The organism is Paenirhizobium selenitireducens ATCC BAA-1503 (assembly GCF_900492185.1).
Taxonomy (GTDB): domain Bacteria; phylum Pseudomonadota; class Alphaproteobacteria; order Rhizobiales; family Rhizobiaceae; genus Allorhizobium; species Allorhizobium selenitireducens_A.
The window spans coordinates 1-56,603 of the sequence record NZ_UEYP01000003.1; the positions used below are offsets into that span (position 1 = coordinate 1).

At 63.2% G+C, this 56,603-nt stretch carries 55 protein-coding genes (1 of these 55 running past the window's edge); 25 read left to right on the forward strand and 30 right to left on the reverse strand.

Annotation, left to right across the window (positions count from 1 at the left end):
• Positions 1 to 7: 7 nt before the first annotated feature.
• The 5 genes from tnpC to RHIZ70P_RS06205 all read right to left on the reverse strand — a co-directional run bounded on the left by tnpC (position 8) and on the right by RHIZ70P_RS06205 (position 4,888).
• Positions 8 to 1,666, reverse strand: a complete 1,659-nt coding sequence (gene tnpC, locus RHIZ70P_RS06185; protein WP_115669539.1) for an IS66 family transposase — start codon at positions 1,664 to 1,666, stop codon at positions 8 to 10.
• Between the two features lie 79 nt (positions 1,667 to 1,745).
• Complete coding sequence (gene tnpB / locus RHIZ70P_RS06190) at positions 1,746 to 2,093, reverse strand: IS66 family insertion sequence element accessory protein TnpB (RefSeq protein WP_046119556.1); 348 nt, start codon at positions 2,091 to 2,093, stop codon at positions 1,746 to 1,748.
• Positions 2,090 to 2,431 carry an IS66-like element accessory protein TnpA gene (gene tnpA / locus RHIZ70P_RS06195; RefSeq protein ID WP_115669540.1) on the reverse strand — a complete coding sequence of 114 codons (342 nt, stop codon included), beginning with the start codon at positions 2,429 to 2,431 and terminating at the stop codon, positions 2,090 to 2,092. Before tnpA ends, tnpB begins: the two co-directional genes overlap by 4 nt.
• A gap of 705 nt (positions 2,432 to 3,136) precedes the next feature.
• Entirely contained in the window at positions 3,137 to 3,592 is a 456-nt protein-coding gene (locus RHIZ70P_RS06200) for a PaaI family thioesterase (protein WP_235842162.1), read from the reverse strand.
• A 276-nt stretch (positions 3,593 to 3,868) separates the two neighbouring features.
• On the reverse strand, positions 3,869 to 4,888 hold the full coding sequence (locus RHIZ70P_RS06205) for a hypothetical protein (RefSeq protein WP_115669541.1): 1,020 nt from the start codon (positions 4,886 to 4,888) through the stop codon (positions 3,869 to 3,871).
• Positions 4,889 to 5,231: 343 nt separating this feature from the next.
• Here RHIZ70P_RS06205 and cysD point away from each other — a divergent pair, with 343 nt between their 5' ends.
• From cysD to cysQ, 3 genes are read left to right on the forward strand one after another with little or no spacing between them, the layout of a single operon-like run.
• Positions 5,232 to 6,161, forward strand: coding sequence for a sulfate adenylyltransferase subunit CysD (gene cysD, locus RHIZ70P_RS06210; protein WP_115669542.1), 930 nt, complete (start codon positions 5,232 to 5,234; stop codon positions 6,159 to 6,161).
• The gene (gene cysN, locus RHIZ70P_RS06215; RefSeq protein ID WP_115669543.1) at positions 6,161 to 8,086 is read left to right on the forward strand and encodes a sulfate adenylyltransferase subunit CysN; all 1,926 of its coding nucleotides are present in this window, start codon (positions 6,161 to 6,163) and stop codon (positions 8,084 to 8,086) included. Before cysD ends, cysN begins: the two co-directional genes overlap by 1 nt.
• Positions 8,070 to 8,858 carry a 3'(2'),5'-bisphosphate nucleotidase CysQ gene (gene cysQ / locus RHIZ70P_RS06220; protein WP_419178276.1) on the forward strand — a complete coding sequence of 263 codons (789 nt, stop codon included), beginning with the start codon at positions 8,070 to 8,072 and terminating at the stop codon, positions 8,856 to 8,858. The genes cysN and cysQ overlap by 17 nt, the downstream gene beginning before the upstream one ends.
• Positions 8,859 to 8,931: 73 nt before the next feature.
• Here the strand turns inward: cysQ and RHIZ70P_RS06225 are convergent, their stop codons facing one another.
• Together RHIZ70P_RS06225 and RHIZ70P_RS06230 are read right to left on the reverse strand one after the other, a co-directional pair.
• Complete coding sequence (locus RHIZ70P_RS06225) at positions 8,932 to 10,653, reverse strand: FAD/NAD(P)-binding protein (RefSeq protein WP_115669544.1); 1,722 nt, start codon at positions 10,651 to 10,653, stop codon at positions 8,932 to 8,934.
• A gap of 142 nt (positions 10,654 to 10,795) precedes the next feature.
• Positions 10,796 to 11,422 carry a recombinase family protein gene (locus tag RHIZ70P_RS06230; RefSeq protein ID WP_328588177.1) on the reverse strand — a complete coding sequence of 209 codons (627 nt, stop codon included), beginning with the start codon at positions 11,420 to 11,422 and terminating at the stop codon, positions 10,796 to 10,798.
• A 347-nt stretch (positions 11,423 to 11,769) separates the two neighbouring features.
• On the opposite strand from RHIZ70P_RS06230, the gene RHIZ70P_RS06235 reads away from it, so the two are divergent.
• The 5 genes from RHIZ70P_RS06235 (at position 11,770) to RHIZ70P_RS06255 (ending at position 15,329) form a co-directional block, all read left to right on the forward strand.
• Positions 11,770 to 12,465 carry a hypothetical protein gene (locus RHIZ70P_RS06235; protein ID WP_181903960.1) on the forward strand — a complete coding sequence of 232 codons (696 nt, stop codon included), beginning with the start codon at positions 11,770 to 11,772 and terminating at the stop codon, positions 12,463 to 12,465.
• Positions 12,466 to 12,600: 135 nt separating this feature from the next.
• Complete coding sequence (locus RHIZ70P_RS06240; protein ID WP_115669545.1) at positions 12,601 to 13,563, forward strand: trypsin-like serine peptidase; 963 nt, start codon at positions 12,601 to 12,603, stop codon at positions 13,561 to 13,563.
• A 119-nt stretch (positions 13,564 to 13,682) separates the two neighbouring features.
• Positions 13,683 to 14,438 carry an EAL domain-containing protein gene (locus RHIZ70P_RS06245; RefSeq protein WP_115669546.1) on the forward strand — a complete coding sequence of 252 codons (756 nt, stop codon included), beginning with the start codon at positions 13,683 to 13,685 and terminating at the stop codon, positions 14,436 to 14,438.
• 124 nt (positions 14,439 to 14,562) lie between these two features.
• The gene (locus RHIZ70P_RS06250; RefSeq protein WP_115669547.1) at positions 14,563 to 14,952 is read left to right on the forward strand and encodes a group II truncated hemoglobin; all 390 of its coding nucleotides are present in this window, start codon (positions 14,563 to 14,565) and stop codon (positions 14,950 to 14,952) included.
• Positions 14,953 to 14,960: 8 nt separating this feature from the next.
• Entirely contained in the window at positions 14,961 to 15,329 is a 369-nt protein-coding gene (locus tag RHIZ70P_RS06255; protein ID WP_115669952.1) for a DUF423 domain-containing protein, read from the forward strand.
• A 32-nt stretch (positions 15,330 to 15,361) separates the two neighbouring features.
• Here the strand turns inward: RHIZ70P_RS06255 and RHIZ70P_RS06260 are convergent, their stop codons facing one another.
• From RHIZ70P_RS06260 to pobA, 3 genes are all read right to left on the reverse strand, one after another.
• Positions 15,362 to 15,628, reverse strand: a complete 267-nt coding sequence (locus RHIZ70P_RS06260; RefSeq protein ID WP_115669548.1) for a hypothetical protein — start codon at positions 15,626 to 15,628, stop codon at positions 15,362 to 15,364.
• On the reverse strand, positions 15,625 to 16,032 hold the full coding sequence (locus RHIZ70P_RS06265) for a DUF2325 domain-containing protein (RefSeq protein ID WP_115669549.1): 408 nt from the start codon (positions 16,030 to 16,032) through the stop codon (positions 15,625 to 15,627). Before RHIZ70P_RS06265 ends, RHIZ70P_RS06260 begins: the two co-directional genes overlap by 4 nt.
• A 187-nt stretch (positions 16,033 to 16,219) precedes the next feature.
• Positions 16,220 to 17,389, reverse strand: coding sequence for a 4-hydroxybenzoate 3-monooxygenase (pobA, locus tag RHIZ70P_RS06270; RefSeq protein ID WP_115669550.1), 1,170 nt, complete (start codon positions 17,387 to 17,389; stop codon positions 16,220 to 16,222).
• Positions 17,390 to 17,497: 108 nt separating this feature from the next.
• Here pobA and RHIZ70P_RS06275 point away from each other — a divergent pair, with 108 nt between their 5' ends.
• From RHIZ70P_RS06275 to RHIZ70P_RS06295, 5 genes are all read left to right on the forward strand, one after another.
• A complete protein-coding gene (locus RHIZ70P_RS06275; protein ID WP_115669551.1) occupies positions 17,498 to 18,382 on the forward strand; it encodes a helix-turn-helix domain-containing protein in 885 nt (294 codons plus the stop codon).
• A gap of 115 nt (positions 18,383 to 18,497) precedes the next feature.
• Entirely contained in the window at positions 18,498 to 19,859 is a 1,362-nt protein-coding gene (locus tag RHIZ70P_RS06280) for an NAD(P)-dependent oxidoreductase (protein ID WP_115669552.1), read from the forward strand.
• Between the two features lie 22 nt (positions 19,860 to 19,881).
• The gene (gene preA / locus RHIZ70P_RS06285; protein ID WP_115669553.1) at positions 19,882 to 21,195 is read left to right on the forward strand and encodes an NAD-dependent dihydropyrimidine dehydrogenase subunit PreA; all 1,314 of its coding nucleotides are present in this window, start codon (positions 19,882 to 19,884) and stop codon (positions 21,193 to 21,195) included.
• Positions 21,196 to 21,397: 202 nt separating this feature from the next.
• Complete coding sequence (locus RHIZ70P_RS06290) at positions 21,398 to 24,082, forward strand: EAL domain-containing protein (protein ID WP_115669554.1); 2,685 nt, start codon at positions 21,398 to 21,400, stop codon at positions 24,080 to 24,082.
• Positions 24,083 to 24,185: 103 nt separating this feature from the next.
• Positions 24,186 to 25,112: a DMT family transporter gene (locus RHIZ70P_RS06295; RefSeq protein ID WP_235842163.1), complete on the forward strand. Its 927-nt coding sequence runs from the start codon at positions 24,186 to 24,188 to the stop codon at positions 25,110 to 25,112.
• On the opposite strand, the gene RHIZ70P_RS06300 is transcribed toward RHIZ70P_RS06295, so the two are convergent.
• Complete coding sequence (locus RHIZ70P_RS06300; RefSeq protein ID WP_115669556.1) at positions 25,113 to 25,766, reverse strand: TetR family transcriptional regulator C-terminal domain-containing protein; 654 nt, start codon at positions 25,764 to 25,766, stop codon at positions 25,113 to 25,115.
• A 302-nt stretch (positions 25,767 to 26,068) separates the two neighbouring features.
• On the opposite strand from RHIZ70P_RS06300, the gene RHIZ70P_RS06305 reads away from it, so the two are divergent.
• The 3 genes from RHIZ70P_RS06305 (at position 26,069) to hydA (ending at position 29,707) form a co-directional block, all read left to right on the forward strand.
• Positions 26,069 to 27,322 (forward strand): Zn-dependent hydrolase, encoded by a 1,254-nt coding sequence (locus RHIZ70P_RS06305; protein WP_115669557.1) that lies wholly within the window; start codon positions 26,069 to 26,071, stop codon positions 27,320 to 27,322.
• Between the two features lie 215 nt (positions 27,323 to 27,537).
• Positions 27,538 to 27,960 carry an endonuclease domain-containing protein gene (locus tag RHIZ70P_RS06310; protein ID WP_419178277.1) on the forward strand — a complete coding sequence of 141 codons (423 nt, stop codon included), beginning with the start codon at positions 27,538 to 27,540 and terminating at the stop codon, positions 27,958 to 27,960.
• 292 nt (positions 27,961 to 28,252) lie between these two features.
• Positions 28,253 to 29,707 (forward strand): dihydropyrimidinase, encoded by a 1,455-nt coding sequence (hydA, locus tag RHIZ70P_RS06315; RefSeq protein WP_115669559.1) that lies wholly within the window; start codon positions 28,253 to 28,255, stop codon positions 29,705 to 29,707.
• Between the two features lie 263 nt (positions 29,708 to 29,970).
• Here hydA and RHIZ70P_RS06325 read toward each other — a convergent pair whose 3' ends face one another.
• Positions 29,971 to 30,384, reverse strand: a complete 414-nt coding sequence (locus tag RHIZ70P_RS06325; RefSeq protein WP_115669560.1) for a cupin domain-containing protein — start codon at positions 30,382 to 30,384, stop codon at positions 29,971 to 29,973.
• Between the two features lie 124 nt (positions 30,385 to 30,508).
• Between RHIZ70P_RS06325 and RHIZ70P_RS06330 the strand changes: the two genes are divergently transcribed.
• The 8 genes from RHIZ70P_RS06330 to RHIZ70P_RS06365 all read left to right on the forward strand — a co-directional run bounded on the left by RHIZ70P_RS06330 (position 30,509) and on the right by RHIZ70P_RS06365 (position 40,598).
• On the forward strand, positions 30,509 to 31,297 hold the full coding sequence (locus RHIZ70P_RS06330; RefSeq protein WP_028736383.1) for an ABC transporter ATP-binding protein: 789 nt from the start codon (positions 30,509 to 30,511) through the stop codon (positions 31,295 to 31,297).
• Between the two features lie 214 nt (positions 31,298 to 31,511).
• Positions 31,512 to 31,898 (forward strand): endonuclease domain-containing protein, encoded by a 387-nt coding sequence (locus RHIZ70P_RS06335; RefSeq protein WP_115669561.1) that lies wholly within the window; start codon positions 31,512 to 31,514, stop codon positions 31,896 to 31,898.
• On the forward strand, positions 31,895 to 32,779 hold the full coding sequence (locus RHIZ70P_RS06340) for an ABC transporter permease (RefSeq protein ID WP_115669562.1): 885 nt from the start codon (positions 31,895 to 31,897) through the stop codon (positions 32,777 to 32,779). Before RHIZ70P_RS06335 ends, RHIZ70P_RS06340 begins: the two co-directional genes overlap by 4 nt.
• Positions 32,776 to 33,642: an ABC transporter permease gene (locus tag RHIZ70P_RS06345; protein WP_115669563.1), complete on the forward strand. Its 867-nt coding sequence runs from the start codon at positions 32,776 to 32,778 to the stop codon at positions 33,640 to 33,642. Before RHIZ70P_RS06340 ends, RHIZ70P_RS06345 begins: the two co-directional genes overlap by 4 nt.
• Before the next feature lie 21 nt (positions 33,643 to 33,663).
• A complete protein-coding gene (locus tag RHIZ70P_RS06350; protein WP_115669564.1) occupies positions 33,664 to 34,656 on the forward strand; it encodes an ABC transporter substrate-binding protein in 993 nt (330 codons plus the stop codon).
• A 344-nt stretch (positions 34,657 to 35,000) separates the two neighbouring features.
• The gene (locus RHIZ70P_RS06355) at positions 35,001 to 36,191 is read left to right on the forward strand and encodes an efflux RND transporter periplasmic adaptor subunit (protein ID WP_115669565.1); all 1,191 of its coding nucleotides are present in this window, start codon (positions 35,001 to 35,003) and stop codon (positions 36,189 to 36,191) included.
• Positions 36,192 to 36,204: 13 nt separating this feature from the next.
• Complete coding sequence (locus tag RHIZ70P_RS06360) at positions 36,205 to 39,531, forward strand: efflux RND transporter permease subunit (RefSeq protein WP_115669566.1); 3,327 nt, start codon at positions 36,205 to 36,207, stop codon at positions 39,529 to 39,531.
• A gap of 443 nt (positions 39,532 to 39,974) precedes the next feature.
• Entirely contained in the window at positions 39,975 to 40,598 is a 624-nt protein-coding gene (locus tag RHIZ70P_RS06365) for a Crp/Fnr family transcriptional regulator (RefSeq protein WP_181903961.1), read from the forward strand.
• Positions 40,599 to 40,637: 39 nt separating this feature from the next.
• Here the strand turns inward: RHIZ70P_RS06365 and ureG are convergent, their stop codons facing one another.
• From ureG to urtA, 18 genes are all read right to left on the reverse strand, one after another.
• Complete coding sequence (ureG, locus tag RHIZ70P_RS06370; protein ID WP_115669568.1) at positions 40,638 to 41,249, reverse strand: urease accessory protein UreG; 612 nt, start codon at positions 41,247 to 41,249, stop codon at positions 40,638 to 40,640.
• A gap of 42 nt (positions 41,250 to 41,291) precedes the next feature.
• The gene (locus RHIZ70P_RS06375; RefSeq protein ID WP_115669569.1) at positions 41,292 to 41,975 is read right to left on the reverse strand and encodes an urease accessory protein UreF; all 684 of its coding nucleotides are present in this window, start codon (positions 41,973 to 41,975) and stop codon (positions 41,292 to 41,294) included.
• Positions 41,968 to 42,438, reverse strand: coding sequence for an urease accessory protein UreE (gene ureE, locus RHIZ70P_RS06380; protein ID WP_115669570.1), 471 nt, complete (start codon positions 42,436 to 42,438; stop codon positions 41,968 to 41,970). Before ureE ends, RHIZ70P_RS06375 begins: the two co-directional genes overlap by 8 nt.
• Before the next feature lie 64 nt (positions 42,439 to 42,502).
• Positions 42,503 to 43,366 carry a GGDEF domain-containing protein gene (locus RHIZ70P_RS06385; RefSeq protein ID WP_235842164.1) on the reverse strand — a complete coding sequence of 288 codons (864 nt, stop codon included), beginning with the start codon at positions 43,364 to 43,366 and terminating at the stop codon, positions 42,503 to 42,505.
• Between the two features lie 403 nt (positions 43,367 to 43,769).
• Complete coding sequence (locus RHIZ70P_RS06390) at positions 43,770 to 44,306, reverse strand: peroxiredoxin (RefSeq protein ID WP_181903980.1); 537 nt, start codon at positions 44,304 to 44,306, stop codon at positions 43,770 to 43,772.
• 222 nt (positions 44,307 to 44,528) lie between these two features.
• Entirely contained in the window at positions 44,529 to 46,241 is a 1,713-nt protein-coding gene (gene ureC, locus RHIZ70P_RS06395; RefSeq protein ID WP_115669573.1) for an urease subunit alpha, read from the reverse strand.
• A gap of 5 nt (positions 46,242 to 46,246) precedes the next feature.
• Positions 46,247 to 46,885, reverse strand: a complete 639-nt coding sequence (locus RHIZ70P_RS06400; protein ID WP_115669953.1) for a Urease operon accessory protein — start codon at positions 46,883 to 46,885, stop codon at positions 46,247 to 46,249.
• 28 nt (positions 46,886 to 46,913) lie between these two features.
• The gene (locus RHIZ70P_RS06405; protein WP_235842165.1) at positions 46,914 to 47,345 is read right to left on the reverse strand and encodes a lysozyme inhibitor LprI family protein; all 432 of its coding nucleotides are present in this window, start codon (positions 47,343 to 47,345) and stop codon (positions 46,914 to 46,916) included.
• Complete coding sequence (locus tag RHIZ70P_RS06410) at positions 47,345 to 47,650, reverse strand: urease subunit beta (RefSeq protein WP_115669574.1); 306 nt, start codon at positions 47,648 to 47,650, stop codon at positions 47,345 to 47,347. The genes RHIZ70P_RS06405 and RHIZ70P_RS06410 overlap by 1 nt, the downstream gene beginning before the upstream one ends.
• Before the next feature lie 18 nt (positions 47,651 to 47,668).
• Entirely contained in the window at positions 47,669 to 47,923 is a 255-nt protein-coding gene (locus tag RHIZ70P_RS06415) for a DUF1272 domain-containing protein (protein WP_115669575.1), read from the reverse strand.
• Between the two features lie 8 nt (positions 47,924 to 47,931).
• Entirely contained in the window at positions 47,932 to 48,234 is a 303-nt protein-coding gene (locus tag RHIZ70P_RS06420) for an urease subunit gamma (RefSeq protein ID WP_115669576.1), read from the reverse strand.
• Positions 48,235 to 48,259: 25 nt separating this feature from the next.
• A complete protein-coding gene (locus RHIZ70P_RS06425) occupies positions 48,260 to 49,078 on the reverse strand; it encodes an urease accessory protein UreD (RefSeq protein WP_115669577.1) in 819 nt (272 codons plus the stop codon).
• Complete coding sequence (locus tag RHIZ70P_RS06430) at positions 49,021 to 50,169, reverse strand: alpha/beta hydrolase family esterase (RefSeq protein WP_115669578.1); 1,149 nt, start codon at positions 50,167 to 50,169, stop codon at positions 49,021 to 49,023. Before RHIZ70P_RS06430 ends, RHIZ70P_RS06425 begins: the two co-directional genes overlap by 58 nt.
• A gap of 96 nt (positions 50,170 to 50,265) precedes the next feature.
• Positions 50,266 to 50,961 (reverse strand): urea ABC transporter ATP-binding subunit UrtE, encoded by a 696-nt coding sequence (urtE, locus tag RHIZ70P_RS06435; protein WP_115669579.1) that lies wholly within the window; start codon positions 50,959 to 50,961, stop codon positions 50,266 to 50,268.
• A gap of 178 nt (positions 50,962 to 51,139) precedes the next feature.
• Complete coding sequence (gene urtD, locus RHIZ70P_RS06440; protein WP_115669580.1) at positions 51,140 to 51,892, reverse strand: urea ABC transporter ATP-binding protein UrtD; 753 nt, start codon at positions 51,890 to 51,892, stop codon at positions 51,140 to 51,142.
• A gap of 5 nt (positions 51,893 to 51,897) precedes the next feature.
• Entirely contained in the window at positions 51,898 to 53,070 is a 1,173-nt protein-coding gene (gene urtC / locus RHIZ70P_RS06445) for an urea ABC transporter permease subunit UrtC (protein WP_115669581.1), read from the reverse strand.
• Positions 53,067 to 54,671: an urea ABC transporter permease subunit UrtB gene (gene urtB / locus RHIZ70P_RS06450; protein ID WP_115669582.1), complete on the reverse strand. Its 1,605-nt coding sequence runs from the start codon at positions 54,669 to 54,671 to the stop codon at positions 53,067 to 53,069. The genes urtC and urtB overlap by 4 nt, the downstream gene beginning before the upstream one ends.
• A 198-nt stretch (positions 54,672 to 54,869) precedes the next feature.
• Positions 54,870 to 56,159, reverse strand: a complete 1,290-nt coding sequence (gene urtA, locus RHIZ70P_RS06455) for an urea ABC transporter substrate-binding protein (protein ID WP_115669583.1) — start codon at positions 56,157 to 56,159, stop codon at positions 54,870 to 54,872.
• 224 nt (positions 56,160 to 56,383) lie between these two features.
• On the opposite strand from urtA, the gene RHIZ70P_RS06460 reads away from it, so the two are divergent.
• Positions 56,384 to 56,603, forward strand: the start of a protein-coding gene (locus RHIZ70P_RS06460) for a biliverdin-producing heme oxygenase (protein WP_115669584.1). The gene runs 335 nt beyond the window's last position; the window shows 220 of its 555 coding nt (coding positions 1-220); it begins with the start codon at positions 56,384 to 56,386; its stop codon lies off the right edge, out of view.

Below are 56,603 nucleotides of genomic sequence, written 5' to 3' on the forward strand. Positions count from 1 at the left end.
CCTGCCATCAGGCCGCCTGCCTCAGTGGCGATGTTGCGGTTTTCCGCCAATTCCAGGGGAGAAGCTCATCGATCCGGCTGGCAGGATGATCGGCGATGCGGGCGAGAACATCAGCAAGCCAGGCCTGTGGGTCAATGCGGTTCATTTTCGCGGTGACTATCAGGCTGTACATGGCTGCCGCCCTTTGTCCTCCGCGATCGGAACCGGCAAATAGCCAGGCCTTTCGTCCGAGCGCCACACCCCGCAGAGATCGCTCCGCGCAATTGTTCGACAGGCAGATACGGCCGTCGTCGAGGAAGCGGGTGAAGGATTCCCAACGGTTCAGCATATAGTCAAATGCCTTTGCCAAGTCATTGTCGCGCGGCAACCTGGCGCGGTGTTCGCGTATCCATATCTCCATGTCGCCGATCAGCGGTTTTGACAATTGCTGGCGTATCGCCATTCGTTCATCCGCAGTGCGGCCATTGATCTGGCGTTCGATGTCGAACAATGCGTCGATCCGCTGCACCATGTTCAGGGCGACCGGCGAGATGACGGCGGCACTTTTACCCTGCGCTTTTCGGCGCGCGCTGGCCTCCAGATCGGCTTGCGCAAAGAATGGCCGCCTGGCATGCGCCCAACACGCCGCCTCATGAATCGGGCCCGGACTTCGATCAGGAAGATAAAGCTGGCCATAGCCCGTATAGGCATCCGCCTGAAGGATACCGCGATAATTGGCAAGATGCGCCTGTGGATGCTCGCCGGCACGGTTCCGCGAGTAATAGAACATCGCCGACGGAGGCGCCGTTCCGCCAAACGGAGCATCGTCCTTGACGTAGCTCCAAATCCGACCGGTGACGGTCTTGCCGAGAGCGAGAACCGGCACGGTCGTGTCATCACCGTGGATCCGTTCAGACGCGAACGTATGGCTTTCAATCCGCCGCACCAGCGGATCCAGGACCTGGCAGCACGCGCCAATCGCGTCTGCTGCTGTCGACAAGCTGATTGGCACGCCTTCCAGGGCAAAACGTTCGATCTGGCGATTGAGGGGAATGTGCTGGCCGAACTTGTCGCAGAGCATCATCGCCAAAAGGCTTGGGCCAGCCCAACCTCTCGGTATGACATGGAAGGGTGCGGGTGCCTGACTGATCTTCTCGCAGTCACGGCAGGTGAACTTTTCCCGCACCGTCTGAATGACCTTCCAGCTCCGCGGTACGCTCTCCATCGTTTCGGTGATGTCTTCGCCGAGCTTGCGAAGCCGTTCACCGCCACAGCAGCTGCAGGCAACCGGACCAGGCACCACGACACGCTCACGCGGCAGATGTTCCGGGAATGGCTTCTTGACCGGCCGCTTGCGCGTAAAGCCGGTGACCGCAATCGCAGCCGCCGCAGCAACGGCCATCTCGGCAGCAAGCTCATCTTCGGTCGCCGTCGCTTCGGCGTCCTCAAGCATCAGCTCCATCTGGGCAATCAGCCGCGCCGTCCGTTCCGACTTCTGACCGCGTAGCTCCCGTTGCAGCTTTTCGATATAGACTTTCTGGCGAAGAATGATGGCCTGATCGTCGGCCTCCTTGGCCTTGGCAACAGCCAATTCGGCCAAGGCTGTGGCCCGCTCCGCCCGCGCGGTCGCCAGCTCTGCCTCCAGGGCAGCGGCATGATCACGGTGATTTTCCGAGCTGGTTTCCATGCTCGAAGTCAATCACAAAACCACTGATTTGCATAGGTTTTCTTGATGCCAATGGCGGCAAATCCCGCCCAAATAGACACTATCCAGCGCTCGTCGGCCGCCATGTCTGCTGCGGGTTTCGCCAGTCAATTCCCTCAAGCAAATAGGACATCTGGCCAGCCGTCAGCGCAATCGCTCCACCCTCCGTCGCCGGCCAAATGAAACGGCCACGCTCGAGCCGCTTTGCGTATAGCGAAAGCCCAATTCCGTCATGCCAAAGAGCCTTGATCAGCCGGCCGCTTTTCCCGCGGAAGACAAAAACGTCACCCTTGAACGGATCACGACCCAGACCTTCCTGCACGATCAGAGCCAAGCCCTGCATTCCCTTGCGCATATCGCAATGGCCGCTCGCAATCCAAACCCGCACGCTCGAACTGATCGGGATCATTTGAGCGCACGCATCACTGCTGCGGCAAGTTCACAAGGCGCCCCGGACGCAATCCTCACCTTGATACCATTTGCAAATTCTACAACGATGGTTGCCGCATTACCGTAGCCGTTGCCAGGAACGTCCAGGACAGTCGCCGGCACGAAAGCGGGTCCATCTTTCACAGACAGCGCTTGGCGGCGCCACGTGTAGAGAAGCCCCGTCGAAATATCAAAACGGCGCGCTACCTCCGAGACATTTGCCCCCGGAGCAAATGCTGCCCCCAGAATTTCTAGCCGTTCGTCCGGTGACCAACGACGACGCCGTTCTTGACCCGTCAGCAAAATGGCCTGTGCCATAGTTCCTTACTGCGCTCCTAAGACCACTCTCAAGAGCGCAAAATCACGATATCGCCAAAAACTCGCAAGGCGGTCCACGCCGGACGGATACGAAGGAGCTACTTCTCCTTTGTTGCAGATGAAGATCGCGTCCTGGTGACGAAGACGTTCTCTCCAAACAGTCGGCGGGAGTGGCCTGCTTTCGATGGCAATCGCGAACTTTTCGTCCATGCACTAAAGGGATTCACATGGTCTTTGGATGGCGCGACGGAAATTGCTTCGTTCAGCATGCAAACTGATGACGACATAAAGGTCGTTCGTCTCGCACTTGATGCCGTTCATTGGCATATCCGGAAGCTCATTCCGATACAGGAAGGACGCTGCCGGAAGTAGATATCGAGCGTCGCAAACCCTAGAAATCCAGTCTCGTGCAAGGGGCCGCCATGATGATCACGGCGGCCCCTTTTTGTGCCTGATATTCTGGCCGAAAGCCTTGTGGAGAAGAATCCGGGCTCATGGTGTTTGCGCTAGATCTCGTCCGGGCTTATGGTGCAGCCGTCCAGGGATTTGATGAGAGCGAACCCCGATTATGCAGTGTTTTCAATGGGCGAGAATCCGGACATATGTGTCGCTCTAAATTTCAATAAATGATCGAACGACATGCCTATCCAGGGCCGGGGGTATCTGGCTTGTCTTGACGCGTCAGCGCGCATCCCCTCTCCTAGACTAGTTCGCGACGCCGTCCCGACCCTCTATCGTCATCAAAGTGGCCGTAAGAAGGGCTACCAGCTTCTCGCGACCCGACGATTCGGAAAAAACCTCCGTCTGTGCCAACGTCAGCGTCCGTCCGGACTTAACGACGCGGCCCCTGGCGATGATCCGCTCACCTGCGGCAGGCGCAACCAGGTTTATTTTGAATTCGGTAGTCAACACCCCGGCGCCTGGCGGCATGAGACTGAGCGCGGCATATCCTGCCGCGCTGTCCGCAATGGCCGACACCGCTCCCGCGTGCACGAAACCATGCTGCTGCGAGACAGACGGGCTTGGTGACAAGGCGATCTCAACGGCACCTGGTGCAATGCGCAGTATTGCAGCGCCAAGAGTGCTCATCAACCCCTGCTTGTCAAAGCTGGCTTGAATGCGGGTCTGAAAATCGGGATCTTGCGGGGTAAAGGCGCACAATGGATTTGCTCTCCAAACTGGGATGGGGCGGTTCTGCACGATGCTCGTCATCACAAGGGTGAAGGTGAGGCGCAAAACGCCGCGCAGGCAGCCAGGATTTGCGCTGGCGTCCGCGCCGGCCCTGCAAGCCCTGAACCTTCCCGGGGTTTGCCGGAAGCCAATTCGTTTATGCTACGCGGCCATGGCCGTCGCCTCCAGCATGGCGGGCAGGAGCCCTTTGTTGCCGGTGCCCCCGACAATCTGCCGGGGGGTCGCCCCGCAAGCCGGTCGTCGCCGTCAGGCGACCAATTCCTTGCCCAGCAGAGGACGAAGATCGCCCTCGCCGGCATAGCGTCGGCAGATCGCAACGATCCGCTCGCGGGTCTTCGCGGGAATCTTGTCGCCGCGCCCGGCCACGCCCTTGTTGAGCCGGAGGGACGTCCCCTTGCTGGTATCGGCGAAACACATGGCGATCCTCTCGGCATCGGCCTCTTCGAGGCCGACGAACTCGGCGATCCTTGCGCCGAGCCGCGCCTTGTCGGCGACAAAATCGTCCTCGTAGGAAACCCAGAGCGGTTTGATCATGCCGGCCGCCTCACATTTCTGCCAGGTCAGCAAGAATTTCACATACCAGACGCAGGTGGCGTCGGTCAGCATCTCGAAGCGCGCCTCGTCGTCCAGTCCCGTAAAGATCGCGGGCATGCCGTCATCGAAGAAGACCGGATTGCCGGGCACTTCCACCTGGCGCCATTCGCGCAGCATGTCGTCGAGGCTGACCAGCGTGTCGAAAATATTGCGCACCGTGACGATCGGCTTGATCCCGTAGAGCGCGATCTGTCGGGCGAGGAAAGGCGTGCAGCGGATGTGATGCTGCGCGACATAGCCGGCACCGCTCAGCCCGTTGCGAAGCAGCGCCATGTCATCCGTTTCCTGCTCGCGCAGATTGGCGCCCAGAACGGAGCCGGAATAGGCGCTGAGGGTCGGCGTCGCCAGCGACACCTGCGGAATGCCGAGGGCGGTGGAGAGCGCGCCAGCGATGAAGGTCGAGGCGGATTTCGGCGCGCAGGCGACAAGGATATTCGGCTGGCGGGCCCTGGAGGCGGTCAGCCGGGCACGCATGACGAGTTCGCAGAACTGGTCAAGATCAATCCGCAGCCGACTGGCGCTCGCATCGTCCATGGTGGGTAGATAAAAGGGGTTGGCGAAATTCAGCGCGGCCGCGACGCCGAGCGCCTGCTGGGGCGGAACGCTCCGGATAAACTCATCCGCCAAGACCCGGACCTTCGCCATATCCGGCTCAAGCGCGATGGTCCGCATCAGATCATGGATCGCCTGAGCGTGCTCTGGATTAGCTCCACCGTCCAATTTCGGTCCTCGCCGTTGTTAGCCTCACTCCCAGACAGCTTTCCGCCGCTTGCCGTCGCGCGCGAAGGCGCCAGTATAGCATCGCACACGGAACTTGCACGGGACTTGCCATCCCCGGGCAGCGCGGGGACGTGACGCCGTTCCCAGGGGCCGAGAGCATGACGCACCGTGGCCGACGGCACTCCCGTGTTGTCACACGGGCCGAATCGCGTTTACGTTGCCTTCCGCAAGATCGCCGTGATTCGGAATGTGGATACGGCGGACAGGACAATGGGGCGATCCCCGGCACGAAAGAATGCCGACCAACACAACAAGGTGTCATTCATTGCCGCTGAGCCACCTCGAGCGCCTCGAAGCCGAAGCGATCCACATCCTGCGCGAGGTCGCCGCAACCTTTTCCCGACCGGTCATGCTCTATTCGGTCGGCAAGGACTCCTCGGTCATGCTGCACCTGGCGATGAAAGCCTTCTATCCGGCCAGGCCACCCTTTCCTTTCCTGCACGTGGACACGACCTGGAAATTCAAGGAGATGATCGCCTTTCGCGATCGCATGGCCAAGGAACTCGATCTCGATCTTCTCGTGCATGTGAACCCTGAGGGCATCGCGCAGAATATTTCTCCGTTCGTACACGGCTCGAGTGCCCATACCCACCTGATGAAGACGGTCGGCCTGCGCCAGGCACTCGACAAGTACGGCTTCGATGCCGCCTTCGGTGGCGCGCGGCGCGACGAGGAGAAATCCCGTGCCAAGGAGCGTATCTTCTCCTTCCGCAACGCGGCGCATGCCTGGGATCCGAAGAGCCAGCGGCCGGAAATGTGGAAGACCTATAACACCCGCGTCGCACCTGGCGAATCGATCCGGGTCTTCCCGCTGTCGAACTGGACCGAACTGGATGTCTGGCAATACATCCTGAAGGAGAACATTCCGATCGTTCCCCTTTACTTGGCCGCCAGGCGTCCGGTGGTCGAGCGCGACGGCATGCTGATCCTGGTCGATGACGAGCGGATGCCGATCGGACCGGGCGACAAGATCGAGGAGCGCATGGTGCGGTTCCGTACGCTTGGCTGCTATCCGCTGACGGGTGCGGTCGAATCCGATGCCACGACCCTCGAGGCGATCGTCAGCGAGATGCTGACCGCCCGCACATCCGAGCGCCAGGGCCGGATGATCGACCGGGACGAGGCGGGCTCGATGGAGAAGAAGAAGCGCGAGGGCTATTTCTGATGGCCGCGGCCCCGACAGACGCACCCCCAGCAAGCCATGGCGAGGACCGGCTTGACGCGCAGAACAAATCGCTGCTGCGCTTCATCACTTGCGGCTCGGTCGACGACGGCAAGTCGACCCTGATCGGCCGTCTTCTCTACGATGCCAAGCTCATTCTCGACGACCAGGTTGCCACGCTCGAAAGCGACAGCCGCAGGCACGGCACGGCCGGCGAGGACATCGATTTCGCCCTTCTGGTGGACGGGCTGGAAGCCGAGCGAGAACAGGGCATCACCATCGACGTCGCGTATCGCTCCTTTACCACCGAGCGGCGCCGGTTCATCGTCGCCGACACGCCGGGACACGAGGAATATACCCGCAACATGGCGACCGGCGCTTCGACGGCCGACCTCGCGGTCGTTCTGGTCGACGCCCGCAAGGGCATATTGCAGCAGACCAGACGGCATTCCTACATCGCGTCTCTCATCGGCATCAGGCACATCCTGCTCGCCGTCAACAAGATCGACCTTGTCGGCTATGACCGCGCCGTCTTCGACCGGCACGTCGCCGACTTTATGGCCTTCGCACGGGATCTCGGCTTTTCCACCATCCAGCCGATCCCGCTGTCCGCCCGCCACGGCGACAATGTCACACGCCGGTCCGACAAGACCGGCTGGTATGCCGGCCCGAGCCTCATCGAACACCTGGAGACTGTGCCGGTCGAAGAGGTCGCGCTCGATCGGCCGTTCCGGCTTCCGGTACAATATGTCATCCGGCCAAATCTCGACTTTCGAGGCTTTGCCGGCCAGGTCGCCTCGGGCAGCGTGGCCGTCGGCGACACGGTGGTCGTCGCCAAGTCCGGGCAATCGTCGAAGGTCAGGGAGATCGTCACCCATGACGGCCCGCTCGATCGGGCCGTCGAGGGACAGGCCGTCACGCTGGTGCTCGAAGACCAACTGGACGTGTCGCGCGGCAATATGCTGGTCGCCCCCGCCGGCCGTCCGAGTGTTGCCGACCAGTTCCAGGCCCATGTGATCTGGTTCGATCACCAGCCGCTGCTGCCGGGCCGAAGCTATATCCTGCGCACCGAGACCGACAGCGTCGAGGCGACCGTGACGGCGCTGAAATACAGCGTCGACATCACCTCCTTCTCCCACATCGCGGCCAAGGCCTTGCAGATGAACGAGGTCGGGGTCTGCAATGTCTCGACCCGCGCGCCCATTGCATTCGACCCTTATGGCGAAAACCGTTCCACCGGCAATTTCATCCTGATCGACCGGACGACCAACCGCACCGCCGGTGCCGGCATGATCGATTATGCGCTTCGCCGCGCCGACAACATCCACTGGCAGGCCGTCGAGGTCGACCGCGCGGCCCGCGCCGCGCTGATGGGACACCGGCCAGCCGTCATCTGGCTCACCGGCCTGTCCGGATCGGGCAAGTCGACAGTGGCGAACCGGCTGGAAAGCCTGCTGCATTCGCTCGGCTACCACACCTACCTGCTCGACGGCGACAATATCCGTCACGGACTGAACCGCGACCTCGGTTTCACCGACGAGGACCGGGTCGAGAACATCCGCCGTGTGGCGGAGGTCGCCAGGTTGATGGCCGATGCCGGACTGATCGTGATCGTCTCCTTCATCTCGCCCTTCCGCTCCGAGCGGCAACTCGCCCGGGAGATGATGGCCAAGGGTGAGTTCTTCGAGGTGTTCATCGACACGCCGATCGAGGAATGCGCCCGAAGGGACCCGAAGGGTCTCTATCGGAAGGCGATGAGCGGCGAGATCAAGAACTTCACCGGCATCAGTTCACCTTACGAGCCGCCGGAAAATCCCGAACTGCATCTGCGCACCCTCGGGACGGATCCGAACGATCTGGCCATGCGGATCGAAGAAATGCTGGCAACCCGGATGAATGGAGAGACGGCGCGTGATCGAGACGTTTGAACAAGCGGCACTGGCGGCCGGTCGGACCATTCTCGAGGTTTACGAGGCGGGCATCCATGTCACGCTGAAGCCCGATTGCTCGCCCGTCACGGAAGCCGACGAGCGCGCCGAGGCGGTGATCCTCGCCCGCCTCGGCGAAGCGCTGCCAGGCGTGCCGGTGGTCGCCGAGGAGGCGGTTTCGGCAGGCAAGGTGCCAGACATAAACGGGCGGCCCTTCATTTTGGTCGACCCCCTCGACGGCACCAAGGAGTTCATCAATCGCCGGGCGGAGTTCACCGTCAACATCGCGCTGATCGAAAACGGCATACCGGTGGCCGGCATCGTTTACGCCCCGGCCCTCAGCACTGCCTATGTCGGCTCCCGCGCCGGTGCCTTCAAGCTGACGGTCAATCCGGATTTCACCATCGCCGATCGCCGGCCGATCGCCGCGCGCGTCTGTCGCACCCCGCCGGTCGCCGTGGCCAGCCGTTCGCACAACAATGCGGAAACGGACGAATTCCTGACGGAGAACGGCATCACCGAATATCGGTCGATCGGATCGTCGCTCAAGTTCTGCCTGCTGGCCGAAGGCGAGGCCGACGTCTATCCCCGCTTCGGCCGGACCATGGAATGGGACACCGCTGCGGGCGATGCCGTGCTCCGGGCTGCCGGCGGAGACACGCGCTGCCTCGACGGCACGCCGCTCGCCTATGGCAAGACCGAGCAGGCCAGCGACACGGATTTCGCCAACCCGTTCTTCATCGCCTGGGGCGCGGTTGAAGACCGGACCTAGAGCGTTTCCTGGCTAGATTGGTCATCTCCAGGATACGATCCACGCCGATCGCGTACTCTCCTTGTCGCTCGTCCTACTGAACGAGGAATTCCGGGACCCGCCCCTCCGGCAGCACCGCCTCCGGTGAGTGAAGATCGGGCCTGCCGATGTCGGCGAGGATGGCATTCGCCACCGTCTCGCCGAGCTCGTGCGAACTGGTGATACCCTGCACGAAGGGAAACTGGTGCAGCAGGAAGGGCAGCGCGAGGCAATAGAGCCGGTTGCTGAGCGGTTGTTCGACGACGATCCGGAAAAAACTGTCGAGCGCGATGCCGCCGGTTTCCTGTTCCGCCATGGGCTGGCTGTCGATCTGCACCTGCCCTTCGCTACGGGCGCTCGCCTTTGAAACGCCACCCTGGCGCCTAAGGCTCGGAAAGGGGATCTCGTCGGCGGTGAGCCGTCCCTGCCCGGTCGCATCCACCAGCGTATCGAAAACCAGTTCGCCCTCCGGCCGCGTGATGATCGCACCGCGCTCAGGTGTATCGATGTCGAGATCGTAGTCTCCGCCCAGCGCGACGATGTCAAGCACGCCGGCGCGGCGCAGCGCCAGCACCCGCTCGATCGAGGCATGCGGCACGGTGGCATAGTCGTCGACGAACAGGCTCTTGAAGTGGCGGTGGAAGCGCTTCAGGTCGCGGGCGTTGAGGTGCGGCACGGCACGGGCCACGACCTCGTGCATGCGCAGGATCGCATAGCGCCAGGCCACGGTCGTGCGGCTTTCATAATTCTGCTTCGCCTCGGCCAGGTTGAGCGCCGCCCACAGGAAGGGATCGCTCTCCTGGCGATCGGCGAAATAGGCGGCTTCGATCGTCTCGACCGTCAGCCCGGCAAGACCGATCTTCGCCGCATAATCCGGGTCGGCGGCGGCCAGCTCCTCGCAGAAGAGGGCAAACACCGCGTCCAGCAGGTCGTCGCGGCCGGAGGCGATCAGATCGTCGACGGCCTCATCGGTGCAGATCGACAGCGGCGCATAGGGGATGGGGAAATAGAAATCGGCCTCGGGCAGCATGCCCTTGCGCGACATCAGCGCGATTGTGAGGCCCTCGCTGTCGGCGGCGCGGTGGTATTCGAGAAGGCCGGCCTCGTCGTGGTAGAAGGCGCCGTGGCTGGTGGCGACCGTGACCATGGCGTCGATCCCGCTGAGCGAGGTCCCGAGAATGCCGACACGGCCCGCCGGAATGTCCTTGAGCAGCGACGCCGGCCAGGGCGAGGCGAAATAGCCGGGCCTGACTTCCGTCAGGTCGGGAAAGCTGTGTCCCGTCGCCATGACCACATGCCCGAAAGCATAATGTTCGGGCGGCCGATCGGGACGCGACACCGTCACCCGGATCTCCTTCGGCCGAAGAGCGACGTCGGTCACTTCGTGGCCGGCCTTGATCGTGACGGTGTGGCCTGCCGCCCGGCCGGATGCGACGACACGATCGAACTGCGTCTTGAAGTATTCGCCGAGCACCACACGTGGAAGGAATTCGCGGTCGTTGATCTGGGCCGGTTGCACCCGCAGGCGATCGAGTTCCTCCGGCGGCTGGCGCTCAAGCCATTCGATCAGCGTTTCGCCGATCGGGGGAATTTCGATGCTGGCAATATTGGCGAGCATGGCGCGGTCGTTGACGGCGGGATGGTAGGGCATGCCCCGACCGGCGACGGCCTCCTTCTCGAACACCGTGATCTCCAGCGGCCGCGCGGAGGAGAGAAGTTTGCGAAGGCAGTAGATCGCGGTGGGCCCAGAACCGATCAGGCCAATGGTGTCGTTCATGTCACGCCTTTCGCGAAGATCCGGCCGTGGACAGCGCCGGATTGTGGGACAGTCGCATGGCAGGCTCAGGTCGCGGGTCATGTTAAGGTCGGCCGCTCCCCCGCCTTCCTCACCCTATCGACCTGCCGCACTCGGACCCGCCCTAAGCGCTCCAATCGCGACTTTGTTCCATGGCGCGGAAAATTTCCCTTGCCGGGCTGGTCGCCTCCCCATCGGCCCGCCGCATGCTGCGATAGAGGGTCGACCGGCTCACCCCGAACTGGCGGGCGGCGGCGGCCAGCGGCGTTCCCTGGCTCATGGCGTCGAGGGCGGCATCGATCTCGTGCGCCATCAGCTTGACGGGGCGTCCGATCGGGCTGCCGCGGGCTCGGGCCGCCGACATGCCGGCCTTGGTGCGCTCGGAAATCAAAGCCCGCTCGAATTCGGCAAGCGCGCCCATGATGTGGAAGATCAGGATGCCGCCGGCCGATGCGGTATCGACCGACTCGCTGATCGAATAAAGCCCGATCTCCTTGCGCCCGAGTTCGGCCACCACCTCGATCAGATGCGACAGTGACCGCCCCAGCCGGTCGAGCCGCCAGATCACCAGCGTATCGCCGGGCGAAAGCTCGCCGAGCGCCCCGACCAGGCCGGGACGCGAACGGGATGCGCCCGACAGGCCGTGATCGGTGTGGATCCGCCGGCATCCGGCCGCCTTGAGAGCCCGCAACTGCAATTCGATATTCTGGTCGTGGGTGGAAACGCGGGCATAGCCAATTCGCATCGTCATTCGCGCCAGACATTTGTTTCGAGGCTCCAATGGGGGCTTCGGCGTCAATGAGACTGTATCACAACCGTTCCCTTTTGAGCACGCCTCAGAATTTAAGTCAATCATTTTATACACGCATAGGTGTATATTCTCCATGACCGCGCCTTGTCGGATCCTCCAGCCTAAGCGTTTACACCAAAAGGCTTATTAGCCACCCCCGTAATTCTAAGGGCAATCGGCATCGCCTAAACCGGATGCGTTCAGCGGTTGAAATTGGAGAGCGCCGGGTTGTGCAAATAGGAACGCTTTAGCGACGCTTGGACGTCGCCTGGCAGATCGATCAACCCTTGAGACGGAAGGAAATTGTCATGCCCAATTACTCGCTCACGCTCAACATTGACCCCACCGACCTCAATGTCATCAAGGCCGCCGGACAGCGGCTGACCCTTGCCAAGCCGGTCGGCAGCGGCGACCCGAACGTCGTCTGGCTGTCGATCGACCCCTTCCAGTCGACCACCGTCGAATGGACGGAAGACTACTGGATCTACGCCTCCACCACCGAAGTGAGCCAAGGCAACAATATCTCCAAGCTTTCGGAAGTGACCCCCGGCCCGGCGCTCGATGCCGGCTACTATCCGTTCACGCCGGCCGCGACCTTCGGCGTCTTCCAGAACAGTCCGGCAATCGCTACCGGTACCTTCGCCGCCGAGAACATGATGCCCTACACCCAGTATCCGGCTCTGACCTTCGGCCTGTCGCAATCGGCCATGGTCAGCAAGAAACTGGCCGAACGCAAGCCGATCTCGGCCCAGTCGGTGCTGTCGCAGCAGCAGATCCAGATGACGCCCTTCACCAATGTCTATGTCTGGCTGCAGAGCCAGTTCGCCAGCGAGACGATCATCACCAAGATCGTCGGCAACAATGCGGTTGCCCGCTTCGGCGGCGGCGTCAACGACATCACCCTCAAGTATGACCCGAACCGCGGCGTCTTCGTCCCGGACGCCAAGTCCGAGGGCCTGATCGAGCGCGGCATGATCGAACTGCGCATGCCGCTGCTGCTCTGACAGCGACCGCATAAAGGGGTGGCCGGTTCGCCGGCCACCTTCCCCCGAACAAACCATGGCTCAAGGACAGATCGCACCCGTGCGCCGGATGCGCACGCCTGCCGCCTTGGCCGACCAGCAACAAGGATGAGGACGATGACCAAACTGAATGGCGGCCTGCGCCGCACCGCATCCGCCCTGCTTTCCCTGGCGCTCGCCGCCTCGGGCGCATCGGCGGCCGATCTGAAGATCGAGAACCTGAAGAACACCAAGGACGGCCGGGCCCCGCTCAGCCTGGAGGAACTGGAATCGGCCAGACCGATGCCGAGCAAGGAGGTTTCGCCTGAAGAACTGCGGCAGATGCAGCAGCGCTTCCGGGCGCTCAACCCCAATATGCTGGACCTCAAGGCCGGCCCGGACAAAGAAGGCAGCCTGGTCAAGGGCGTGCCGGAAAAGGTCGACGATCCGGCGGCTGCCGCCCCCTATTGGAGCGCCGGCCGGCTCACCTTTCGCGACGGCGACGGGGTGCCGTCCGCCTGCACCGCCCAGTTCGTCGAAAGCGCCTCGGTCATCCTCACCGCCGCCCATTGCGTGATGGACGAGGAGACCGGCAAGTGGTTTTCCGACTTCGTCTTCCAACGCGCCTATAATGACGGCGCGACCGCCCAGACAGTCGGCTGGCGCTGCGTCTCGCTGTTCGACGCCTTCCATGACCCGGCACCGAACTTCGCCTATGACTATGCTTTCATCCTGGCGGACGGAAAGGACGACGAGAAGCCGCTGGAGATGACCATCGGATCGCCCGCGGACAAGGCTCTGACCGCGATCGGCTATCCCGCCAACTTCGGCAATGGCCGTTTCCTCTACAAGGTCGACGGCGAATGGTCGGCGGTCGTGGACGGTATCGTGACGATGACCGGAAACCCGATGCGCTCGGGCAATAGCGGCGGCGCCTGGTTCACCGACTTCAAGGTGGGCGGCGGCGCGGGCGAGAACCGCGTGATCAGCCTCAACTCCCATCATCTGGAAGGCAATACCGAAGACGAGAACGGCCCGCTGTTCACCGCCGACACGAGCCGCCTCCTGGCGCATGTGGCGGACGCCAGGTGCCTCGACTGAGGCTGGCACGCGAAAGAACTGCGGAGACCCGCCGCGCGCGGGTTTCCGTCCACAGACGCCGCGTCAGGCAATGGTAACCAATTTGCGCGATAAGGGGTGGAACAGCAGGAGTTTCACCCATGAGTGCATCATGCGCCGGTTGCCGCGACGGCCAGGCCTTTCAAAACCCCTTCTCCATGGCGTTCCAACCGATCGTCGATATCGAGCGGCGACAGGTCTTTGCCCATGAAGCGCTGGTGCGCGGCATCAGGGGCGAAGGAGCCGGCGCCGTGCTGTCGACCGTCGACGAGGGCAATCGCTACGCCTTCGACCAGCAATGCCGCGTCAAGGCGATCGAGCTTGCCGCCCGCCTCGACCTCACCGCCAGCGATGCCCGGCTGTCGATCAACTTCATGCCCAACGCCGTCTACGAACCGCGCGCCTGCATTCGCGCCACGCTTGCCGCGTGCAAGACCTTCAACCTGCCGGCGGAGCGCATCATCTTCGAATTCACCGAAGGCGAGGCGCTGGACGTGGCGCATCTGAAGAACATTCTCACCACCTATCGGGAAATCGGCTTTCTCACCGCCATCGACGATTTTGGCGCCGGCCATTCCGGCCTCAACCTTCTCGCCAAGATGCAGCCGGACATCGTCAAGATCGACATGGACCTGATCCGTTGCATAGACGCCGACCGAGCGAAACAGGTGATCCTCAAGCATCTCGTCGCGATGCTGAAGGAACTGTCGATCACCGTCATCTGCGAAGGGATCGAGACCCTCGAGGAGTTGAAGGCGATCCGCGACACCGGCGTCACGCTGATCCAGGGTTTCGGGCTGGCCCGGCCGAGCTTCGAGCGCCTGACCCCGCTTGGCGAGATTTCGCTTGCCGCCTGAGCCTGGCGGATCGCCCACGTCGATTGCGGCACCCGCACCCATTTGTCGCAGCGACTAAGCGCGGTTGCGCTTGCCCATATCGGATCAAATCGGCAAAAGATGGCGGGCAACCGAGGCTGACGACGTGACTGAAGAGACGATTACCCTATACGAGGCGATTGGCGGAGACCCCACCGTGCGTGCGCTGACCCATCGCTTCTACGAACTGATGGACACACTGCCCGAGGCCAAGCGCTGCCGTGCCATCCATCCCGCCGACCTCGCCGAAAGCGAGGAGAAGCTCTACGACTACCTGACCGGCTATCTCGGCGGTCCGCCGATCTACATGCAGAAGCGCGGCCATCCCATGCTGCGGCGCCGGCACATGGTGGCGGAGATCGGACCGCAGGAGCGCGACGAATGGTTCTTGTGTTTCCGCCAGGCGCTGGAGGAAACCGTGGAGCACGAGAAACTGCGCGAGATCATCTGGGCACCGATCGAGAAGCTCGGTCATCACATGCAGAACAAGGAATGACGGCGATGATGGGATTTTGCGACCGGATCCGTCCGCTCGTTCTGCTTCTGGCCGGCCTGCTAGGTGCTTGCGGCGTCGGCCTCGCCGCAGCCGCCACCCATATGGGCGGTGCCCTGCTCGGTCCGGCCTCGGCCATGTGCCTCGCCCATGCGCCGGCCATGCTGGCCCTTTTCGCCGGCCACAGGCTGATCCGCACCGCGACCGGCGCCGGCCTCTCGATGGGGGTCGGCACGCTGTTGTTTGCCGGTGATCTCGTCCTGAAGCAGTTCTACGGCGCCGGCCTCTTTTCAATGGCGGCGCCGACGGGCGGGATCCTGATGATGGCGGGCTGGCTCATGGCCGGGATCGGCGCCTTCCTGTCCGTCTCCAGGACCTGACCGCCCGGCCCCGCACCCATGAATGATCGGCGTCAGCCCTTGTTGCGCACCGCGTTCCTCTGCCATGTCGGCGCGGGAAAGCTGATGATCGTCGCCTCGCCATAGGGCAGGCGGGCTGACATCGGCTTGGCGGGACGCTGGTGCAAACCCGGCAGGGGCAGGATCTCGGCGCTGCTGCGGCGAACCGTCTCGGCATCGGCAAAGCGCTCGTACATCGCCATCGCCAGTCCATCGCCGCTCTGGGCGGCCATCTTGTGCAGGCCGATCAACAGGCTCCGGTCATAATCATCATCGCTCATGGATTGTCCTTCCTATCGCTCAAGGTCTGCAAGGCCCGTTCGAGGCTGGACTTCGAACCGTTGCGCAGCGGAATGAAGGTCTTGCCGAACTTCTTGCAGCCGCTCTTCACCCTCAGACACGCATCGTGGCTGATACAGTCGATCGGGCAGAAGACGCAGTCGACGGAGGGCAGCACCGTGTCGATGCGCGACACCGCTTCGCGCAGGCCGCCATCATGGTGAATGAGTTCGGCGCCGTGGTTGGTGGCGATCTGGCGCAGATGCGCCACCTGGCAGTCGCGTCCGCCGACATAGAGGAAACTGCGGACGTTGAGGGCAGCTTTCGCAGCAGGCGCGGCGGCGGAAGCCTGGTCGCCTTTTGCCAACAGCTTCTGTACCGCCTGCTTCTTGTTCTTCTTGGCCATGCCCGTTCCTCAACTCTCGGCGCCGCTCAAATGCGGATATCCCCGTCCTGTGAGTCCGGACCATAGTAAACATGATTTTTAGAGTAAAGATTAAAACTTGATAATTCGCATCATATTTTGAGCCAGAACAAATTCGGCCGGGCGCTGAACGACCGGCCGAGGGAGAAGTGAGATGCGGGATAGGCTATCAGTAAGGCAGACCGACATAGTTCTCCGCCATCGCGGTCTGCGCCGCCTCGGAGGACGAGAGATAATCGAGTTCCGCTTCCTGCACCTTCTGGCCGAAATCGCCCTCGGCGGGGAAGCGATGCAGCAGCATGGTCATCGACCAGGAAAAGCGCTCCGCCTTCCAGATGCGCGACAATGCCCGGGCCGAATAGGCGTCGATCCCGGCCATCGATTTCTCGCCGTAGAAGCCCTGCAGCCCCTCGAACAGGTAGTGGACGTCGGACGCCGCCAGATTGAGCCCCTTGGCGCCGGTCGGCGGCACGATATGGCCGGCATCGCCGACGAGGAACAGACGGCCGAACCGGAGCGGCTCCGCGACGAAGGAACGCAAGGGGGCGATAGACTTCTCGATCGACGGGCCCGTCACCATGGCTTCGGCCACATCGGCCGGCAGGCGACGGCGGATCTCGTCCCAGAAGGCATCGTCCGACCATTGCTCGACCTTGTCGCTGAGCGGCACCTGGACGTAATAGCGCGAACGGGTGAGCGAGCGCTGCGAACAGAGCGCAAAGCCGCGCGCGTGGTTTGCATAGATCAGTTCATGATCGACCGGGGGCACATCGGCGAGAATGCCGAGCCAGCCGAACGGATAGACCTTCTCGTAGGTCTTCAGCCCCCTGCCCTCGACCGCGGCCCGGCTGGGTCCATGATAGCCGTCGCAGCCGGCGATGAAATCGCAGTCGATGCGGTGGCTGACCCCGTCCTTGTCATAGGTGATGTATGGGCTTTCACCATCGAAATCATGCGGCGTGACATTCGCCGCATCATAGATCGACACACCACCATCGGCCTCGCGCTGGTCCATCAGATCCCGCGTGAGCTCGGTCTGGCCATAGACCATCACGGACGTGCCGGTGAGGCCCTTGAGGTCGATGCGATGGCGACGGCCGGAGAATGACAGGGCGAAACCGTCATGGACGAGCCCCTCCGCGTGCATGCGCTGACCGGCGCCGGCGCGGTCCATCATGCCGACCGCGCCCACTTCGAGTACGCCGGCGCGGATGCGGCCGAGGATATAGTCGCGATCGACGCGATCGATGATGACATTGTCGATGCCGGCCTTGCTGAGCAACTGACCGAGCAAAAGGCCCGAAGGCCCGGAACCGATGATGGCGACCTGGGTGCGCATGGAAATCCTCCCTGAATTCTTGCCGAATGATAAGCCGCAAGCTCTTGCCGGCAATGGAAGATTCCGGCACATTCTTGGATAATTCGAACATCGAGCGATGCACCGAACGTGACCAGACCCGTTCCGATCTACAGCCTCTACGGCGAGAAGCCGACCGAACACACGGAATTCTGGGCCCATGCCGAGACGATCTACAGCCGCAGCTCGCTGCACAGCTGGGAGATCCGGCCGCACCGGCACGAACGCCTGTTTCAGATTCTGCACATTCGCAGCGGCCGGGGCGAGGCCCTGTTCGGCGGTCGCTGGCACCCCTTCGGCCCCCGCACGGTGATCGTCATGCCGGAGCGGCATGACCACGGCTTTCGCTTCTCCCGTGACGTCGATGGCGCCGTCATCACGCTGGTGGCCAGCCGCTTCTCGGCCGAATTGCAGGACCATGCGGGTCTCGCCGAATGGCTGCGGCAACCGAGCTTGACCGCTCTGCCGGACGAACATCCCGACAGCCGATATCTGCGCGAGACCCTCGACCGCGCCGAACAGGAGATCGTCCAGGGCGGCGCACGCCCGACCGCGCTTGTCGAGCCCTTGCTGCGCATCGCGCTGCTGTTGAGCTTGCGCCTGGCCGGAGCGGAACGCGGCCGGGGCGACACCGACCGGGATGGGGAGCGCCTGGCGGAACTGACCCGGATGATCGGCGAGGACTTCCGGTCCCGCCTGCCGGTCGACCACTATGCCCGGCGCCTCGGCCTGACGGCCACCCACCTCAACCGCATCACGCGTGCACTGGCCGGAAAGCCGGTGAGCCGCCTCGTCGCCGACCGCATCGTGCTGGAGGCCAAGCGCGACCTGGTGTTCAGCGCCCTGTCGATCCAGCAGATCGCCATGCGACTCGGCTTCGAGGACCAGGCCTATTTCAGCCGCTTCTTCGCCCAGCATGCAGGCATGCCGCCGAAGCTCTACCGACAGCGCGAGAAGGCCTTGCTGGAAAGCTAGAGCCCCTGCCCCACAAGCCTTCTGACCATCTTTCAGAGAGAAATTTTACCGTTTGATAAATTTTTTTTCCTGGGTTAGCCTGTTGCCAATCGCTCGATAAAAAAGGGGAACCACGATGCGACGACTGGAACCGGGCCTGAAGGCCGGGCGGCTGGACGCTGCCGATTATTTGAGGAATTTCTCCGATCTGCATCCGCGCCTCGATGACCATGAGGCGCTGGTGGCATCCGATCGCTGCTACTTCTGTCATGACGCGCCGTGCATGACGGCCTGTCCGACCTCGATCGATATCCCGCTGTTCATCCGTCAGATCTCGACCGGCAATCCGATCGGTTCGGCCAAGACCATCTTCGACCAGAACATCCTCGGCGGCATGTGCGCCCGCGTCTGTCCCACCGAAACGCTGTGCGAGGAAGCCTGCGTGCGCAATACGGCGGAAGAGCGCCCGGTCGAGATCGGTCGGCTGCAACGCTATGCGACCGATATCGCCATCGAGCAGGGGCGGCAGTTCTACACGCCGGCGCCAAGCAGCGGACGATCGGTCGGAGTGGTCGGCGCCGGGCCTGCCGGCCTCGCCTGCGCCCACCGGCTCGCCATGCACGGCCACCAGGTCACCATCTACGACCACCGCGAAAAGGCCGGCGGCCTCAACGAATACGGCATCGCCGCCTACAAGACGACCAATGATTTCGCCCAGAGCGAGGTCGACTATATCCTGTCGATCGGCAATATCGACGTGATCAACGGCGGAATGCTCGGCCGCGACTTCACCCTCGCCGACCTGCAGGCCAAGCATGACGCCGTCTTCCTCGGCACCGGCCTTGGCAATGTCAATGCGCTCAACATTCCCGGCGCCGACACCAACGGCATCCTCGACGCCGTCGAGTTCATCGCCAACCTGCGCGAGGCAAAGGACAAGGCGGACGTTCCGGTCGGCCGCGACGTCGTCGTCATCGGCGGCGGCATGACGGCGATCGACGCCGCCGTGCAGGCCAAGCTGCTCGGCGCGGAAAACGTGACGATCTGCTACCGCCGCGGCAAGGAACACATGAACGCTTCCGAGTTCGAGCAGAATCTCGCCGCCTCCAAGGGCGTCCACATCCGCCACTGGCTGCAGCCGAAGGAAGTGGCGCACCACCATGGCCATGTCTCGGCGATCACCCTCGAATATACCCATGTCGAAGACGGCATGATGAAGGGCACCGGCCACAAGACCGAGATCAAGGCCGATCAGATTCTCGTCGCCATCGGCCAGAAGCTCGACCTCATGGGCATCGAGCAGATTCAGCTCCAGGCCGGCAAGATCGCCATCGACGCCGAGGGCCGCACCTCCCTGCCCGGTGTCTGGGCCGGCGGCGACTGCGCCTTTGGCGGCCAGGACCTGACGGTTTCCGCCGTCGCCATGGGCCGCGATGCGGCCGAAAGCATCAACCGTTCTCTCGCCGTTCAAACGGCGGGACTGACCGCCGTCGCGTAAGCGCTCCAGAGAGGACAAGACAATGGCTGATCTTCGCAATAATTTCGTCGGCATCAAGTCGCCCAACCCGTTCTGGCTGGCATCCGCACCGCCGACCGACAAGGCCTACAACGTCGAGCGCGCCTTCAGGGCCGGCTGGGGCGGCGTGGTCTGGAAGACACTGGGCTCGGAAGGCCCGCCGGTGGTCAATGTCAACGGCCCGCGCTACGGCGCGATCTGGGGCGCCGACCGCCGTCTTCTCGGCCTCAACAACATCGAGCTGATCACCGACCGTCCGCTTCAGGTCAATCTGCAGGAGATGAAGCAGGTCAAGATGAACTGGCCGGACCGGGCGCTCGTCGCCTCGATCATGGTGCCGTGCGTCGAGGAAGAGTGGAAGGCGATCCTGCCGCTGGTGGAAGAGACCGGCGCCGACGGCATCGAACTCAATTTCGGCTGTCCGCACGGCATGTCCGAGCGCGGCATGGGCGCCGCCGTCGGCCAGGTGCCGGAATATATCGAAATGGTGGTGCGCTGGTGCAAGCAGTACACCCGCATGCCGGTGATCACCAAGCTGACGCCGAACATCGCCGACATCCGCAAGCCGGCGCGCGCGGCCAAGGCCGGTGGCACCGATGCCGTCTCGCTGATCAATACGATCAACTCGATCGTCTCGGTCGACCTCGACAATTTCGCCCCCAATCCGACGGTCGGCGGCAAGGGCACCCATGGCGGCTATTGCGGCCCGGCGGTCAAGCCGATCGCCCTCAACATGGTGGCCGAGATCGCCCGCGATCCGGAGACCTACGGCCTGCCGATCTCCGGCATCGGCGGCGTGACGACCTGGCGGGACGCCGCCGAGTTCATGGTGCTCGGCGCCGGAAACGTGCAGGTCTGTACGGCGGCCATGACCTATGGCTTCAAGATCGTCGAGGAAATGATCACCGGCCTTTCCGACTGGATGGATGCCAAGGGCCATCGCAATCTCGACGACATCACCGGCCGCGCCGTGCCCAATGTCACCGACTGGAAGTACCTCAACCTCAACTATATCGCCAAGGCGCGGATCGACCAGGACGCCTGCATCAAGTGCGGCCGTTGCCACATCGCCTGCGAGGATACGTCGCACCAGGCAATCACGGCAGAGGTCGACGGCGTGCGGCATTTCGAGGTGATGGAGGACGAATGCGTCGGCTGCAACCTCTGCGTCAATGTCTGTCCGGTCGAGAACTGCATTACCATGGTGGGTCTTGAGCCCGGAACACTCGACCAGCGCACCGGAAGCCCGGTCAGTCCGATCTATGCCAACTGGACGACGCATCCGAACAATCCGACGGCGGTTCAGGCCGCCGAATAGGTCCCCTTCCGTCTCTACTCCTCCTGACCCCCGCATGGGGGTCTTTTTTTTCCCATGCCGCGGCTCGCGTCTAGCGGGCGATAGTCGCAATGTTTCGCGCGCTGATTCAACAAATTTCAAGAGTTTCGTGGAATTGTCACCCTCCGAGGCGGGTGAACCGATGACTGAGAGTTGCTCGACCATGCGAGTGGAGACAGCAGGCATGGCAGGAAATACAGGAAAATACGGATGGAGAGCCCTCGGCGCGGCTCTTCAATACTATTTTCCCGCCGTGATCGTCGTCATCGCCGTCGCGATTGCTGTCGTCTATGCCGATCAGCAGAAACAGCGCCTCTACCAGGAGAACATCCGCAACCGTGTCGCGGAGGAGCTCGGACTGGTGCGCGCACGCCTCGAAGGCGGCATTACCGCCAATATCCAGTTGGTGCAGGGCCTGGTGGCGGTCATCGAGACCGAGCCGGACATCTCGGCCGAACGCTTCGCCACCCTTGGCGTGCGGATCTTCGAAACGAGCCACCAGCTTCGCAACATCGCCGCCGCTCCGGACCTGGTGGTCAAATATGTTTATCCGCTCACCGGCAACCAGCCGCTGATCGGCTTCGACTATCGCCGGAGCGAGGCACAGCGCGCCGCAGCTGAACGGGTCCGGGAAACCGGCAAATATGTCGCGACCGGCCCGGTCGATCTGGTCCAGGGCGGACGGGGCCTGATCGTCCGCTATCCCGTGATCGTGCCCAATGGCCATGGCGGACGCACCTTCTGGGGCCTGATCGCGGCGGTCATCGACATTGACCGGCTCTATGAATATGGCGGCCTGACCTCCAACACCCTCGACATCGATGTGGCGATCGCCACCAAGGCCGAGGACGGAAGCGTCGGCAAGGTCTTTTTCGGCGACGCATCGCTTTTTGCCGCAGCGCCCGTCGCCATGCCGATCAGCTTCGGCAGTGAGAGCTGGGAAATCGTCGCGGCGCCGAAGGGCGGGTGGAACCAGCCGGCGCCGGATCTCTGGGTCTCCCGCATCCTGATGCTTGTGGTCGGCCTGATGATCGTCGCGCCCGTGGCCTGGATCGCCCGGCTGCTGAGCGAACGCCAGGCCAACATCGCCGCCCTTCGCCAGCGCGAGGAAGAACTGCGCGCGCTCTCGCACCGTCTGGAAATCGCCCTCGAAGCCTCGCGCATCGGCGTCTGGGAGCTCGATATCGGCAGCGGCGAGCTCAATTGGGACGCCCGCATGCAAAAGCTCTACGGCGTCGAGGGCGACGGCCACTACACCTATGAGACCTGGCGGGACGCACTTCACCCCGACGATCTTGCCGAAGCCGAGCAGGTCTTTGCCCGCGCCATGGAATCGGGCAAGGACTACGTCACCGAGTTCCGCGTGATGACCGCCGACGGTGAAGTACGCCATGTCCGAGCCTATGGCACGACCTACCGCGATTCTCGCTTCCGCAAGAAGCTGGTCGGCGTCAACTGGAACGTGACGGCCGACATCCGCCTGCAGCAGGAACTGCGCGACGCCAAGCAGCAGGCCGAAATGCAGAACCGCGAACTCGAGCAGGCCCGCCAGCACATGGAGCACAATTCGCTGCATGACGCCCTGACCAACCTGCCGAACCGCCGTTACCTCGATCAATACCTGATGCGGCTCGACGCCGTGAGCGAGACGCAGGCGCCGGCAACCGTGCTGCATATCGACCTCGATCGTTTCAAGGACATCAACGACACGCTCGGTCACGGCGCCGGCGACGCCATCCTGCGGCACGTCGCCATCAAGCTGCGGGAGAACACCCGGGTCGAGGATTTCGTCGCCCGCATCGGTGGCGACGAATTCGTCGTCGTCTGCGCCGATACGCTGACCGATCACGAATTTGGCGAACTTGCCCGGCGCCTGATCGACGCGATCAACACGCCGATCGTCCATTGCGGCCATGAGTGCCGGGTCGGCGCCTCGATCGGCATCGCCACGCGGGAACTATCGGATTTCAAGGCCGAGCAGTTGCTGGTCAATGCCGACATCGCCCTCTACGAGGCCAAGCGCCACGGCAGGAACCGCGTCGAGCGCTATACCGACCGGCTGAAATCGCTGACCATCAATACCAAGAAGACAGCGGACGCGGTCCTCAAATCGCTCGACCAGAACGACTTCATCGCCTATTTCCAGCCGCAATTCGACGCCCATACGCTGGAGATCAACGGCGTCGAGGCGCTCGCCCGCTGGAACCACCCCGAAGAAGGCATCCTCGGTCCGGACAGCTTCCTGAAGATTGCCGAAAGCCTGAACGTCGTCTCGCAGATCGATGCGGCCATCCTCGACCAGGCGCTTCTGCAACGCACCCGCTGGCTGGCCAATGATCTGGCGATCGACAAGGTCTCGGTCAACATTTCCGCCCAGCGCCTGTTCGACGAAAGCCTGCTGCAACGCCTGGACGGGCTCGACCTCGTACCCGGCAGCCTGTCGTTCGAGCTCCTCGAATCCATCTCCTTCGACGACAAGGGTGCCGCCGTCACCAGCAGCATCGAGCGGATCAAGGCCTATGGCATCGACATCGAGATCGACGATTTCGGCACCGGCTATGCCTCTATCCTCAGCCTGCTGAAGCTGTCGCCGCGCCGCCTGAAGATCGACCGCCAGCTGACCGCGCCGATCATCGTCTCCTCCGCCCAGCGCCGGCTGATCAGTTCGATCGTCGACATCGGCCGCTCGCTCGGCATCGAGATCGTCGCCGAGGGCGTCGAGACCATGCACCACGCCGCCATCCTGCGCGACCTCGGCTGCCAGACCCTGCAGGGCTATGCTCTCGCCCGGCCGATGGATGGCAATGCCCTGATCGAATTTGCCCGCGCGCGCACATGGATGCAGCACAGGACCGCCGAGGTCGGCTGAGACACCGCACTGCCCCTACTCTCGCCTTTCCATCTTTGCTGCGGCCATGCTAGGCAGAGCCGATGCCGCAAGCCGGCGCCCACAAAGCCAGCCGAAGCAGCCCGTGACCGAGCAAGCGACCGAAAGATCCCGCCACAACATCCACGCCAAAGGCGGGGAGAAACTGAAGGCCCATCTGGCGGTCCTGCTTTTCTCCCTTCTGGTTTCCGGGTCCTTTTCCCTGGGCGGCATCGCCACCCAGATGGTCGATCCGCTTGCCCTCCAGGCCTTGCGCTATGCGGTCACGGTGGTCTTCATAGCGGCGCTTTGCGCCAAGCTGGGCGTGTCGCTCTCATGGCCGAAGGAGCCCTGGCGGTTTGCCGTGCTCGGCCTGCTGATGGCGGTCTACATGACGACGATGTTCGTCGCGCTGCAGTTCACCAAACCGGTGGCGACCGGCGCGGTCTTCACCCTCATGCCGCTCCTGAGCGCAGTCTTCGCCTGGTTCCTGATGCACCAGCACACCAAGCCCGCCGTCCTTGTCAGCCTGCTGATTGCGGCAACCGGTGCGGTCTGGGTGATCTTTCGTGGCGATCTCGGCGCCCTCCTCGCCTTCGACGTCGGCCGCGGCGAGATGATCTATTTCGTCGGCGTGCTGTGCCATGCAGCCTACGTGCCGCTGCTGAGGCTCTTCAACCGCAAGGAAGCGCCGCTCGCCTTCGTCTTCTGGGCAGCCGTCGCCACCTTCGCCTTCATTCTCGTGCCGGCCGCCCCCCGCCTTGCCGAAGTCGAGCTTTTCAGCCTGCCGCCGATGGTGTGGATCGCGGTAATCTATCTCTCCGTCTTCGCTACGGCGGTCACCTTCTTCCTTCTGCAATATGCCTCGGTGCGCCTGCCGGCGTCCAAGGTGCTCGCATACGGATACCTGACGCCGACCTTCATCATCGTCATCGAGGGCCTGATCGGCCACGGCTGGGCGTCCGGCGCGGTTTTCCTCGGCGCGCTGGTCACCGCCTGCGGCCTGCTGGTTCTGGCATGGCTGCCGGACTGATCAGCCGACCGGCAGCTTTTGTGGAATGAGGCCTCGCACGAACAGGCCCTCAAGATAGCGGGCCGCATCCTCGAAGCGCGTGTCGCTTCGCTCGCCCTCACCCAGCACCGCCCGCACCTGGACGTCGAAATCGGCATAGTGCTGGGTCGTCGACCAGATCGAGAAGATCAGGTGATGGGGATCGCAGTCGCGGACCTTTCCTGCCCGGATCCAGCAACGGATGACCTCGACCTTCTCGTCGACCAGATCTTTCAGCTGCCCCTTCAGCATGTCCTCGATATGCGGCGCGCCCTGCAGGATCTCGTTGGCGAACAGCCGGCTCTCGCGCGGGAAATCGCGCGCCATCTCCAGCTTGCGGCGGATATAGGATCGCACCTCCTCCTCCGGATCCCCTTCCGGATCGAAAGCCTTGAGCGGCTCCAGCCAGTTCTCCAGCACCCGGTCGATCAGCGCCCGGTGCATGCCTTCCTTGGTGCGGAAATAATAGAGCAGGTTCGGCTTCGACATGCCGGCCACCTCGGCGATCTGGTCGATGGTCGAGCCGCGAAAGCCGCGCAGCGAGAAGACGTCGAGTGCCGCTTCGAGGATCACCTCTTCCTTCTCTTCCTGGATGCGGGTTCGCCTTTGTGTCCTCGCCGCCCTCGGTATCGCCATGCGTTCCGTCCCACCCCTCGTCAGCCAAGCCCAAGAGCTTGATCTTTATCAGTTTTATTGATGCACCTTTTTCAGGCAGATGCCCTGAATTTTGTCGTGGTTTTTTCGTCTTTTGCGTCTTGAGTGCCGCGCCGGAAGCTGTAATGTTTACCAGTCGGTCAAATTATCGGACAGGTGCCATCCAAAGGCAACCGGCCATTTTATCCAGCCTAACAAGCAAAAAATCATTCGGCTGGAGACCACGGGGAATAACAGGGCATGCCTCTTGCATGACCCTTCGAAAACAGGTGAGGATGACTGCAATGACGGCTCAAACCGGCGTGAACTTGCGCGTGAACGGCGACCGCCTCTGGGACATGCTGATGGAGATGGCGAAGATCGGCCCCGGCATTGCCGGCGGCAACAATCGCCAGACGCTGACCGACGCCGACGCGCAAGGCCGAAGCCTCTTCCAGACGTGGTGCGAAGAGGCCGGCATGACCATGGGCGTCGACAAGATGGGCACCATGTTCATGACCCGTCCCGGCACCGATCCCGACGCGCTGCCGGTCTATGTCGGCTCCCATCTCGACACCCAGCCGACCGGCGGCAAGTATGACGGCGTGCTCGGCGTTCTGGCCGCGCTGGAAATCGTCCGCTCGATGAACGATCTCGGCATCAAGACGAAGCATCCGATCGTCGTCACCAACTGGGCCAACGAAGAAGGCGCGCGCTTTGCCCCCGCCATGCTCGCCTCCGGCGTCTTTGCCGGCGTGCACTCGCTCGACTATGCCTATGGCCGCCAGGATCCCGACGGCAAGACCTATGGCGACGAGTTGAAGCGTATCGGCTGGCTGGGCGACGAGGAGGTCGGGGCGCGCAAGATGCACGCCTATTACGAATATCACATCGAGCAGGGCCCGATCCTCGAGGCGGAGGAAAAGCAGATCGGCGTCGTTACCCACTGCCAAGGCCTGTGGTGGCTGGAATTCACGCTGATCGGGCGCGAGGCCCATACCGGATCGACGCCGATGAACCTGCGCGTCAATGCCGGTCTTGCCATGGCACGCATCATGGAAATGGTGCAGACGGTTGCCATGGACAACCAGCCGGGAGCTGTCGGCGGGGTCGGCCAGGTAAAATTCTCGCCCAATTCCCGCAACGTGCTGCCGGGCACGGTGATCTTCACCGTCGACATCCGCACGCCGGATCTCGCCAAGCTCAACGCCATGCGCGCCCGCATCGAAAAGGAGGCGGCCGCGATCTGCGAGGCGCTCGGCGTCGGTTGTTCGGTCGAGGCCGTCGGCCATTTCGACCCGGTCACCTTCGACCCCAAGCTGGTGGACACCGTACGCAAGGCGGCAGAACGGCTGGGCTACAGCCACATGAACATCATTTCAGGCGCAGGCCACGACGCCTGCTGGGCCGCCAAGGTGGCGCCTGCCACCATGATCATGTGCCCCTGCGTCGGCGGTCTTTCCCACAACGAGGCCGAGGACATCTCCAAGGACTGGGCCACCGCCGGCGCCGACGTGCTGCTGCAGGCCGTGCTGGAGACGGCGGAGATCGTGGCGTGACAACAATCGCCTGCGGCGCCCCCTCATCCGGCCCTTCGGGCCACCTTCTCCCCGCCGGGGAGAAGAGGGAGCGTGCGGCAACCGCGCCATCTTCACCGACCGGTTCGGCGACGCCACTATTTGGTTTAGAGGTATGGAGCGGACGGCGTTGGCGTGACCTCTTCTCCCCAACGGGGAGAAGGTGGCGCGTAGCGCCGGATGAGGAGGGCTCCCACATGGCAGGCGACCAACAGGACATCACCAAGCGGCGCCCCGGCAAGACGGATCAGGCGCGCGCACTGAGGCAGAACGAAACGGAGGCCGAATTTCGCCTCTGGAGTGATCTTCGCAACCGGCAACTGAACGGCCACAGATTTTCCCGACAAGTTCCCCTCGGTGCCTATGTCGCGGATTTCGTCTGCCGGGAACGGCGCCTGATCGTCGAACTCGACGGCAGCCAGCATGCCGAAAGCATGGCGGACGAGGTTCGCACGCGCTGGCTGAACGACCACGGCTATTCGGTTCTGCGCTCCTGGAACGACGAGGTGCTGAAGGAACGACGTGCGGTTCTGGAGACCATTCTGGCGGTTTTGGAGGGTCGGATCTTCGCACGTTGCGAAACGCTGCGCTTTTCACCGGCGGATCGAGGGGAGCGTTGATCGTCATGCTCTCACGGCCCGCGCTTCGCGCCCCCTCATCCGGCCCTTCGGGCCACCTTCTCCCCGCTGGGGAGAAGAGGGAGTATGCGGCTTCAGCGTCGTTTCCAACGACCGTTGCGACTACGGAACTCCTGGGCCTCTACAAAGGGCACGCGCAACGCCGGCGTGACCTCTTCTCCCCTGCGGGGAGAAGGTGGCGCGTAGCGCCGGATGAGGGGGCGCCGGAGGCGAGCGACCCCTCTCTACGCATCGAAATCATCACAATAGCGCACACGACATGGGGTGAAACGACATGAGCACAGTCATCAAGGGCGGAACCATCGTCACCGCCGATCTCACCTACAGGGCGGACGTCAGGATCGAGGGCGGCGTGATCGTCGAGATCGGGCCGGACCTTTCGGGCGACACCGTCCTCGACGCCGCCGGCTGTTATGTCATGCCCGGCGGCATCGATCCGCATGTGCATCTCGAAATGCCGTTCATGGGCACCTATTCCGCCGATGACTTCGAGAGCGGCACGCGCGCCGGCCTTGCCGGCGGCACCACCATGGTGGTCGACTTCTGTCTGCCGGCGCCCGACCAGTCGCTGCTCGACGCCCTCCAGATGTGGCACAACAAGACCAGCCGCGCCAATGCCGACTATTCCTTCCACATGGCGATCACCGGCTGGAACGAGCGCGTCTTCGACGAGATGAAGATCATCGTCGAGGATAAGGGCATCAACACCTTCAAGCACTTCATGGCCTACAAGGGCGCGCTGATGGTGAACGACGACGAGATGTTCGCCTCCTTCCAGCGCTGCGCCGAACTGGGCGCCCTGCCGCTCGTCCATGCCGAGAACGGCGACGTGGTGGCGGCGATGACGGCCAAGCTTTTGGCCGAAGGCAATAACGGCCCCGAGGCGCATGCCTATTCGCGGCCCGCCGAAGTCGAAGGCGAAGCGACCAACCGCGCCATCATGCTGGCCGACATGGCGGGCGTACCGCTCTATGTCGTGCACACGTCGTGCGAACAGGCCCATGAAGCGATCCGCCGGGCCCGCCAGAAAGGCATGCGCGTCTATGGCGAACCGCTGATCCAGCACCTGACGCTCGACGAGAGCGAATACTTCAACAAGGACTGGGACCACGCCGCACGCCGCGTCATGAGCCCGCCCTTCCGCAACAAGCAGCACCAGGACTCACTCTGGGCCGGCCTGCAGTCGGGCTCGCTCTCCTGCGTCGCCACCGACCACTGCGCCTTCACCACAGAGCAGAAGCGTTTCGGCGTCGGCAACTTCGCCAGGATCCCGAACGGCACCGGCGGGCTCGAAGACCGCATGCCGATGCTGTGGACCTATGGGGTGGCGACCGGCCGCCTGACGATGAACGAATTCGTCGCCGTTACCTCGACCAACATCGCCAAGATCCTCAACATCTATCCGAAGAAGGGAGCGGTCCTCGTCGGCGCCGATGCCGACCTGGTGGTCTGGGACCCGAAGCGCTCCAAGACCATCTCGGCCAAGAGCCAGCAGTCGGCGATCGACTACAACGTCTTCGAGGGCAAGCAGGTGACCGGCCTGCCGCGCTTCACGCTGTCGCGCGGCAAGGTGGTGATCGAGGAAGCGACGGTGAAGACGCAGGAAGGCCACGGCCAGTTCGTCAAGCGCGAACCGTTCACCGCCGTCAACAAGGCGCTTTCCACCTGGAAGGAACTGGTCGCGCCGCGCAAGGTCGAACGCAGCGGTATTCCGGCGACGGGGGTGTGACGGTAGAGATGGCCGCAGTGCTTGAAGCCACCCCCCTCTGCCCTGCCGGGCATCTCCCCCTCAAGGGGGGAGATCGGATGGGGCTGGCCGCTCGGCTAGGACAGACTGTACAGAGCAACATCTCCCCACTGGAACGTCACGTTCCGGCAGAACATTCGCGTGGTCCGATCTCCCCCCTTGAGGGGGAGATGTCCGGCAGGACAGAGGGGGGTAAAGCGCCCACAGCCGAAACCCTCTTCTCCCCGCCAGGGAGAAGGCAAGCCTCAAACCTCCACCAGCGCGTCCAGCTCCGGCAAGAGCACGACGCTCTCCTGCTCGTTGGGATCTGTCCGCGCGATCAGCGCCGTGCAGGGTGCGTTGGAGAGGTTGGCCGGCAGGTGTGGCACGCCGGCCGGGATGTACATCAGTTCGCCGGCATGCAGGATCACGTGGTTCTCCAGCCGGTCGCCGTACCAGGTATGCGCCTGGCCCGACAGGCAGTAGATCGCCGTCTCGTGGTTCTCGTGCAGATGGGCCTTGGCCCTCGCGCCCGGCGGCATGGTCAGAAGGTGCATGCAGATGCCCTTCGAGCCGACCGTTTCGGCCGAAATGCCGGCGAAATAGCTCAGGCCCTGCTTGCCGTCATAGGTGCTTCCGGGCCGAACGATCCGGCAGGTGGGTTTGAATGAGGTATCCATGCTGGCACTCCTCCGTGAGCTCAGAAATTCCCGCAAAGTCCGATAGGCCGGCCCGTGCCCGCCATGTATTGATAGTGTGCAAGAGGCTTGGCGCCTTTGCAAGAAAGCCCATAGGTTTCCATCGATGACCGCTCCCTTTTCCGTCGTGTCCGCCAAGGACCTCTGTCTCACCTTCCAGACGGGAGACGGGCCGGTCCACGCGCTGTCCAATGTCGATCTCGAGGTGAAGAAGGGCGACTTCGTCTCCTTCATCGGCCCCTCCGGCTGCGGCAAGACCACCTTCCTGCGCGTTATTGCCGATCTCGAGAAACACACCTCGGGTACGATCACCGTCAATGGCATGACGCCGGAGAACGCCCGCAAGGACCGCTCCTACGGCTATGTCTTCCAGGCCGCCGCGCTCTATCCCTGGCGCACGATCGAGAAGAACATCGCCCTGCCGCTCGAGATCATGGGCTTTTCCAAGGAGGAGCAGAAGAAGCGGGTTGAGCAGACACTGGAGCTGGTAAATCTCACCGGCTTCGGCAAGAAATTCCCCTGGCAGTTGTCGGGCGGCATGCAGCAGCGCGCCTCGATCGCCCGCGCGCTCGCCTTCGACGCCGACCTTCTGCTGATGGACGAACCCTTCGGCGCGCTCGACGAGATCGTCCGCGACCATCTCAATTCCGAGCTGCTGAAGCTCTGGGACCGCACCGACAAGACGATCTGCTTCGTCACCCATTCGATCCCCGAGGCCGTCTATCTCTCGACCAAGATCGTCGTCATGAGCCCCCGCCCCGGCCGCGTCACCGACATCATCGAATCGACCCTACCCAGGGAGCGGCCGCTGGAAATCCGTGAAACGCCGGAGTTTCTGGCGATCGCCCACCGCGTCCGCGAGGGTTTGAAGGCGGGGCATAGCTATGAGGAATAGGGTTTCGTTGAATGGAAAGACCCCTCGCCAACCCCGGCTACAAAGAACCCCTCCCCAACCCCTCCCCACAAGGGGGAGGGGCTTCATCGCCCACCTCCCGCACTTCGATCGGGGCAAGGCGCTGCCGCGGATCTTCTCCCCCCTTGTGGGGGAGATGGCCGGCAGGCCAGAGGGGGTTGGCAATCCGGAACAACCTCTCTCGATGGAGTGTCCTATGCCGCATTCCAACATCGACCCGAAAACCAGAAAGCGCGCCAGAACGCTCCGAAGCGAACTGACCAGGGCCGAGCGAGAAATGTGGGATCTCTTGCGAGATCTGAGACCCCGTGGCGCTCGGTTCCGCCGAGAAACACCCATCGGGCCATACATCGCCGACTTTGCCTGGCTGTCCGCCCGCGTGATCGTCGAAGTCGATGGCGACAGTCATGAGACGGAGCAAGGCCGCGCCCATGATAAGCGCCGGGACGACTTCCTTCGCAAGCAAGGCTTCACGGTTCTTCGATTCGACAATGATCAGGTCATCGACAACCCCGACTATGTCGCCATCAATCTCGAGCAGAGCCTGGAGGCGTTTCTGACTTCGCTAGGGGATCGCCCATGACCTCCCCCTCCCTCCTGCGCGACCGCATCCTGCCGATCCTCACCGTCGTTTTCGCCATTCTCATCGTCTGGCACGTCTTCGTCGTCTACCTCAACGCGCCCTTCGTGCGCGACCAGGCGGCCAGGGCGGGCGAAGAGATCACCTTTTCCCAGGTGGTCGAGCGCACCTTCGCCCAGGAGCGGCCGGTGCTGCCCGCCCCGCACCAGATCTTCGCCGAACTCTGGGATACCACGGTCAACAAGGCAGTGACATCCAAGCGAAGCCTCGTCTACCACGCCTGGATTACCCTTTCGACGACCCTGCTCGGCTTCGTCATCGGTACCGTGCTCGGCATCCTGCTGGCCGTCGGCATCGTTCACAACCGGGCCATGGACCGTTCCTTGATGCCGTGGGTGATTGCCAGCCAGACCATTCCGATCCTCGCCATCGCGCCGATGGTCATCGTCGTTTTGAACTCGGTCGGCATATCGGGAATCCTGCCCAAGGCGCTGATCTCAACCTACCTGTCCTTCTTCCCGATCGTCGTCGGCATGGTGAAGGGCTTGAGAAGCCCCGACACCATCCTTCTCGACCTGATGCACACCTATCATGCGAGCCCGTCGCAGACCTTCTGGAAGCTGCGCTGGCCGGCCTCGATGCCCTATCTCTTCACCTCGCTGAAGGTGGCGATCGCCATCTCGCTGTTGGGCGCCATCGTCGCCGAACTGCCGACCGGGGCGGTCGCGGGTCTTGGTGCCCGGCTGCTGTCCGGCTCCTATTACGGCCAGACCATCCAGATCTGGGCGGCGCTGTTCATGGCCGCCGGCCTCGCCGCCGTCCTCGTTACGCTGGTGGGCATCGCCCATTCCCGCGTACTCGCTCGCATGGGGGTCAAGCCATGAACGGCTATCTCGTCTTCGCCCTCGTCTTCTGGCTGTCCGCCTGGGGCCTCAACGAATGGCTGGTGCGCCGGACCTTCAAGGACCGCACGGTGCGCCGTGTCGTCAACACCGCCGTGCCGCTGATCTTCGGTATAACCCTGCTGGTCATCTGGGAATGCCTGGTCCATGGCTTCGACATTCCCTCCATCCTCTTGCCCGCGCCGTCGATGATCTGGGCCCGCCTGACCAGTTCGGTGCCCACCCTCTGGGCCGATTTCCAGCAGACCTTCCTCAAATCGGTGCTGACCGGCTATGCGCTCGGCTGCGGCCTCGGCTTTGCCGTGGCGATCCTCGTCGACCGCTCCCCCTTCCTGCAGAAGGGCCTGCTTCCGATCGGCAATTTCGTCTCGGCCCTGCCGATGGTCGGCGTCGCGCCGATCATGGTCATGTGGTTCGGCTTCGACTGGCAGTCCAAGGTCGCCGTGGTCGTGATCATGACCTTCTTCCCCATGCTGGTGAACACCGTGCAGGGGTTGTCGGCGGCGAGCCACATGGAGCGCGACCTGATGCGCACCTATGCGGCCTCCTGGTGGCAGACGCTGGTGAAGCTGCGCCTGCCGGCCGCCTGGCCATTCATCTTCAACGCGCTCAAGATCAATTCCACGCTGGCTCTGATCGGCGCCATCGTGGCAGAGTTCTTCGGCACCCCGATCGTCGGCATGGGGTTCCGGATTTCCACGGAAGTGGGGCGCAGCAATGTCGATATGGTCTGGGCCGAGATCGCGGTTGCCGCGCTCGCCGGCTCGATCTTCTACGGATTGGTGGCACTTGCAGAACGCTGGGTCACCTTCTGGCATCCGTCTGTCCGTGGTGGACAGGCGTAAACAAGAAAGAGGGAACAGAAAATGACATTGAAACTCGCATCCCTGCTATTGGCAGGCGCCGTCTCGCTGACGGCCATGCAGGCGGCCGCTGCCGAAAAGGTGACGCTGCAACTGAAGTGGGTCACCCAGGCTCAGTTCGCCGGCTACTACGTCGCCAAGGACAAGGGCTTCTACGAGGAAGAAGGTCTGGACGTCGAAATCAAGCCGGGCGGCCCGGACATTGCGCCCCCGCAGGTTCTCGCCGGCGGCGGTGCAGACGTGATCGTCGACTGGATGCCGTCCGCGCTCGCCACCCGCGAGAAGGGCGTGCCGCTCGTCAACATCGCCCAGCCGTTCAAGGCCTCGGGCATGATGCTGACCTGCCTCAAGGAAACCGGCATCACCAAGCCGGAAGACTTCAAGGGCAAGACGCTCGGCGTCTGGTTCTTTGGCAACGAATATCCGTTCCTGTCCTGGATGGCCCATCTCGGCATCAAGACCGACGGCGGCGCCGACGGCGTGACCGTGCTGAAGCAGGGCTTCAACGTCGACCCGCTGCTGCAGAAGCAGGCGGCCTGCATCTCGACCATGACCTACAACGAATACTGGCAGGTCATCGATGCCGGCATCAAGGCCGAGGACCTCGTGACCTTCAAGTACGAGGACGAAGGCGTGGCCACGCTCGAGGACGGCCTTTACGTGCTCGAAGATTCGCTGAAGGACGCCGCCTTCAAGGACAAGATGGTCAAGTTCGTCCGCGCCTCGATGAAGGGCTGGAAGTGGGCCGAGGAGAACCCGGATGACGCCGCCGAAATCGTTCTCGAAAACGATGCTTCCGGCGCGCAGACGGAAGTCCATCAGAAGCGCATGATGGGCGAAGTCGCCAAGCTGACCGCCGGTTCCAACGGCGCGCTCGACATGGCCGACTATGAGCGCACGGTCAAGACCCTGCTCGGCGGCGGTTCCGACCCGGTCATCACCAAGGAGCCGGTCGGCGCCTACACGCTCGACATCACCAATGAAGCTCTGAAGTAACAGGCAGCCTCATCCCAGACGAAGGCGCGCGGAACTCGTTCCGGGCGCCTTCTGCATTTCAACAGAGGATACGCATCGGCAACAGACGGCAACAATCGCAGTTCGGTGCGAGCATTGTTTTGCCACATGGGCAATCAGGATCGACACGCTCCGGAGTTTTCGCCGGACACTTGCAACGCGCGGCCGCGATACCAACTAAAGTTTCATCGCCATGGCGGGTAGAATTGTCGCGCCGCCGCAAAAAAGCTATACCGCATGGCTGAGCGAGTGCTGGTCTGAAGCGTCGCGATCTACGTAATTACATTGGTTGTCGAAAAATCCGTCCAAAACCTCGGAAGGGACACATGGTTCGCATTACGAACGTCACTGCCGGACTGCTTGTTCTGTCTGTCGCGCTTTCTCCGTTTGCCGCAGCTGCCGAGGATGCGCCCGCGAACCCGCCGAAGCAGACACTGCCTTCCATCGTCGTCACCGAAGCCACCAGCCGCACCCTGATCGACCGCATCGTGGCCACGGGAACCATCAAGGCGGTGGAGGAAATCTACGTGCAGCCGCAGGTCGAGGGCCTGTCGATCCGCTCCCTCGAAGTCGATGTCGGAGACCGCGTTGCTGCTGACGCAGTGGTCGCGCGGCTGAACGACGACACCCTGCTGCTGCAGAAGAGCCAGCTCGTGGCGACCAAGGCCAAGGCCGAAGCTTCGCTCGCCCAGTACAAGGTGCAACTCGGCGACGCCAAGTCCGGAGCCGCCGAAGCCGAGCGCCAATACAAGCGCGCGCTGACCCTCGGCAAGTCGGGAACGCTGTCCCAGTCCTCGATCGACCAGGCCGAAACGGCTGCGACCAGCGCCATTGCCAAGGTGGACAGCACGGTGCAGGCGATCGCCATTGCCGAGGCCGACATCAAGGTGGTCGAGAGCCAGCTGGCCGACATCGACCTGAAGCTCGCGCGCACCGACGTGAAATCCCCGGTCGCTGGCCTGATCGCGGCGCGCAATGCCAAGGTCGGGGCAATTGCCAGCGGCGCCGGGCAGCCGATGTTCACCGTCATCCGTGACGGCGAGATCGAACTCGTGGCCGACATATCGGAAACGGACATTCTCAGGATGCGTGTCGGCCAGAAGGCCAGCGTCAAGGTCGCCGGCGGCGCCGCGACGCTCGACGGGTCCGTCCGTCTGATCTCGCCGGTGATCGACCCGCAGACGCGCCTCGGCGCGGTCCACATCGCCATAGACGACGACCAGGGCGCGCGCGCCGGCATGTATGCGAGCGCCGAGATCATCATCTCGGAAGCCCAGGGAGTCGCCCTGCCGCTGTCGGCGGTCACCACCGACAAACATGGCACGACGACGCGCCTGGTCGCGGACAACGTGGTCAAGCAGGTGAAGATTTCGACCGGCATCCAGGATGGCGCCTTCATCGAAATCAAGGACGGGTTGAAACAGGGCGATGTCGTGGTCGCCAAGGCCGGCGCCTTCGTCCGCGACGGCGACCGGATCAATCCGGTCCGCGACGTAACCTCGGCAGAGTCGAACTGAGCAGGAGCGCGCCGTGAATTTTTCCGCCTGGTCCATTCGCAATCCGATTGCACCGATCCTCGGCTTCTTCCTGCTGATGGTCGTGGGCGTGCAGTCGTTCCTGGCGCTGCCGATCACCCGCTTCCCGAACATCGACGTCCCGCTGGTCGCCATCACGGTGCGCCAGAGCGGCTCATCCCCGGCCGAGCTGGAGATGCAGGTGACCAAGGAGATCGAGGACGCCGTCGCCAGCATTACCGGCGTCGACGAACTGTCCTCGACCGTCACCGACGGCCAGTCACAGACCGTGGTGATGTTCCGCATGGAAATCCCGACGGAACAGGCCGTTCAGGACGTCAAGGATGCCATCGACGGCATTCGCGGCGATCTGCCGGCCTCCGTCGAGGAGCCGATCGTCGCCAAGGTGGATGTCGAGGGTCAGGCGATCCAGACCTTTGCCGTCTCCTCGCCCAACATGTCGCTGGAGGAACTCTCCTGGTTCGTCGACGACACCGTCAAGCGCGCGCTGCAGGGCCAGCCCGGCATCGGCCGCATCGACCGCTACGGCGGCGCCGACCGGGAAATCCGCGTCGAGCTCGACCCCGACCGGTTGAACGCCTTCGGCATTACCGCCGCCGACGTCAACGGGCAGTTGCGCGGTACGAACATCGATCTCGGTTCGGGACGCGGCCAGGTGGCCGGTGCAGAACAGGCGATCCGCACACTCGGCGATGCGCGCAATGTTGCAGACCTCGCCAATACGACGATTGCGCTCTCGGGTGGCCGTTTCGTCAAGCTGTCCGACCTCGGCACCATCCAGGACACCTATGAGGAACAGAAGTCGTTCTCCCGCTATAACGGCGAACCGGTCGTCACCTTCGCCGTTTTCCGGGCCAAGGGCGCCAGCGAGGTCTCGGTGGCCGAGACCGTCGAGAAGAGTCTCGGCGAAGTGCGGGCCGAGAACCCGAACGTCGGCATCGAACTGATCAACGACTCCGTCTACTTCACCTACGGCAATTACGAAGCCGCCATGCACACGCTGCTGGAAGGCGCGATCCTTGCCGTCATCGTCGTCTTCCTGTTCCTGCGCAACTGGCGCGCCACGCTGATCTCCGCCGTAGCCCTCCCCTTGTCCGCGATCCCGACCTTCTGGATCATGGACATGATGGGCTTTTCGCTCAATCTCGTCAGCTTCCTGGCGCTGACGCTGGCGACCGGTATCCTGGTCGACGATGCGATTGTCGAGATCGAGAACATCGCGCGCCACATCAAGATGGGCAAGACGCCCTATAGGGCTGCCATCGAGGCGGCGGACGAGATCGGCCTTGCCGTCATCGCCACCACCTTCACCATCATCGCCGTCTTTGTGCCGGTGTCGTTCATGCCCGGCATTCCCGGTCAGTACTTCATCCAGTTCGGCCTGACGGTTGCCTTCTCGGTGTTCTTCTCGCTGATGGTGGCGCGCCTCATCACCCCGCTGATGGCCGCCTATCTGATGCGCGCCGAGGACGCGATGGACGACCATCACGACAATGACAGCGCCTTCATGAAGGGCTATACGCGGCTGGTGCGCACCACCACGACGCACTGGTATGCCCGCTATGCCACGCTGATCGGCGCCTTTGCCTTTCTCGTCGTGTCGATGATGCTGCTGGCGCAGGTCCCCGGCAGCTTCCTGCCGCCGGAAGACGCCGGTCGCGTCACCCTTTCGGTGGAATTGCCGCCGAATGCGACGCTTGCCGAGACCGAGCGCAAGACCGACGAGATCTATGCAGCGGTCAAGGATCTCGACGGCGTGGAGAGCACGTTCATTCTCGGCGGCGCCTCGCCGAAGGGCGACATGGAACTGCGCCGCGCCAGCGTCACGCTGAATCTGATCAAGATCGAGCATTCGCTGCTGAAGACCATCGTCAACAAGGGCATTGGCGGCCTTCCGCTGATCGGCGAATATCTGCCGAAGCTTCCGGTCGAAGGCCGCACCCGTCCGCAATGGGACATCGAGCGCGAGGTCTTCGAAAAGCTGCGGCCGATCGCCGATATCCGCGTGCTGAAGCTCAACGACCGCGGCGAACGCGACCTCGCCTTCAACTTCCTGTCGAAGAACGAGGAAGAACTGAATGATGCCGTGGGCCTGCTGGAAGCCAAGCTCCGCACCGTGCCGTCGCTCGGCAATGTCAGCGCGGAAGGTGCCCTGCCCCGTCCTGAATTGCAGATCCGTCCGCGCAAGGACGAGGCTGCCCGACTCGGCATCACGCCGAGCCAGATCGCCGAAACCGTCCGCGTTGCCACCATCGGCGACATCGACGCGGCCCTGCCGAAGATATCGCTCGACAACCGCCTGATCCCGATCCGGGTCCAGGCCGCGCTCGACCTTAGAACCGATCTGGCCGCCATCAGGGCTTTGAAGATACAGACGGCCACCGGCGCCACCGTGCCGCTCGCCAGCGTCGCCGACATCGACTATTCGGAGGGCGTGTCGTCGATCAAGCGCAACAACCGCAACCGCGTCGTCACCATCGGCGCCGACCTGCCGCAGGGCGTTGCGCTCGACACCGCGTCGGCGGCCTTCCGTCAGGCCGTCGAGGAGGCCGATATTCCGGCGAGCGTGCGCCTCGCCGAAAGCGGCGACACCAAGGTACAGAACGAAATGCAGGAGAGCTTCCTAAACGCCATGCTGCTCGGTCTGCTGCTCGTGCTGACTGTGCTGATCCTGCTGTTCAAGGACGTGATCCAGCCTTTCACCATCCTGCTCTCGCTGCCGCTCGCCATCGGCGGGGTTGCCGCGGCCCTGATCATCACCGGCAATGCACTCTCCATGCCCGTGCTGATCGGCATTCTGATGCTGATGGGCATCGTCACCAAGAACGCCATCCTGCTGGTCGACTTTGCCATCGAGATGCGCCATCAGGGCCTCGCCCGTATCGAGGCCATGGTAGAAGCGGGCCGCAAGCGCGCCCGTCCGATCATCATGACCTCGATCGCCATGTCGGCGGGCATGCTGCCCTCGGCGCTCGGCGTCGGTGAAGGCGGCTCGTTCCGTGCGCCGATGGCGATCGCCGTCATCGGCGGCATCATCGTCTCGACGGTGATGAGCCTGCTCGTCGTGCCCGCCTTCTTCCTCATCATGGATGACCTGTCGCGACTGCTCGCCTGGCTGTTCAGCCGGATGGTCGGCAAGAAGGAGGAGGAACCGGAGGCCCTCTCCCCCGAGGCGCTCACCGAGCGGACGGAGAAGAACGCCGCAACGCTCTCGACCATGGAGGAACGCCTCACCGCCGTGGAAAGGCGCCTGCCGGAGCCGCAGCGCAAGGGTGGCGAGGGCGCCAAGCTGATCTCCCTGCCGCCGCTTGCCGCGGAATGATCGCAGACACATAAGGAGAGCCGGGCACGCATCCGGCTTTCCATGTATAATTCCGGCAATTTTCCAGCAAAATCGCAGTATCCGACAAGGCGATTGATCGAAATCAATTCGCCCGTTCTCGCCCTTGCCTATCGTTAGCCTGCTGAGAACCAAGTGAGTGAGGATGGTTTCTTGGCCAGGGAGCGACGCGGGACTGGACGAGCCAGCCTCGACCTTTCCGGCCATGAAGCATCGGCGTTGCGTGACGGATCGAGCGCCCAAAGGCAGCCCGCAGCCCGTGTCGGGCCGGGCGATGCCACCCGCTCGCCAGCCTATCGCCTCGCCCTTCTCACCACATACTGGCCAACGCGCTCCACCAGGAACGCAAACTGGAGCCGAGAACCGTGAACAAGATTTTGAAATTGAACACACGCGACAAGACCACTCTGCTCAGGACGCCTTTCATGGCATCTCTCGGTGCGAGCGCGCAGGCGCGCATGCTCGAGATCGCGACGGTCATGAGTTACGAAGCGCGCGACATCCTGTTCCGCGAGGGCGAGGCGGCGGACAGCTTCTATTGCGTCTTGAACGGCTATGTCCGGCTGTTCAGACTGAACAAGGACGGCCGGGAAGCGGATATCCGCATCTGCGGGCCCGGCGACACCTTTGCCGAATGCCTGCTGGCGATGGGTGACCACTATCTCTACAATTCACAGGCCGCCGAAACCATTACGGTTGCGCGCTTCGAGTTGCAGAAGGTGCGCGCCTTGGCCGAGCAGGAAAAGGACGTCGCCAAGGCCATCATCCAGTGCCTGTCGAACCATTTGCGAAACACGATGGACTGTATTGCCAACGATCGGCTGCAGACCGCGCCGCAGCGCGTCGCCCACTACCTGCTGGACAACTGCCCGCAGGAAGGAAGTTCCGCCTCGATCCGCCTGCCCTTCCAGAAGAGCCTGCTGGCCGGGAAGCTGGGCCTTGCCCCGGAAGCCCTGTCGCGCGCGTTTTCGTCGCTCCGCCGCGCCGGCGTGACCGTCCGCGGACGGATCATCCAGATTTCGGACATCAGTGCGCTGAAGCAGATCTGAGCGCTATTCTCCCAAGCATCGAGGGGAACGGGCTGGCCCTTAAAGCCCGCCCGTTTCCTTGAGAAAGCGAACGATCTCGTCGACCCCCTCGCCGCGCTTCATGTCGGTGAAGACGAAGGGCCGCGCGGCGCGCATGCGCCCGGCATCGCCCTCCATCACGGCAAGGTCGACGCCGACATGGGGCGCGAGATCCTTCTTGTTGATCACCAGAAGGTCCGAGCGGGTGATGCCCGGCCCGCCCTTGCGCGGGATTTCCTCGCCTTGGCAGACGGAAATGACATAGATCGTCACGTCGGCAAGGTCGGGCGAGAAGGTCGCGGCGAGATTGTCGCCGCCGGATTCGATGAACACCAGGTCGAGATCGGGAATGCGGGCGTTGAGATCGGCAATAGCCCTCAGGTTGATCGAGGCATCCTCGCGGATCGCCGTGTGCGGGCAGCCGCCGGTCTCGACCCCGACGACGCGGTCGGATGACAAGGCCTGCATGCGGATCAGCGCATCGGCATCCTCGCGCGTGTAGATGTCATTGGTGACGACCGCGACGGAATAGTCGTCGCGCATCGCCTTGCACAGTTTTTCGGTGAGCGCCGTCTTGCCGGAACCAACCGGCCCGCCGATGCCGACCCGCAAGGGACCATTTTCAGATTTCATGCTGCCGTTCCTGTCTTTCTCATTTTGTGTTCCGACGCCCCCTCATGATTGGAAAAGCCGGGAATACTGGACCTCGTGCCGCATCGACAGCATGTCGGCGATCACGGTCGCCGAACCGAGATCGTCGAGTCCGAGGGCGCGGACCTGTTCCGCCTGGCCGAGAATGGGCGGCTCGAGGCGAGCGATTATCGCGACCCCTTGTGTCTGGCCGATGATGCCGAGCCGGATCGCCGCCGAGACAAGTTGGCCGCACTGGGCTTGCAGGAAGGCCACCAGCGTCTCGCCGAGGGACACGCCATTGGCCGCGGCGATAGCGCCGACGGCGACGCCATAGACCGTGTTGGAAGCGAGCAAGGCCAGGACCGGCTGCGGCCAGGCGGAGGCGGCGGCCAGAAACGCGTCCCCCTGCCGCACCGCCTCCTGATGGCGCTCGGCGGAGCCCGCCAGAGCAGCCGCAAGCGATGCGACCTCGGACAAACGGTCCGGCTGGTCGAAGGCACGGTGGGCCTCGGCCAGGAGGATCGCGTCATTGCGCAGCGCACCGGAAACCAGCAACGCCTCAAGCCAAGCTGCAAGTTCGCCTGCGCCGGAGACATGCCCCTCGACGACCGCCGCCTCCAGCCCGCCGGAATAGGCAAAGCCGCCGACCGGAAAGGCCGGCGACAACCAGGTCATCAGCCGGATCAGGCTTTGCGGATTGCCGGCACCGGCCAGGCGTTCAGGCATGGTCGTGATTGTGGTTGGAATGTCCGCCGCCATGGGAATGATAGGCCCCGCGCATCGGCTGGAAGCGTTCCGTCACCTCGGTCACGGTCGCGCCCAGACCGGTCAGCATGTCACGGATCACGTGATCGCGGAGAATGAGGATGCGCTCCTCCTCGATCTGCGCCGGCAGGTGACGATTACCCAGATGCCAGGCGAGTTCTACGAGGTGCAGCCGGTCTCGTGGAATGACCTCGAAGAGTTTCTCCTCGGCCGCCCTGACCTCGATGGCATTGCCGTCATCCAGCAGCAGCAGGTCGCCATGGGCGAGAAGCACCGGCTGCTTGAGGTCGAGCATGACCATGTCGCCATCCTCGAGGTGCAACAGCTTGCGCCGCAGATGCCGCTCGTCATGGGCAAGCGTGACGGAGCCGGCGATCGTCTCGTCGGACGTCCCGGCAGGGAGATAGGTGGTAACGCGACGCATGGTTTTCCCGAACTGGTTATTTTTCAACCATGCAAAAACAAGAGGCAAACAGCAAGCTGAAGTTTCAGCCTGCCACCGGGACCGGTTCGCCGATGAACGGGTTCATGCCGGCGGCACTCGCCTCGACGCCAGGCTTGTCGCACCTGTCGCAATTGCCTTCCTCCGTCTCGTGTACCACGCGATTGCGCCCTCCGGCCTTGGCCCGGTAAAGGGCGCAATCGGCTGCGGAATAGACGCTTTCGGGGCGAAGATCCGAGGCGAATTCGGCGATGCCGGCCGAAATTGTCGTGTGGATGGCCGCGCCGTCACAGCGGATCACCCGCGCTTCGACGAGGTTGCGGGCCCGCTCAACCAGGCCGATACGCTGCGCGAGACCGCCGCCCCGGATGATCACGCCGAATTCCTCGCCGCCCAGCCGCGCGATCAGGTGTTCGTCTTCGAATACTTCCCGCAGGATGCCGGCCACCGACCTGATCACCTCGTCGCCGGCGCAATGGCCATGGCCGTCATTGACCGCCTTGAAGCGATCGATATCGAGGATCGCCAGCGACGCTCCCGGACCGGTTTCCGCCAGGGCGGCATTGAAGGCGCGCCGATTGAGGAGTCCCGACAGCATGTCCGTCCGGCTGAGGCGTTCGAATTCCGCGCGCGACACCGACAGCTCCCGAATCACATGGCCGGTTAACAGCGCCAGCGCTCCGGACACGGCACCGCCGAACAGCCATGAGCCGGCGACGGACAGCTTGACCGCATCCGCCAACGACAAGGGCATGAGCCCGAGCGCATAGCCAAGCGGCAGGACGGCAAGATTGAACAGAAAAGCGAGCAGCACTGCCCGAAAGGTCATCTTGAGGGCAAAATTATAGACCGCGCCCCGGCTGTCGAAATTGCCGAGATCGACCTGAAGCGACATCCATCGTCTAAGCATATCCACCGCGCCGCCCCCTGTTCCTGCAGCACTGATCGATTAGGCTCGTTCCCTTGGCCAATTGCTAATCAAAACACTAAAATGCCGATGAAAGCCAAAATAGTCTGGGAATGCCCATTGGCCAATATTGATAACCTTTGATTGCAGATATTACAACATTCGACCAACCGCAATCCGTCTGCGGAAAGGGTCTGATCCCCGAAAAATCCGCCCTATTTTGGTCGATCGTCTACCTAGGACTATGATTTGCATAAAACTTTCAAGTTGCCGCCGGCGATGAAACGTAAAATGCCTAGTATTAACATCGTCGCGGGCGAGCCATGTTCGACAACCCTGCCGCGTTAACGAAAACAGGCCCGGGCGAGACCGGGCCTGATCAATAGAAATTCCGGTGCGAAATGCCTCAGGCGGCAATCTTCGCCTTCAGCTTTTCCATGATGTTCTGCGGCGAGGAGACGCCATAGGGATCGCTGTCGCAATTGTCCGAATAGCCCTCTTCCTCGAACCACTGCTCGACGAGGCCATCATTGATGATGGCGGCGTAGCGCCAGGAGCGCATGCCGAAGCCGAGATTGTCCTTGTGCACGAGCATGCCCATCTTGCGGGTGAACTCGCCCGAACCGTCCGGGATCAGCTTGACGTTGTCGAGGTTCTGCGACTTGCCCCAGGCATTCATGACGAAGGCGTCGTTGACCGAGATGCAATAGATCTCGTCGATGCCTTCGGCCTTGAACTCCGGATACATCTTTTCAAAGTCCGGCAGCTGGAAGGTCGAGCAGGTCGGGGTGAAGGCACCCGGCAGCGAGAACAGGATGACGCGCTTGCCCTTGAAATAGTCGGCCGACGTCATGTCCTGCCAGCGAAACGGGTTGGCCCCGCCCACCGATTCGTCGCGAACGCGGGTGCGGAAGGTGACATCGGGAACTTTCTTGCCGATCAGCATGGCAATCTCCTTGGGAATAGAAAACTTGGCCTGCCCCATGAAATCAGGGCGATAGGCTCTGAGAATTAGAACTAACCCAAAAATGTTTGCAGTGCAGCATGAAACCACTGAGCCAAAGCGTCGCATGGCAGCAATGCGCTCAGCGCATAACCGTCGGGTTTGAACGAAAGCTAAGGCCGCGCATGAGCCCGTTTGCCGGGCACGCGCGGTGTCAGAGGCTCAGAACAGGAAATAACGCTGCGCCATCGGCAGGACGGTCGCCGGTTCACAGGTCAAAAGTTCCCCGTCGGCGCGAACCTCGTAGGTTTCCGGATCGACTTCCACATGCGGGGTCAGGTCGTTGAGGATCATCGACTTCTTGGAAATGCCACCGCGGGTGTTCTTCACCGCTACCAGTTGCTTGGCGACCCCAAGCCGTCCGGCGAGGCCGGCATCGAGCGAGGCCTGGGAAACGAAGGTGACGGAGGAGTTGGTGCGCGCCTTGCCATAGGCGCCGAACATCGGCCGGTAGTGGACCGGCTGCGGCGTCGGGATAGAGGCATTCGGATCGCCCATCGGGGCGGCCGCGATCGTGCCGCCCAGGAGTACCATGCTCGGCTTGACGCCGAAGAAGGCGGGATCCCAGATGACCAGATCGGCACGTTTGCCGACCTCGACCGAGCCGATCTCGTGGCTCAGACCCTGGGCGATCGCCGGATTGATCGTGTATTTGGCGATGTAGCGGCGGACGCGGAAATTGTCGTTGTCGCCGGTCTCCTCAGACAGCCGCCCACGCTGACGCTTCATCTTGTCGGCAGTCTGCCAGGTGCGGATCGCCACTTCGCCGACGCGGCCCATGGCCTGGCTGTCCGACGAGATGATCGAAAACGCGCCGATGTCGTGCAGGATGTCCTCCGCCGCGATCGTTTCCTTGCGGATGCGGCTTTCGGCAAAGGCGATGTCTTCCGGGATCGACGACGACAGGTGATGGCAGACCATCAGCATGTCGAGATGCTCGGCGATCGTGTTGACCGTGTAGGGCCGCGTCGGATTGGTCGACGAGGGGATAACGTTCATCTGGCCGCAGATCTTGATGATGTCCGGCGCATGGCCGCCGCCCGCCCCTTCGGTGTGGAAGGCGTGGATGGTGCGGCCGCGGATCGCGCCGATCGAATCCTCGACGAAGCCGCTCTCGTTCAGCGTGTCGGTGTGAATCATCACCTGCACGTCATACTGGTCGGCGACCGTCAGGCAGCAGTCGATGGCGGCCGGTGTCGTGCCCCAGTCCTCGTGCAGCTTGAGCGAGGAAGCGCCGCCGAGGATCATCTCCTCGAGCGCGCCGGGCAGCGAGGCATTGCCCTTGCCGGCAAAGGCGAGGTTCATCGGGAAGGCGTCCGCCGCCTCGATCATCCGGGCGATATGCCAGGGGCCGGGCGTGCAGGTGGTAGCGAGCGTGCCATGCGCCGGCCCGGTGCCGCCGCCGAGCATGGTGGTGAGCCCCGACATCAGCGCCTCTTCGATCTGCTGCGGGCAGATGAAGTGGATATGGCTGTCCATGCCGCCGGCCGTGACGATCTTGCCTTCACCGGCGATCGCCTCCGTGCCGGGTCCGACGATGATGGTCACGCCCGGCTGGGTGTCCGGATTGCCGGCCTTGCCGATCGCGGCGATGCGACCGTCCTTCAGCCCGATATCGGCCTTGACGATGCCCCAGTGGTCGACGATCAGCGCATTGGTGATGACGGTGTCGACCGCGCCGTGGGCGCGCGTCACCTGGCTCTGGCCCATGCCGTCGCGGATGACCTTGCCGCCGCCGAACTTCACCTCGTCGCCATAGGTGGTGAAATCCTTCTCCACCTCGATGAACAGTTCGGTGTCGGCCAGCCGCACCTTGTCGCCGGTGGTCGGTCCGAACATCGAGGCATAGGCCTTGCGGGACATCTTGTAGGGCATGGCGGTCAGGCTCCTTGGGAGAGGGAGGATGCGGTGTCTGTGTTGAGCCGCACCAGCTTGCCGGAGGCCACATGGGACTCGATCAACTGGCGCTCGGCGGAAAAGGGGTGGCCGTCCCAGCCCTGGTGGCTGAAGCCGGCAAGAAAGATCTGGTCCCGGTCATGCCCTGGATCGGCGAGCACGTCGGCAAGCACCTGCGCCACGACGATCACGCCGCTGCTCGGCACCACATAGGGGCCGGGCTCATAGGCCAGAAGCGCCCGCTCGACAGCCTCATGCACATCGCGCGACAAGACCCGGTGGCGCTTGTCGCAGGCTTCGGCGGCCGCGGCGAACCCGGCCGTGTAATCGTCGCAGAAATCGTCGAGCTCGGGATGGCTGACAAGCAGCGATTGGCGCATCTCGACGAACTTTTCCGGATCGCGTACCGACCAGATTTCCGAGCAGGCGCTGACCGGCGGGCTCTCGAGCCAGGCGCCGGACAGCATGGCGCGCGCCGGCCGGCCCGTATTGCAAACGGCCACGACGTCCGTGCGGCTGCCGGCAGCTCCGAAGTTGCGGCACTCGTTGAAACGGATGACCCGGTCGGCGGCGTCGATTCTGGCCGCCGCCCCCTCCGGTACTTCTCCGTTCCCGACGATCATGATGCTCTGTCCCATCTCTCTCCGATCGTCAGTTGCCGAAGCCGTTGACGAGGTCTTCCAGCTCCGCCGTCCGCTTGCGCGTCAGGTCGGCCAGGCAGAGCTCGATGATGGCGGGCTCAAGCGTGCCGCCACGCACCGAAAAGCCTTCGACGTCGCAATGGGCATCGCGATACTGGATCCACGCCCTCTGCGCCTTCATCAGGGCATCGACGCCGCCGCGCTGATCCTCGTCGAGCGCGGCGTCCCAGTCGGCAACGGCCTTCTTGGTCTTGGGCCATTGCTCGTTGAGCGCCTTGTCCGCCGCCTCATGCTCCTGCACGGCGCAGAGGGTCATCTCCGACTGGGTGACCGCATCCTCGCACTTGATGATCGGCTCCTCCTCGGCCGAGACCGGCAGGGCCATCAGCGTGGCAAGGCCTCCAATTGCCAGCAGTCGCGTCATCGTCTTCACCCGCCGCATCAGAGAGCCCCCATGACCTTCTGCCGGAAACCGTAGACCTCCCGCTTGCCGGAAAGGGGGATCAACGTAACCTGCCGCGTCTGGCCGGGCTCGAAGCGCACGGCGGTTCCGGCCGGAATGTCGAGCCGCATGCCGCGCGCCGTGTCGCGGTCGAAGGAAAGCCCGGCATTGGTCTCGAAGAAATGATAGTGGCTGCCGACCTGCACCGGACGGTCGCCGGTGTTGGACACTTCGATCGTCACGGTCGGCTGACCGGCATTGAGTTCGATCTCGCCGTCGGCGGCAATGATTTCACCGGGGATCATGGACAGTCCCTCCCTTGATCAGGCGGCCTTGACGGGCTTGCAGCCCTCGGCCTTGAAGACGCGTATGGTCGACGCTGGATTGTTTACGAGTTTCGTGGCCAGCCAGATCGGTCGGCGCACCAGTTCCCCGCCGCAGTTCGGGCAGAAGCCGGCGAGCACGCGCGCCGCGCAGTCGCTGCAGAAGGTGCATTCGAAGCTGCAGATCAGCGCGTCGCGGCTTTCCGGCGGCAGGTCCCGGTCGCAGCATTCGCAATTGGGCCGAAGTGCCAGCATAAGTCTCCTCAGCGGATCGGTTCGTGGACGGTCACCAGCTTGGTGCCGTCGGGAAAGGTCGCCTCGACCTGCACGTCGTGGATCATCTCGGCGATGCCCTCCATGACCTGGTCACGGGTGATGACATGGGCACCGGCCTCCATCAACTCGGCCACCGGACGGCCGTCACGCGCCCCCTCGACGACGAAATCGCTGATCAGCGCGATGGCTTCCGGGTAGTTGAGCTTGACGCCCCGCTCCAGCCGGCGCCGCGCCACCATGGCCGCCATGGCGATCAGCAGTTTGTCTTTTTCCCTCGGGCTCAGGTTCATGACCGCTCCACGTTCTTGATCACTGTCATAGATTCCAGACTTTCGGCACTGACGCCCCGCCGCGCAAGACGGAAATCACCGGGATCAGGCTTTTTCGCAAGGTGTACCCATCTTCGGCCGCAAGCCGGGCGACCAGCTTCCCGTTCCACTGGCTGGCGCCGCACAAGCTATCGCCGAGCGCGGCGCGCACCTTGGGCAGCAGTGCCTCGCAAAGCGGTCCGGTGTAGAGCACGGTGGCAAAGGCGACCTTGCCGGCAAGCACGGCCGCCGAAGCCGTTAGCCCAGCCACATCACCCTCCATGCGCAGGTCCTCGGCATGGATCAGCCGGCCGCAGCGGCGGATGCGCCAGCGGTCGCGCACCATGCCCTCAGCCATGGCCTCGCCCATGGCCTTGCGGCCGAGCAGGATCGCCTCGACGGCGACGAATTCGGCGCTCTCGTCGAGATCGACCTCGAGCCGGCGCGACAGCGCTGCATTGTCGAAGAGAATGGATTCCTGGGGCAGCCAGTGGACCTTTGACCCGGCGGCGGCCTCGATGCGGGTGACGACTTCGGCTGCGCCGGCAGAGGCCTTGTAGACCTTTTCGCAGGCCTGGGTGGTCGCGGTCAGGAACGTGTCGGGACCGGCGGAAAACGACCAGTCCATGCGGTCCCCGCCGGTCAGCCCGCCGGCGGTGTTGATGATGACCGCCTCCATTTCGGCGGTGAAGGTCTGCGGCAGGCGGATCTTGGCCGCCCCCTCCTGATAAAGCTCGGCGAGGCGCGTGCGCCCGCCGAGCGGCTTGGTCACAAGCCTTCCGACGCCCCGGGCGCGCTGAGGTCTGGTTTGACTGGCTGTCTGCACGCTGTTCCCTGCCCGCCCTTGTTGTTCGTGGCGGTTGTTGTCGTGTCGGTGCAGGTCGCCTTGGCGCTCGACGCGGCCATCAGCTCCCCTCCCGCACTGCGAAAGAAGTCCCACATTCTGCCGGTAGCATCAACCTCCCGGATCGCGTCTTCCCCGGTCGAGGCAAGGCGGAAGCGGATATTTCTTCCCGGCCAGTCGTGGGTGGCATCGGCGATCACATAGGACATCACGCTGGCCCCGGCCCGGCAGCCGGGATAGGTCGTGACGGTCACGGCCTCACCCTTGTCGGTAAGTGCGCGATCGTCGCAACCGTTGAGCTCGGCCCAACGCTTGACCGCGACCTCACCGCCATATTGCCAATAGGGCTTGCCGCCGCCGGCAAACGGATTGACGTGATCCTTCAACCCGGAAAAGGCGATGATCGAGATCGGCTTGGCCGGCTGGCAGCTCGTCTTGAGCGGCCGCCAGACACCGTCCTCCTGCTCCGGATAGCCGGCACGCAGGCCCATGACGAAGCCGGCCGCGGCAAAATCGCCGTGGCCGTCGCAGACATATTGCGACAGCATCCGCCCGCCGCCGGAATAGCCGGAGGCGTAGATCCGGGCCGGATCGACGCAGAAGCTCTTCTTCGCCGTCTCGACCGCATCCGCGATGAATTGGCCTTCGTCGAGACCGTTGCCGCGGCTGACGCCGGGCAGCGGATTGACCCCCGGCACGTTCCACGCATGGGTACCCGGCACGCTGCCGTCGAGACTACCCTGAAGTGCCATGACGATGAAACCCTCGCGCTCGGCCACCTCGTCCCAGCGGCTGCGGTTCATCTGGCCGTCCGGATGGCTGTTGGAGCCGTGAAAGTCGAAGACCAGCGGCAGCTTGCGCTTTCCGTCATAGGCGGAAGGGATGAAATAGACCGCCGACCGTTCGATCCCGTCGGACTGGATGGACAGATCGTGCCGGCCGGCCGGCAAGGCTTCGCCGCAGCCCGAGGCCGATGCGCCTTCCGCAAGCCCGAGAAAGGAAAAGATCGCCGTCGCGAGCAGGCCAACGGTTTTGCCGCCCCGCAGACGGTTCGGAACCGTGCTGGTTGTCATGGCTATGCCTTCTGTTAGCAGATGCGTGTCCATACCACGCTGATCCCCAGCATCAACCATATTTCACTAATAATTCATCAACCCTGCTTTGCAGGATCATACAGTCAGGTGGCGGCGCGCCTCGGCCGTGTCCAGCGTTTCGGCCGCACCTTCGTGAACGATTTCGCCACGATCCATGATGTAGACATGGTCGGCGAGTTCGCGGCAGAAATCGAGATATTGCTCGACCAGCAGGATCGCCATGCCGGTGGAATCGCGCAGATATTGGATCGCCCGGCCGATATCCTTGATGATCGACGGCTGGATGCCCTCGGTCGGCTCGTCGAGCACCAGGATCCTGGGCCGCGTCACCATGGCCCGGCCGATGGCGAGCTGCTGCTGCTGCCCGCCCGAAAGATCGCCGCCGCGCCGCGACAGCATGGTTTGCAGGACCGGGAAAAGGCTGAAGATTTCGTCCGGAATGGCGCGTTCCTTGCGTGGCAGCGGCGCATAACCGGTCTCGAGATTTTCCTTGACCGTCAGGAGCGGAAAGATTTCCCGCCCCTGCGGCACATAGCCGATGCCGGCCCGCGCCCGGTTGAACGGCGCCATGCCGTTGAGCGTCACGCCGTCGAAGGCGATCGTACCCGCCGAGACGCCATGCTGGCCGGTGACGGCGCGCAGGAGCGACGACTTGCCCACGCCGTTGCGGCCGAGCACGCAGGTGATCTTGCCCATCTCCGCCTTGATGGAGACGCCCCTGAGCGCCTGGGCGGCGCCGTAGTGGAGGTTGATGTTGTCGACTTTCAGCATGGGTTCGTCCCCCGAATAAGCAAGAAAAAGACCCCCTCTGGCCTGCCGGCCATCTCCCCCACAAGGGGGGAGAGACCGGGCCGATAGCGTCTGCCCCAAAAGCCGAGACCGGCGGCGGAGACAGCCCCTCCCCCTTGTGGGGAGGGGTTGGGGAGGGGAAAAGCACGCCTCATCATCCTCACCGCCCCAGATAGTTCTCGATCACCTTCGGATCGGCCGAGACGAAATCGATCGAGCCTTCGGCCAGCACCGAACCTTCGGCAAGACACGTCACCTTCACCCCGAGATCGCGGATGAAGCCCATGTCGTGTTCGACGACGACGACGGAGCGGGTCTTGGCGATTTCCTTGAGCAGGATCGCCGTTTCCGCGGTTTCGGCATCGGTCATGCCGGCCACCGGCTCGTCGACCAGAAGCAGCTTGGGTTCCTGCGCGAGCAGCATGCCGATCTCCAGCCATTGCTTCTGGCCATGGCTGAGATTGGCGGCGAGATCGCCCTTTCGCGCCGTCAGCCGCACGGTTTCGAGGATCTCCTCGATGCGCGTCTTGTCCTCGGCCGTCAGCCGGTAGAACAGCGTGCCGAACACGCCGCGGTCGCGGTTGAGCGCCAGTTCGAGATTGTCCCAGACGGTATGGCTCTCGAACACGGTCGGCTTCTGGAACTTGCGGCCGATGCCGAGCTGGGCGATTTCGGCCTCGTCCTTCTTGGTGAGATCCACCTCACCATTGAAGAACACCTCGCCGCTATCGGGCCGGGTCTTGCCGGTGATGATGTCCATCATCGTCGTCTTGCCGGCGCCGTTCGGGCCGATGATCGCCCGCAACTCCCCGGGCTCGACGACGAAGGACAGCGAATTCAATGCCTTGAAGCCGTCGAAGGAGACGGACACGCCGTCGAGATAGAGGATGCTCGTCGGTTTCCTGTCACTCATGGCCTTCACTCCGCCGCCTGGCCGACCGGCAGCGCCGCGTCGGATGCCTTGTCATTGTTGGCGGCATCGTCCGCCGCCTTGCGGTCCCGGCGCGCCGCGTGGCGCTGCTGGATCGTGCCGACGACGCCCTTCGGCAGGAACAGCGTCACCCCGATGAACAGCCCGCCGAGCGCGAACAGCCAGAGTTCCGGAAACGCGCCGGTGAAATAGCTCTTTCCGGCATTGACCATCAGCGCACCGATGATCGGCCCGATCAGCGTGCCGCGCCCGCCGACGGCGGTCCACACCACCACTTCGATCGAGTTGGCTGGCGCGAACTCGCCCGGATTGATGATTCCGACCTGCGGCACGAACAGCGCGCCGGCAATGCCCGCCATCATCGCCGAGACGGTGAAGGTGAAGAGCTTGATGTTCTCGACCCGGTAGCCGAGGAAGCGCACGCGGCTTTCGGCATCGCGCACGCCGACCAGAACCTTGCCGAACTTGGAGCGCACAATCGCCGACGAGATCACCAGGCAGAGCGACAGCATGATCGCCGAGAGCGCGAACAGCACGGCGCGAGTTCCGTCGGCCTGGACGTTGAAGCCGATGATTTCCTTGAAGTCGGTCAAGCCGTTATTGCCGCCGAAGCCCATGTCATTGCGGAAGAAGGCCAAGAGCAGCGCATAGGTCATCGCCTGGGTGATGATCGAGAGATAAACGCCGTTGACGCGGGAGCGGAAGGCGAACCAGCCGAAGACGAAGGCAAGCAGGCCGGGCACGACCAGCACCATCAGCATGGCGAACCAGAACATGTCCAAGCCGTGCCAGAACCACGGCAGTTCCTTCCAGTTGAGGAAGACCATGAAGTCCGGCAGGATCGGATTGCCATAGACGCCGCGGCTGCCGATCTGGCGCATCAGGTACATGCCCATGGCATAGCCGCCGAGCGCGAAGAAGGCCCCGTGGCCGAGCGAGAGAATGCCGCAATAGCCCCAGACCAGGTCGAGCGCCAGCGCCAGAAGCGCGTAGCAGAGATACTTGCCCATCAACGACACGGCATAGGTCGGGATGTGGAAGACGCTGTCCGCCGGGGTGAGCAGGTTGAGCGCCGGGACGATGAGCGCGACGCCGAGAAGAATGGCGACGGCGACGAGGATCTTGCCTTCGAGTGCCCTGAAGATGAAGCCCGTGATCATGCTTCCACCGCCCTTCCCTTGAGCGCGAAGAGCCCGCGCGGCCGCTTCTGGATGAAGAGAATGATCAGCACGAGCACGAGGATCTTGCCGAGCACGGCGCCGACCGAGGGTTCGAGGAACTTGTTGAGCACGCCGAGCGACAGCGCGCCGACAAACGTGCCCCAGAGATTGCCCACGCCGCCGAACACCACGACCATGAATGAGTCGATGATATAGGCCTGGCCGAGGTTCGGGCTGACATTGTCGATCTGGCTGAGCGCCACCCCGGCGATCCCGGCGATGCCGGAGCCGAGCGCGAAGGTGAAGGCGTCGACCCACGGGGTGCGGATGCCCATCGATGATGCCATGCGGCGGTTCTGGGTGACGGCGCGCATCTGCAGGCCGAAGGCCGAGCGCTTCATCAGCGTCAGCAGGGCAAAGAAGATGGTGAGCGAGAACAGCACGATCCACATGCGGTTCCAGGTGATCGTCAGCCCGCCCAGATCAAACGATCCGGACATCCACGAGGGGTTGCCGACCTCCTGATTGGTGGGGCCGAAGATGGTGCGGATCGCCTGCTGCAGGATCAGCGAAATCCCCCAGGTGGCGAGCAGGGTTTCGAGCGGCCGGCCGTAGAGGAAGCGAATGACGCCGCGCTCGATCACGAGGCCAATGGCGGCGGTGACGAGGAAGGCGACCGGTAGCGCGACGGCCAGCGACCAGTCGAACAGACCCGGATAGGAGGTGCGGATCACCTGCTGGACCATGAAGGTGGAATAGGCGCCGATCATCACCATCTCGCCATGCGCCATGTTGATGATGCCCATCACGCCGAAGGTAATGGCAAGGCCGATGGCCGCGAGCAGCAGGACGGAACCGAGCGAGATGCCGTACCAGACGTTTTGCGCGGCATCCCACAGCGCCAGATCGCCCTCGATGGAGGCGATCGCCTTGTCGAGATCGGGTTTCAGGCTTGCCTCGATCGACGAGGACACGGTCATCAGGATGCCGATCGCCTCGCGCCCGCCGAGCGAGGCGACCATGTCGATGGCGGCACGCTTTTCCTCGACGGACCGGTCGGAGGCCAAAAGCGACACGGCGCGCGCCTCCTCCATGCGGGCCTTGACCTCGCTGTCGGTTTCCTTGGCGAGCGCCGCCTCGACGAGGTCGAGATTTTCCGCGCTCGGTGATTGCAGCACCTGCTGGGCCGCCTGAAGCCGGACCTCGCGATCGGGGCTCAGCAGCGTGAGCCCGCCGAGCGCTGAACGGATGGCGCGGCGCAGAGTGTTGTTGACCTTGATCTTGGTGAAGGCGCCCTTCGCTTCCTCGCCCACCACCTCGCCGGTCAGCGGATCGATGGCGGAGAGCTTGGCGCCGGCGGCCTTGGTGATGACGACCGCACCGTCCGCCTTGCGAACATAGAGATCGCCCTCGGCGAAGGCCTCGAGTGCCGGCACGACGCGGGCATCGCCCGTCGCGGCGAACTGCGTCAGCAGTTCCTCGGCCTGGCGGAAATTGGCCTTGCCCAGCGCGTTGATGAGATCCTTCGGGTCGCTCTGCGCCATGGAGGGCGCGGCGAGGGAGAGGAAGATGAAAACTAGTGTGATGAAACGAATGGGCATTCTTTTGTCCCCCGGATGGCGGGGCGGCGGTGCCTGAAAAGCCCCTCATCCGCCTGCCGGCACCTTCTCCCCGTGAACGGGGAGAAGGACGATCACCGCGACCGCACCGACCATCGCCTGCGTGTCGCGGGGCACGACCCTCTCCCCGTTCACGGGGAGAGGGTTAGGGTGAGGGGCACTCACCAGACGTTCAGCCGATCAGCTACCCTTGCCGCCGCACTTGCCGGTGGCGACGTTGAAGTTGCCGCATTCCATCGGCTTGCGCCAATCGGAGATCAGGTCCTTGCTATCCGGCAGGTAATCCGACCATTCGTCGCCAACGACGGACGGCGTCTGCTGGACGATTTCGAACTGGCCGTCGGCCTGGATTTCACCGATCAGCACCGGCTTGGTGATGTGGTGGTTCGGCATGACGGTGGAGGTGCCGCCCGAGAGGTTAGGGACGGAAACACCGATGATACTATCGAGAACGGCGTCCGTGTCGGTGGTGCCGGCGGCCTCGACGGCCTTCACCCAGGCGTTGAAGCCGATATAGGCGGCTTCCATCGGGTCGTTTGTCACGCGCTTGTCGTTCTTGGTGAAGCCGTGCCAGGTCTTGATGAACTCGGCATTGACGTCGGCATCGACGGACTGGAAGTAGTTCCAGGCGGCGAGATGCCCGACCAGAGGCGTGGTGTCGAGACCGGCCAGTTCTTCTTCACCGACCGAGAAGGCGACGACCGGGATGTCTTCCGCCTTGATGCCCTGGTTGCCGAGTTCCTTGTAGAACGGCACGTTGGCGTCACCGTTGATGGTCGAGACGACGGCGGTCTTCTTGCCGGCCGAGCCGAACTTCTTGATGTCGGAGACGATGGTCTGCCAGTCGGAATGACCGAACGGCGTGTAGTTGATCATGATGTCCTCTTCGGCAACGCCCTTGGACATCAGATAGGCCTTGAGGATCTTGTTGGTCGTCTGCGGATAGACGTAGTCGGTGCCGGCGAGAACCCAGCGCTCGACGCCTTCTTCGGCGGCCAGGTAGTCGACGGCCGGGATCGCCTGCTGGTTGGGGGCAGCACCCGTGTAGAAGATGTTGCGCGAGGATTCCTCACCCTCGTACTGGACCGGATAGAACAGGATCGAATTCAGTTCCTCGAAGACCGGCAGGACCGACTTGCGCGACGACGATGTCCAGCAACCGAACACGGCGGCAACCTTGTCCTGGGAAATCAGCTGACGGGCCTTTTCTGCAAACAGCGGCCAGTCGGAGGCCGGGTCGACGACGACGGCCTCAAGCTTCTTGCCAAGCACGCCGCCCTTCTTGTTCTGCTCCTCGACGAGCATCAGCATGGCGTCCTTCAGCGTCGTCTCGGAGATCGCCATGGTGCCGGACAGCGAGTGCAGAACGCCGATCTTGATCGTGTCTTCCTGGGCCAGCGCGCCGCTGACTGCGGTGGTCGAGAGCATGGCGCCAAGCAGCGCGGCGCCGAGTTTCGTCTTCAATGCCATTGTCGTGAACCCCTCTTCTTGTTTGCAACCGGTCGGTTAATGAAATTTAACCGTTGCTGAAGAGGACTATCCGACGCTGCACCGCAAAACGTTATACGTCATATGACGTAGACCAGGGGGAAAAGGCGACCTCGGCGGCAGCAACCGCTAGCTGTCGACATGTTGACCTTGCCTCGTCCAGCGGCCATATGAGACCCGAAAATTAACAAAGGCCAATTGTTCGTATGTCCATGTCCGCCCGCCGGCAGTTTCTCCGCGAACGAACCGGCCCCATCCATCAACGGCTCGACGAATGCGTCGGCACATTCTCCGATATTCCAGCCTACCTGCGCTATATCAGAGGCATGCTCGGCTTCCGCCGCCCGATCGAGACGCAACTGGCTTCCACGCGCCTGCCCGCACAGTTCGGCAACTTTACGCCGAACTATCTCGCCGATGCGCTGG

Coding starts and splice junctions, on each gene's coding strand:
- tnpC (WP_115669539.1), bottom strand. CDS start 1,666: ATGGAAACCAGCTCGGAAAATCACCGTGATCATGCCGCTGCCCTGGAG.
- tnpB (WP_046119556.1), bottom strand. CDS start 2,093: ATGATCCCGATCAGTTCGAGCGTGCGGGTTTGGATTGCGAGCGGCCAT.
- tnpA (WP_115669540.1), bottom strand. CDS start 2,431: ATGGCACAGGCCATTTTGCTGACGGGTCAAGAACGGCGTCGTCGTTGG.
- RHIZ70P_RS06205 (WP_115669541.1), bottom strand. CDS start 4,888: ATGCGGACCATCGCGCTTGAGCCGGATATGGCGAAGGTCCGGGTCTTG.
- cysD (WP_115669542.1), top strand. CDS start 5,232: ATGCCGACCAACACAACAAGGTGTCATTCATTGCCGCTGAGCCACCTC.
- cysN (WP_115669543.1), top strand. CDS start 6,161: ATGGCCGCGGCCCCGACAGACGCACCCCCAGCAAGCCATGGCGAGGAC.
- RHIZ70P_RS06225 (WP_115669544.1), bottom strand. CDS start 10,653: ATGAACGACACCATTGGCCTGATCGGTTCTGGGCCCACCGCGATCTAC.
- RHIZ70P_RS06230 (WP_328588177.1), bottom strand. CDS start 11,422: ATGACGATGCGAATTGGCTATGCCCGCGTTTCCACCCACGACCAGAAT.
- RHIZ70P_RS06235 (WP_181903960.1), top strand. CDS start 11,770: ATGCCCAATTACTCGCTCACGCTCAACATTGACCCCACCGACCTCAAT.
- RHIZ70P_RS06240 (WP_115669545.1), top strand. CDS start 12,601: ATGACCAAACTGAATGGCGGCCTGCGCCGCACCGCATCCGCCCTGCTT.
- RHIZ70P_RS06245 (WP_115669546.1), top strand. CDS start 13,683: ATGAGTGCATCATGCGCCGGTTGCCGCGACGGCCAGGCCTTTCAAAAC.
- RHIZ70P_RS06255 (WP_115669952.1), top strand. CDS start 14,961: ATGGGATTTTGCGACCGGATCCGTCCGCTCGTTCTGCTTCTGGCCGGC.
- RHIZ70P_RS06260 (WP_115669548.1), bottom strand. CDS start 15,628: ATGAGCGATGATGATTATGACCGGAGCCTGTTGATCGGCCTGCACAAG.
- RHIZ70P_RS06265 (WP_115669549.1), bottom strand. CDS start 16,032: ATGGCCAAGAAGAACAAGAAGCAGGCGGTACAGAAGCTGTTGGCAAAA.
- pobA (WP_115669550.1), bottom strand. CDS start 17,389: ATGCGCACCCAGGTCGCCATCATCGGTTCCGGGCCTTCGGGCCTTTTG.
- RHIZ70P_RS06280 (WP_115669552.1), top strand. CDS start 18,498: ATGCGACGACTGGAACCGGGCCTGAAGGCCGGGCGGCTGGACGCTGCC.
- preA (WP_115669553.1), top strand. CDS start 19,882: ATGGCTGATCTTCGCAATAATTTCGTCGGCATCAAGTCGCCCAACCCG.
- RHIZ70P_RS06290 (WP_115669554.1), top strand. CDS start 21,398: ATGGCAGGAAATACAGGAAAATACGGATGGAGAGCCCTCGGCGCGGCT.
- RHIZ70P_RS06300 (WP_115669556.1), bottom strand. CDS start 25,766: ATGGCGATACCGAGGGCGGCGAGGACACAAAGGCGAACCCGCATCCAG.
- RHIZ70P_RS06305 (WP_115669557.1), top strand. CDS start 26,069: ATGACGGCTCAAACCGGCGTGAACTTGCGCGTGAACGGCGACCGCCTC.
- RHIZ70P_RS06310 (WP_419178277.1), top strand. CDS start 27,538: ATGGCAGGCGACCAACAGGACATCACCAAGCGGCGCCCCGGCAAGACG.
- hydA (WP_115669559.1), top strand. CDS start 28,253: ATGAGCACAGTCATCAAGGGCGGAACCATCGTCACCGCCGATCTCACC.
- RHIZ70P_RS06325 (WP_115669560.1), bottom strand. CDS start 30,384: ATGGATACCTCATTCAAACCCACCTGCCGGATCGTTCGGCCCGGAAGC.
- RHIZ70P_RS06330 (WP_028736383.1), top strand. CDS start 30,509: ATGACCGCTCCCTTTTCCGTCGTGTCCGCCAAGGACCTCTGTCTCACC.
- RHIZ70P_RS06335 (WP_115669561.1), top strand. CDS start 31,512: ATGCCGCATTCCAACATCGACCCGAAAACCAGAAAGCGCGCCAGAACG.
- RHIZ70P_RS06340 (WP_115669562.1), top strand. CDS start 31,895: ATGACCTCCCCCTCCCTCCTGCGCGACCGCATCCTGCCGATCCTCACC.
- RHIZ70P_RS06345 (WP_115669563.1), top strand. CDS start 32,776: ATGAACGGCTATCTCGTCTTCGCCCTCGTCTTCTGGCTGTCCGCCTGG.
- RHIZ70P_RS06350 (WP_115669564.1), top strand. CDS start 33,664: ATGACATTGAAACTCGCATCCCTGCTATTGGCAGGCGCCGTCTCGCTG.
- RHIZ70P_RS06355 (WP_115669565.1), top strand. CDS start 35,001: ATGGTTCGCATTACGAACGTCACTGCCGGACTGCTTGTTCTGTCTGTC.
- RHIZ70P_RS06365 (WP_181903961.1), top strand. CDS start 39,975: ATGGCATCTCTCGGTGCGAGCGCGCAGGCGCGCATGCTCGAGATCGCG.
- ureG (WP_115669568.1), bottom strand. CDS start 41,249: ATGAAATCTGAAAATGGTCCCTTGCGGGTCGGCATCGGCGGGCCGGTT.
- RHIZ70P_RS06375 (WP_115669569.1), bottom strand. CDS start 41,975: ATGCCTGAACGCCTGGCCGGTGCCGGCAATCCGCAAAGCCTGATCCGG.
- ureE (WP_115669570.1), bottom strand. CDS start 42,438: ATGCGTCGCGTTACCACCTATCTCCCTGCCGGGACGTCCGACGAGACG.
- RHIZ70P_RS06385 (WP_235842164.1), bottom strand. CDS start 43,366: ATGCTTAGACGATGGATGTCGCTTCAGGTCGATCTCGGCAATTTCGAC.
- ureC (WP_115669573.1), bottom strand. CDS start 46,241: ATGCCCTACAAGATGTCCCGCAAGGCCTATGCCTCGATGTTCGGACCG.
- RHIZ70P_RS06400 (WP_115669953.1), bottom strand. CDS start 46,885: ATGATCGTCGGGAACGGAGAAGTACCGGAGGGGGCGGCGGCCAGAATC.
- RHIZ70P_RS06405 (WP_235842165.1), bottom strand. CDS start 47,345: ATGCGGCGGGTGAAGACGATGACGCGACTGCTGGCAATTGGAGGCCTT.
- RHIZ70P_RS06410 (WP_115669574.1), bottom strand. CDS start 47,650: ATGATCCCCGGTGAAATCATTGCCGCCGACGGCGAGATCGAACTCAAT.
- RHIZ70P_RS06415 (WP_115669575.1), bottom strand. CDS start 47,923: ATGCTGGCACTTCGGCCCAATTGCGAATGCTGCGACCGGGACCTGCCG.
- RHIZ70P_RS06420 (WP_115669576.1), bottom strand. CDS start 48,234: ATGAACCTGAGCCCGAGGGAAAAAGACAAACTGCTGATCGCCATGGCG.
- RHIZ70P_RS06430 (WP_115669578.1), bottom strand. CDS start 50,169: ATGACAACCAGCACGGTTCCGAACCGTCTGCGGGGCGGCAAAACCGTT.
- urtE (WP_115669579.1), bottom strand. CDS start 50,961: ATGCTGAAAGTCGACAACATCAACCTCCACTACGGCGCCGCCCAGGCG.
- urtD (WP_115669580.1), bottom strand. CDS start 51,892: ATGAGTGACAGGAAACCGACGAGCATCCTCTATCTCGACGGCGTGTCC.
- urtC (WP_115669581.1), bottom strand. CDS start 53,070: ATGATCACGGGCTTCATCTTCAGGGCACTCGAAGGCAAGATCCTCGTC.
- urtB (WP_115669582.1), bottom strand. CDS start 54,671: ATGCCCATTCGTTTCATCACACTAGTTTTCATCTTCCTCTCCCTCGCC.
- urtA (WP_115669583.1), bottom strand. CDS start 56,159: ATGGCATTGAAGACGAAACTCGGCGCCGCGCTGCTTGGCGCCATGCTC.